Origin of the sequence: Aliagarivorans marinus DSM 23064 (assembly GCF_000429485.1) — a bacterium.
Taxonomy (GTDB): domain Bacteria; phylum Pseudomonadota; class Gammaproteobacteria; order Enterobacterales; family Celerinatantimonadaceae; genus Aliagarivorans; species Aliagarivorans marinus.
In genome coordinates this window covers 229,635-277,633 of sequence record NZ_AUBY01000009.1, presented here as the reverse complement: position 1 = coordinate 277,633, position 47,999 = coordinate 229,635, and the positions used below count along the sequence as shown (strand labels likewise).

The following is a 47,999-nucleotide window of genomic DNA, read 5'->3' as shown; positions in this document are numbered from 1 at the left end:
TAGCAGTCGTTTCCAACTGTTGTCCCCCACGTAAAGGCATATTCCCAAGCATTACTCACCCGTCCGCCGCTCGACGCCCAATAACGCACCCGAAGGATTGTTAGTGTCGTTTCCGCTCGACTTGCATGTGTTAAGCCTGCCGCCAGCGTTCAATCTGAGCCATGATCAAACTCTTCAAATAAAAGTTGTTTGCTCAAATAAATCACTGAATTAACGTAGTGTTCACTCAGGATAATTTGAAGCGGATTTTTTGTCGCTTCACATCTCGTGAGTGCCCACACAGATTGCTTGATAACTTGTTAAAGAACGTTGCTTCCCGTGAGAAGCGAGGGCGAATTCTAAGGATTTCTGAGTGCTTGTCAAAGCTTTTTTTAAAAGTTTTTTCAAGCGGTGAATCCTGACTCACCCGGCGTAACACTTAGTGTTGACGCCTTGCTAACCGTGGGCGTTTGCCCTGTCAGCGGAGGTGCATTATAGGGATCGGATTCTTTTGCGCAAGCGTTTTTTTGAAGAAAATTTAGGGCAAAAAACAGCCCCCAGACAAGTCCCAACTAACTCACAGACTTATCCACAGACAATGGCGAAGGCCTCAAACTAAGCCTATGATTTAAAAGTATTTGTGGTTTAATGCAAATTTATTAAATAAAGTTGTTCAATTTCTAGCTAACTAGAAATTAGCCAGCTAACATGTCTGGCGTTGGAACAGTAATACTTACAATTAGATAGCTTTGATTTAATTATGAACAATTCGATACTTGTGATGCTTTTGCTCGTCGCTGCTGTGCTCGCGTATTTCGTTGGCGGCGCTATTAATGATGCTTTCCACCCTATCTACCTGTCATTCGCTGTATTAGTCGGTGGAGCGATTTCCCTTATTCCTAAGTCTTCAGGAAAGAACGCTACTGAAACCAGTTCTTCAGAAGCCGTTACCGATACTCAGACGCTTTATGTTGGGAACCTTCCTTATCGTGCAAACGAATCAGCGGTACGCGAGCTGTTTTCGGAGCATGGAAAGGTCGTCTCTGTACGCTTGCTGAAAGATAAGCAGACCGGCAAACGTCGAGGCTTTGGCTTTGTCGAGATGGCAGCAAATGATGCCGACCGTGCTATTGATGCGCTAAATGAACATGAGTACCAACAGCGCACCTTAAAAGTACGTGTGGCAAACGAGCGCAAAGAAGGTTAGTTAAATAGCTGAATGTGGTTTAACCCATATTTAGCTAAACCGCGCTCAACCAACCGCTGGTCAACGGCCTTGGTCGCGTATGCATGCAGTGCGGGACTTGTCGCGCAGCTAACTGCATCCGGTAGCAGGCTAGCGACGCGCCTTGCTATCGCCTCCCCAGAATCGACACAGCTCACTCGTCCCTCCAACGCTTGAGTCACCTCTTCCTTTAATAGAGGGAAGTGAGTGCAACCAAGTACCACACAATCTAAGGTAGGCAGGGTTGCCCACGGCTCTAGGATCTCGGTGACCTCACGGCAGTAATCCAGCGGCTCACCCGCTAACTTCATCTCAGCCAACTCCACTAAGCGCGTGGAGCCAAGAAACTCAATCTGACAGTCGGCAGCAAACTCGCTGATCAAGGCTTCGGTATACGTGCGCTTTACCGTGCCCGGTGTTGCGAGTAAACCAATGTGGCGATTGGCGGATAGCTTTGCCGCAGGCTTAATGGCGGGAACAACCCCTACCACCGGAATTGACAACTTAGCACGCACGGCAGGTAGGGCAAGGGTACTGGCAGAGTTGCAGGCGATGACGACTAAGTCCGGCCGAAGCGCTTCAACGGCTCGACTGAGCAACTGCTCGACGCGCGAGATGAGCTGAGCCTCGGCCAACTCACCATAAGGAAAGAAACGATTGTCGAAGAGGTAGCTATAGCTAAGCTGCGGGCAGCGTTGCCTGACTTGCGCCAGCACACTTAACCCACCCACGCCAGAGTCAAAGAAGAGGACGTGTTTCACTATCGCTACCTATCACACACATATATAAGAAGAGGGAGTGTATACAAACTCCCCCTTTATACAAAGTCTGGATTAGAGCTGATAGCGGAGGTTAATCCAGTAGCTGCGCTCTGCAGATTGATAACCGCTGGCCGTTTCGTAGTCCTTATCGAACAGGTTCACAACCTTCGCTTCCAGGCTAGCACTACCGAACTGGTAGGCTGCGCGCAAATCGGTCACGCTATAGGAATCGAGAATGATCGTGTCATAGCCCGAGTTAGGACGTTCGCTTTGGTAAGTCAGCAGTGCACCAATGCTAAAGTCTTGATAGCCATACTCCACATCCCACTTAAATACGCGTTTGGCGCGGCGCGGAAGTTGATTACCATCTTTGTCTTTCGGGTTGCGGAACTCGGCGATAGCCCGATGCTCAAGCCCAAAGGTATTGAAGCCAGCATCAAACTCGATACCACGTAGCTTGCTCTCGCCTTCGATGTTTTGCGACGTGCAGTTCCAGAACTCATCGCATACTGAGTCTACGAGTTCATCGATTCGCATCTCATAGGCGGAAACACGCCAATCCACATTCGCAACAACACCACGAGCGCCCAACTCATAGTTCTTAGAAGACTCAGGGTTGAGATCCGGGTTACCACCGTAGCCATATAAGTCGCTCATGGTCGGTGCTTTAAAGGCTGTTCCCGCCATGGCAATCAACTGGGTGTTATCGGTGATCCAATAACCCGCACTGGCAGCCCAGGTCGCTTCATCGCCATATTCGCTGTTGTCATCCCAGCGGCCACCTAGTTCAAAGGTTAGTGCGTCGTGCTCTAGCAACAGTGAAGTCATCAAGCCGAAGTTATTTCTCGAGCGCCCTGCCACATCGTAGGCGCTGCCATAGCTAATGTAGTCATCGCCTATTTCTTGCCTTGACCACTCGGCGCCTGCGATCAGTTTTACGCTGCGGTTAAATTGATAGGCGTTAGACCAGGCAATATTGTACTGGCTGATATCGGCGTAGGTGTTGAAATTATCGATACCTGAGGCAACAGCATAGGTTTTGTTGGTTTGGTTGGAGTAGCCAACTTTGAGCTCCGACAGCCATTGCTCGGAGTCGTAAGCGATTGCGCCACTGAGGCTGTGACTTCTCAAGCGAGTGGCGTTTAGCCCAAAGCTCTCAAACTCCACTTCATTTTCGTACCAAAGTCCTGAGAAGTAGGCAGTCCACTGCTTAGCCAAGCGATGCTCATAGGCGGCGAAAGCATTCTTAGACTCAAAGCCATGCTTGTCACCTTGGTTGGTTTCGGTTGGGCGGGCGTTGTAACCATCGCTGTCTTCATAGCTCGCAGCCAGTTTAAGTTGACCATTCTCACCGACAGCAAAATTGCCACGGCCACCAAGCAGATAGCTATCGAAGGAGCCGCCACCGACTTCCAACACCTTACTGGTATCACCAAACTCGCTGCGAGTAATGATGTTGATAACACCGGCGATAGCCTCGCTACCAAAGGTGACGGCGCGAGCACCGCGGATAAACTCAACTCGCTCAACGGCCACCAAAGGTAATTGGTTGAAATCTACCGTACCGGGCGTTGTGGCGGAGGTGACCATTCGCACGCCATCCACCAGCACCAGTACATGGTTTGACTCAGCGCCACGTACGAACAATGAAGTCACCTGACCGCGACCACCATTTTGACCGATTTCAATGCCGGGTAGGGTTTTGAGGACATCCGTCAGCGATTGCGCTTGGAGTCTGTCGATATCGTCGCGGGTAACAACTTCTAGCGGGGCGAGAACCGAAGCCGCATTTTGTGCCACACCGTGAGCGGTGACTACAAAGGTTTCATCAGGGGAAGATTGCTCTGCCGAAACGGCATGCGAAAGCGTGGCTGCCACTGCCAGCGCCAAGGTTTTTTTAGCGTCCATTTTTATCAATCCTATTACGCGTAGAATATGCTGCTGATTGCAGCTCGGTTGTGGCAGGTCTTCGGACTTAGAGGCGGGCAAGTCAACGATTGACTTGTTGTCCTAGGGCTACGACTTCCCATGCATGGCATAGTGTCTGGATGTGGGGTTTCCCCATCCTTGAGCCTTCGTTCCTCAATACCGCTGCGCGACAGCTCCGGATTCTCACCGGATTCCCTTTTCAATCGAGTCGATATAGACATCGCTCGATCACCACAGCGCGGGCAATTATAGAGAAGCCCGGAGCAAAAAGCAGCTCCGGGTGACATTTAGATGTGATTATTCAACGCTTTGGTCGCGATTTTGCTCAGGTAGGTTAGCTAACACTTGCTCTAAAACAGAGGTAAAAGAGGTGAAACGCTCCACTGGGTTAGCCTGTGCTGGTGCACTCTCACCGGCCTCTTGATCATCGCTCTCCTCTGCAGGCTGCAGTCCAGCGGCGGTTAGCGGGAGGATCTGCTCAAGTAGCCCTTGCTGCGCAATATTGGGCTCGGCAAACAAATTGCGCACACGGTCTTGGACTTGCTGCCATTGGTCAATGAACTGACTCAGCTCTGGTACCAATTGATTACCAGCAGGCGTTCCTCCTTGAGACTGAGGCTGATAGGCTGCAGTCGCACTGACCGATGTTTGCTGGGTGTATTCTACGGCAAAGCCCACCAGTTGCTCTTGGTCAAAGCCGATTTCCAGCGCTTGGTTAAACGCCTGATCCAGATTGCCATTGAAGAACTGCGCACCCACTTCATCGACTTGCTTAATCAAATCCGCGATAGCGGCGAGTTCATCTTCATTGAGATCGCCCTCTACGCTAAAGCTAATCGACTGACTCTGGCTCATACTGCCGACAAGATAGTTACCCTGTTCGTTGGAGCCCACTTCCCAGCTCGATGCACGTCCGTAATTAAAGCTGATGGATACCTTGTCGCCTTCGCGGGTCTCGAGCTCCAACGAGCCAGCTTGGCTTTGCGACATGCCAATGCCTGTTAGTCCGCCAAGCGCTGATGCTTGCGGGCGCTCAAAGTCGTTCGCTTCAAGATCGTCGAGGCCTTTTTGGATCAGGTCGTAAGCTGACGAAATCCCCTGTTCCAACTCTTCATCGAGCAGGCCGGCATCACTGAGCTCTTCTCGGGCCGAGTCAAAGCCCATATCCACGCCTTTGCGCGCCTGATTCATCATCTCCAGCAAGGTGTCGTCATCGGCGCCCTCTTGTTTGGCACCGAACAGCGCCCCAGCAACGAAGCTCAACACATTGTTCGCCACCTCTTCTGCATCGAACAACGAGGTGTTCTCTGGCTTGGGCATCTCAACCGGTTTGGCAGGGTTGAGCGCCATGCTGTATTTCTCGACCGAACTAAGCACAACGTGGGTGGCAATGGTCCCTCGCTGATGCAACTCTGCTTTGTCTTGCGCTGGCCCCGCCAGCTTGTTGGCCGCACTGCCGCGATGTTGCTGCAGTAGTTGTTCCGCGTACTGGCGCAGGTGGGAGTTCGCTAATCCATCAACCTTGTTCATATCGCCTCCTGTAAGCAATGCTTAAATAGTTAGAACACCCCGAGTCACTCTGTATCGGCCAGTGCCTTTTAGACTTTAAAGTTTTTTTACTAAAAATGCGTCTAAACTGGACAATTCGCTGTTTGACTGGCTAAATTGCGCTCCCTTTAACCCTGAGTATGTGTCGATGAGCCCACTACCTTATTACCCAGAGCAATATCAAACTCAACTGGATGACAAGACCCAGCAACGCTGCCAACAGTTTGCCGAGTTCTCACCGCCACAACCTCAGGTATTTGCCTCACCACTCAAGCACTATCGGATGCGCGCCGAGTTTCGGGTGTGGCACGATGGCGATGACCTCTACTACATCATGTTTGATCAGCAGACCAAGCAGAAGTATCGGGTCGACAGCTTCCCGCCAGCCAGCGCACTGATTAATGAGTTGATGCCCAAGGTGCTTGAGCAGCTCAAGCAGCGCCCACGCCTACGCAATAAAGTGTTCCAGATTGACTACCTGTCGACTTTGAGCGGCCAAGTCATCATCAGCCTGCTGTATCACCGCCAGTTGGATGACGAGTGGCAAGCGCAAGCCGAAGCGATGCGCGACGAGCTGCGCCAAGACTACGATGTGCAACTGATTGGCCGCGCCCGTAAACAGAAGTGGTGCCTGGACCAAGACTGGGTAGAGGAAGCGCTGACCGTCAACGGCAACACCCTTTGCTACAAACAGATCGAGAACAGCTTCACCCAGCCCAACGCAGTAGTGAATCAGCATATGCTGGAGTGGGCGCTACAAGCGACGGCACATAGCGAGGGCGACCTACTTGAGTTGTACTGCGGTAACGGCAACTTCTCTATCGCGCTCGCTCAGAACTTTGACAAGGTACTAGCCACCGAGATCGCCAAGCCATCGGTAGACTCTGCCCAGTACAATATCGAGAAAAACGGCGTGGATAATCTCAAGATCCTACGCCTGTCAGCGGAAGAGTTTACCCAGGCGATCAATGGCGAACGCAGCTTCCGCCGCCTTGAGCAGGCAGATATCGACTTAGCCGACTACCAGTGCAACACCATCTTTGTGGACCCACCGCGCGCCGGCCTCGATCAGGCAACCCTAGATATGGTGCAAGGCTACGACAACATCCTGTATGTGTCGTGTAACCCTGACACCCTGTTCGATAACCTCAAGCAGCTAACCGACACCCATGTTATCGAGCACTGGGCGCTGTTTGATCAGTTCCCCTATACCCACCATATGGAAGCGGGTGTCTATTTACGCCGCAAGTAAGCGCAGAGTTTTCCCCAGCCAGATAAAACAGAACCCGAGCTAGTCGGGTTCTTTTATCTCTAGGGTTCGCTGCTGACAAATTAGCTCAAAGGCTTGGCCTGATTATAGTGACTGGCACCTTTGGCGATGATCTTCAGCTGCTTGATGGTGCGTTCGGCCAGCTCTTTGCGCTCAGGCTCAAGCATATCCAGCGCAGATGCGCCGGCATGGAACACCACAATCACCATGGCTTCAGCTTGCAGGCGGGCATCTTCTGCCGAACACGGGTTTTTCACTTCCAGATAATCGCCTAGCTCGGCAATAAAGTGGCTGATCTCGCGCTCAACCGCAGCACGAAAGGCCGGTGAGGTGCCGGAACGTTCACGAAGTAGCAGGCGAAAGATGTTGGGGTTGTCGCTGACAAACTCCATAAAGGTGCTGACCGATGTGGCGATGACGCTACCGCCGGAGTTTTGGATTCGCTGGCGCGCTTTGCGCATCAACTGGCGCAGGGTGAGGCCGCCCTCATCCACCAAGGTCAGGCCGAGCTGCTCCATGTCGTCGAAATGGCGATAGAACGAGGTCGGTGCGATACCCGCCTCGCGCGCCACTTCACGCAGGCTCAAATTGGCCAAGCTATGCTCAGGACTTAGCTGGCGAAATGCCGCCTCGATAATCGCCCGGCGGGTCTTTTCTTTTTGCTGTGCTCTTACGCCACTCATGCAACTCCTCCAAAATCCGCCTCATGATACATGAGGACCCTTACTAAGCGAAAACTTTGAAAAGCCTTTCTTGGGAGCTGCTTCAATCTTTATCAAAGTTGAAAACGCTGTCATCCGACTTCAAAAAAAGTCTGTGTTGTAATCAAGCCATAACACCAAAAGGAAATGGGAAAGTAGCATGAAACACTCTTCATTGGTTCTAGCAATGAGCTTGACCTTAGTGGCGTGTGGCGGCGGAGGCGGTGGCTCAAGCGACAACGGCGGCGGTAGTGGCGGTGGCGGCGATCACCAATACACCCCTTATGCCTGTACTGATGCTGTCTACGACAAAGCAATGGAACTGCGTATCTATCAGGTGATGACCGAGGCCTTTATTAATGGCGACAGCAACATCGGCCATGGCACAGGTTATGGCACCAGCCACCATATGGGCGATCTGCAGGGAATCATCGACTCACTAGATTACATCCAAGACTTGGGCATGAACGCGATTTGGCTAACCCCAGTGTTCGAGTCTGTGCCGATTTCAGGGCAGGACCACTGGGCAGATCGCTTAGATGCCACCGGCTACTTCGCCACCAACTTCTTCAATATCGACCCGAACTTTGGCGATATGGATACCGCCCGCAGCTTAGTTGAGCAGGCGCACGCCCGCGGTATGTATGTGTTCTTCGATGGCGTATTCGGCCACTTTAAGACCAACGCTCAAGACTATCCCTCACCTTCCGGCCTAACGCTAAGCACCAATGGGGTTGCTCAAGGCGCAACAGGGCGCGAAGCGGTCTATCCCGGCGATATCGACTTCTTTAAAGAGGTTGCCAGCTATTGGGTCGAGGAGCTAAAGATCGACGGCTGGCGTTTGGACCAAGCCTATCAGGTGCCGGTTGGCGCATGGGGTGAGATCCGCAAAGCGGTAGAAGATGCAGCCGCAACGGTAACCTACTCCATGAATGGTGAAACCGTGAATCCGCTTGGCTACATGGTGGCCGAGATCTGGGACGGTGGTGGTACCCAAATTCGAGAAGAAGGCTATGGCCCAGAGGAGGCGCCGGGGCTCTGCTCAGCCTTCGACTTCCCGATGCGTTATCGCATGGTACAAACCTATGCCGTGGAAGAAAGTGGTAGCGGTGGTGGTAACGCCAACACCCTGGTTGCCGGTTACAACACCCAGCTGGCTAACCCTTCTCACGCAGTACCGAATGGCTTTATCGGCAACCACGATTTGGTTCGCTTCGGCGACTTACTTGAACGTGGCGATATTACCCAACCAAACGAGCAGGAGTACTGGGATCGCCATAAAGCTGCCTATGCCTTCTTGAGCGCATATTCTGGCCCCATCACCATGTACTACGGCGATGAGATCGGTGATGAACTGGAAGGCTTTGCCGACAGAGATAGTAGCAGCTCTTGCGCCATCAATGGCTTGTGTGATGACCACGTTGCCCGCACCAGCGGTAAGATCGAAGGCCTGCCGAGTGGCGAGTCTGGCGCCGTGTTCACAGCGAATGCCCAGCAAAGCGATCTGCGCGACTACATCAGCGAGTTGATGAGTGTGCGCGCCGCGAACCCGGCGCTGTACAAAGGTGAGCAAACCATTATCGGTCACGATGACTCAGCAGAGGTATTCTTTGCCCACAAGCAATCCGGCAACAACGTGGTGCTATTTATTAGCAACACCTCAACTAGCACTGTCTCAATTGCAGTAACCGGTGAAGAGATCGGTAGTGAAGGCCAGCTGAAAGACCTGCTGACCGAGCAAACCATGGATATCGCCTCCGGAGGCTACACCATTGAAGTCGCAGCCTTAGAGAGCCTGTTCCTGGAAGTGCTGAGTCCAAGTGCCGATGGTCCGCAACAAGGCGGTGACGACGGCCTGACCGGCAGCGGCCCACTCGCTCGCTGTGATACCCCAACAGTATCTGGTAGTGGGCCGGTTGGCACCGCAGTATACATGCGTGGTAACTACAGCGGCGGTGACTGGGGCACACCCGCTAGCCACCAGCTTCAGTACAAAGGCGGTAATCTCTATCAGGTGGTGATTGACGAGCCTGCAGCTACCGCCTTTGGCTTTAAGTTTGCCGATGCCGACTGGGATTTCGAGCTCTCTACACCTAGTGCAGTTGTGAATATCGCAGCAACACAAGATCTGGCCAAGATCTCCGGTAACGGTACTGAAATGAATATCGTGATCCCTCAGGCTGGGCGTTATGTCTACAGCATGGAGGTTGATAGCGGTCTAGAGTCTGGCTCAATGATGGTCAGCCTCTGTGAGTAAGTAAAAAGGGGCCTTACGGCCCCTCGGTTTCAATTTCTAACTGTCGTTCGTTCCTTAGCACAACACTGAGTCACTCTCGTCTCACTATATTGGTGCCTTGCCCTAACACTTTGCGTGTTAGGGCTTTTTTTATCAGTAGCGCTAGGAGAAACGCTTACACAGGCTCACTAAGTCAGCCTGCAATGCCCCAGCCGTTACATCGCGACCCGAACCTGGTCCTTGGATAACCATTGGGTAAGGCTTATACCAATCAGACTCGATGGCAAACACATGGTCACAGGGTTTAAGGTTGGCGAAGGGCTCATCCGGCTCCAGCGTTTCCAAGCCAACAGTCGCGCTGCCATCACGCTCGATGCGCGCCACATAACGCAGCACTAGCCCATCCCCGCGCGCATCTTCCAGCGCTTGCTCCATCAGCTCATCCAACTGGTGTAACTCGTCGAGGAACTCATCAACGCTAAGCTCCAATAGCGACTCGGGGATCAGCGATTGCAGTTTGATCTGGCGAATATCTAGCGCCATTCCCGCCTCGCGCGCCAACATCAGCAGCTTACGGCGAACGTCTTGTCCTGATAAGTCCTCACGCGGATCCGGTTCGGTCAGGCCACGTTGCCAAGCTTGCTCTAGCAGTACCGAGAACGGCACCGAGCCATCGAACTGCTGGAACAGCAAACTCAAAGTGCCGGAAAAGATCCCGGAGATCGCCTTAACTTGATCCCCCGACTGATTGAGCATATGGATCGCCGATTGCACCGGCAGTGCTCCACCCACGGTGGCATTGGCCAGCCAGTAGGCGTTGTGATCAACAAAGCGTTGCTTGAGCGCGCGATACTCCTCGTAAGGGGCGCTACTGGCCAGCTTGTTGGCGGCAATCACATGGAAGCCACGCGAGGCAAACTCTCCATAATAGTTGCTCACCGTTTCGCTGGCGGTAATATCCACCACCACCAGCTCATCGAAGGGATGAAGCTTGAGGGTATCGAGTAGCTCCTGCCAGACAAAGGGCTGAGGCGAGAACTCATCGAGAATGCTGTCCAAGTCCAGCCCGTTAAAATCGAGCTGCAGGCCGTCGCTATCGAGCAGCGCCGCCAAGCTCAACTGGATATTGTGCTTGTCCTCCAGCGACTTGCGCTGACGGGCCAGTAACTCTAGCCAGTGCGAGCCGATATTACCGCGACCAAACACCACCAATCCAAGCTTCACCGGCGGCTTAAACATCACCCCATGCAGCTCTTTAATCAGCGGCTCCAGAGCCACCTTACGCAGCACCGCACACAGGCTTAGCTTGTCTTTGCTGGAGTGAATAAATTCTAGCGGCTGCTTAGCCAAGTGCTGGAAGAAGTGGTAACACTGCTCGGTGTTTTCGGCCACCCCTGCGCCTACCAAAGCAATCAGCGAGTAATCTTCGCGGCGGGCGATATCGGTAATCGCGAAACGCGCTTGCCACTCATTTAACCTTGCCAGCACTTCGTCGACAAGCTCTGGGGTATAGGCAAGGCGCAACGCGCCCGAGGCTTGATGGTGATGCAAGGTAATCGGCGACAGATGGCAGGCTTCCAGCTCGCTGATCACGGCCGTGGCATTGTCTGCGTGATCAGGAGCAAACTGCAGCTCACACAGCACCAGTTGCTCCACCGAGGTAACGATCTTGGCACCACTGGATTTTAGCCGCTGGCGATGGATCTGGGTCTGGCCTTCGTCCGGACTATAGCTACAGCGCAGACTCACCCGTTGGCGGGAGCGGCGCACCGGCTCGAGGGTACGGGCATGCAGCACCGAGTTGCCAATGCGAGAGAGCTCAGCGGCTTCGTTGAGCGCGAGCTTTTCAAGTAGCCGGGCGTCTTTGACTAGGCGCGGGTCGGCGCTGTAGATCCCTGCCACATCACTCCAAATGGTGGTGGATACGGCGTCGCAAAGCGCGGCTAATTCGGTCGCAGAGTAATCACTGCCATTGCGCCCTAGGGTAACGGTGCGCCCTTGACTGTCGCTGGCAATAAAACCGGTCACCACGATGCGACAACCGGGATGTTGCTCCAACAAGGCGCCCAATAATGGCGCACTTTGCTCGGCATCGACCTGCGGTTGAGCGCCACGCTCGGCCTTAAAAAACTGCCGCGAGTCCAGCCAATGGCTCTCGCAGCCACGCTGATTTAACAGCGCATTTAGCAGTCGGGCAGACCAGCGCTCACCAAACGATAGCAGCTCGTTGCGCACGAAAGGATCGAGGCCGCCCTCAAGTAGCCCACTCATCTCGCGGTGATCGGCTTCCAGCATATCGATAAGCTCGGCGGCCGGAACCGACTCGAGCAGTTGCTCAACCAAGCCGCGCTGAAAGGCAATCAAGCTGCTCAGCCCTTCGGCGGCAGCCATATCGGCATCGCTGGCGAGCTGTAAGATGGTAAGGATACGGTTGGTGGTTTTGCCGGCAGCAGAGACAACAATCAGATCCTGCTGATCGCTGTGAGAGATAACGATCTCCGCTACTCGCTGGAAGCAGGCGGCATCGGCCAGGCTGCTCCCTCCAAATTTATGTACGTGTCGATTGCTCATTAAGGCCCTCGTGAGCGGTCTATCTGCTAGCTTCAAACGCCCGCTGTAAATCGGCCAGCAGGTCCTGGCCATCCTCTAGCCCCACCGATACCCGCAACAAGCGTTGCGATATTCCCGCTTGCGCCAATGCTTCTTCAGACATGGCGGCATGGGTCATGGTTGCGGGGTGGGCGATCAAACTTTCTACGCCGCCCAGCGACTCGGCCAGTGAAAACAACTGTAACTCTTGCAGAAAGCATTCCAGTTGTCTCTGATCCATGTCGACTTCGAAGCTAAACATCGCACCAAAGCCACGCTGCTGACGCTTAGCCAACTGATACTGAGGGTGATCCTCCAGCCCCGGGTAATACACCTTGCTGACCAGCTCTTCTCGCTGCAAATACTCCACCAAGACTTGGGCATTACGTTGGTGGTAATCCATGCGCGCAGCCAGTGTGCGCAGACCGCGCAAGCAAAGGTAGGAGTCGAACGCCGAGCCAGTTAAGCCCAGACAGTTTGCCCACCAGCTCAACTCCTCATGAAGTTCCGCCTCTTTAGTGACCACCACACCAGAGACCACATCGGAGTGGCCATTGAGATACTTGGTAGCAGAGTGCACCACGATATCGGCACCGAGGGTAAGCGGCTGCTGCAGGGCTGGCGACAAGAAGGTGTTATCGACCACGGTAAGCGCATCGATAGCCTTAGCCTGCTGGCAGATCGCTTCGATATCCACCAGACGCAGCAGCGGGTTGCTGGGGGTTTCCAGCCAAATCAGTTTTGGCTTACGTGCCAGCGCTTCTGCCAAGGCCTCACTATCGGTTTGGTCGACAAACAGCACCTCAAAGGCCTGCTTCTTGGCCAACGAGTCGAACAGGCGGTAGCTGCCGCCATAACAATCGTGTGGAGCCACCAGCAGATCGCCGGGAGAGAGCAACGAAGTCACCAGATTCACCGCCGACATGCCGGTGTTAGTGATAATCGCACCAGCGCCATGTTCCAAGCCAGCCATGGCATCGGCCAGCACCTGACGGGTAGGATTGCCGGAGCGGCTGTAGTCAAAGTCGCGCTTTTGATTAAACCCGGCAAAGCTGTAATTGGTGGATAGATAGATCGGCGGTACTACCGCGCCGTGTTGGGTATCGCTTTCGATACCAGTGCGTACCGCGGTGGTGGCACTTTGCAGAGGTTGTTTGGACATGACCGCTAACTCCATGGTTCTTTTCCTTGAGGCAGACACTTTACCAGCACAAACAAAGACGTCAAGGCATCTGGACGTCTAGAAATCTAAGCCCTTGGATTGCCAAATTTACAGCTGCTGGTTACAATATCCGCGTGTTTAACTGTCAACTGAAGAAAATACCATGAAGTGGAACGGTGAGTGGATCAGCCCATATGCAGAACATGGCAAAAAAAATGAGCAGGTCAAAAAGATTACTGTATCTATCCCATTAAAGGTACTGAAGATCCTTACCGACGAACGTACCCGCCGCCAGGTAAACAACCTGCGTCACGCCACCAACAGCGAACTGCTGTGTGAAGCGTTTCTGCATGCTTATACTGGCCAGCCACTTCCTGCCGATGAAGACCTGACCAAAGATAAGAATCAGGTAATTCCTAGCAGCGCCATTGAGTTGATGAAAGAGCTAAATATCGAACCCTCTGAAGAAGAGTAGTTATCTTCTTAAGGCCCTAACGCAAAAAAGCCCAGTTCCGAGACTGGGCTTTTTAGTATCTAAGCGGCGCTCATGCCATATAGCCTTCGGGCAGCTCCACTCGCGCGACGCCCGATGCAACCGCAGCTTCAGCCACCGCTTTTGCCACATAGGGCAGCAGTCGTGGGTCCATCGGTTTAGGGATGATGTACTCACGGCCAAACTCAAGGCTGCTATCGCCCGATGCCGCTAGTACCTCTTTTGGCACCGGCAACTTCGCCACTTCACGAATCGCGTTTACCGCCGCCACCTTCATCTCATCATTGATGGTATGGGCGCGCGCATCCAAAGCGCCACGGAAGATAAACGGGAAACACAGCACGTTGTTTACCTGATTCGGATAATCGCTGCGGCCGGTGGCCATAATCAGATCGTCACGCACTTCGTGGGCCAGCTCGGGCTTAATCTCAGGGTCGGGGTTTGAACAGGCGAAGATCACCGGGTTCTCAGCCATCAGGGCCACTGCCTCTGACGGCAGCAAGTCCGGCCCCGATACCCCGACAAACACGTCGGCGCCAGAAATAACGTCTTCCAAGGTGCGCTTGTCGGTGTTGTTGGCAAACAGCATCTTGTACTCATTGAGATCGTCACGACGGGTGTGGATCACGCCTTTGCGATCGAGCATGTAGATCTTCTCGCGCATCGCGCCACACTTGATCAGCAGTTCCATACAGGCAATTGCCGCAGCACCCGCGCCCATACAGACAATGATCGCATCTTCGATACGCTTACCCTGCACCTCTAACGCGTTCAGCATACCGGCCGCGGTCACAATCGCGGTGCCGTGTTGGTCATCGTGGAACACCGGGATTTGGCAGCGCTCGACCAGCGCTTTTTCAATCTCAAAACATTCCGGGGCTTTGATGTCTTCCAAGTTGATACCGCCGAAGGTGTCAGCAATGTTCGCCACGGTGTCGATAAACTCTTGCGGGCTACGGTGAGTCACTTCGATATCAATCGAGTCCAGTCCTGCAAAACGCTTGAACAATAAGGCCTTGCCTTCCATCACCGGCTTCGAGGCAAGCGGCCCCAAGTTACCCAGACCGAGGATCGCGGTACCGTTAGAAATCACCGCCACCAAGTTACCTTTGGCGGTGTAGCGATAAGCGTTTTCTGGGTTGTCGGCAATCTCGCGTACTGGCTCTGCGACCCCGGGGCTGTAGGCCAGTGATAGGTCATCGGCGTTTTCTGCCGGTTTGGTCAGTTCTACACTGATCTTCCCCGGGCGAGGGTTAGCATGGTAATCGAGGGCTCGTTCTCTTAGATCCGACATAGCGCTTCCTGAGCGAAGTTAAGTTAGGTGATTATTGTTCTCTAAGGCATGTTAGTAAAAATGCGTTATAAAAACATCGTCTATCAGCAGATTAGCGACATATCGATGGGGCATAACACATTCACAGACTTGCTATAGATAGAAAAAAAGCGCCTTGCGGCGCTTTTTTTTGCGTGTTGGTGCAGTAAGAAGTCTTACTTCTTGCCACCCAGCATGCCGAATTTTTTGTTGAAACGATCAACACGACCGCCGGTATCAACAACACGTTGCTTACCAGTGTAGAACGGGTGGCACTTGTCACATACGTCCAAGAACATCTCACCAGTACGGGTTGATTTGGTTTCGATTACGTTACCGCAAGAACACTTAGCAGTAAGAGTCTCGTAGGTAGGATGGATATCAGTTTTCATGGGATTACCTCAATCATGGGCCGTGTCGCCATTTGATCACCGTTACCAGCACCAAACACCACACGAATTAAACTCTATCAGAGCCTTAACAAATTTTAGGTCGCGAATTCTATAGTAAGCCGCTCACCCAAGCAAGGATCCCTGAACAATTATTGGGGATTTTTTCACCAAGCTTGCGATTAGACATATCGAGTTTAGACATTCCCCCCTTCCGGTTTAGAATATGCCGATATTTCCCAACAAGTTATGCCCTGTGAAGATCGTTCGGGTGGCACTGGCCATTCCCCTGCTTAAGTATTTCGACTACCTGCTACCCGGCGGCGTTAGCGCCCTTGAAGTTGGTAGCCGAGTGAAGGTGCCCTTTGGCAATAGCCAGCGCATTGCGGTGGTCGTTGAGCTGGATGTGCACAGCGAAGTGCCCCAAGACAAGCTGCGTCCTCTGACCGAGATCCTTGAGCCCGAAGCGCTGCTACCCAACAGTATCTGGAAGCTACTTCGCTGGGCTAGCGATTACTACCACTACGGCTTTGGCGAGGTGTTCAGCCAAGCGATCCCGGCACCGTTGCGCCGTGGTGAGCCTGCTCGCCCCAGCCCGATCAGTTATTGGCAGGCCACCGAGCAAGGCCGAGCCTGTGACCTCAACGACTTAAAGCGCGCGGTAAAGCAACAGATAGCTCTAAACGCACTGCGCCACGCCAACCCCGGACTCACCAATGCCGAACTGCGCCTGCAGGATATTGCCAATGCCGCACTGCAAGGCCTCGCTAAAAAAGACCTGGCTGAGCAGGTAGAGCACACTCCCCAAACGGGTCAATGGCACTATCAGCAAAGCGAAGATGAGCTGCGCCTTAACACCGAGCAGGCGCTGGCGGTGGCCGCGATCAACAACGCCGACGGCTTTCAGGGGTTCTTACTCGAAGGCATTACCGGTTCAGGTAAAACCGAGGTGTATCTGCAGGCCATTGCCAACGTATTACAACAAGGTAAGCAGGTGCTGGTGCTAGTCCCCGAGATTGGCCTAACCCCACAAACTCTGCAGCGCTTTGCCAAGCGCTTTGCGGTGCCTATCGTCGCGCTGCATTCCGGGCTGAACGATAATGAACGGCTATCGGCTTGGCTGCAAGCGCGCAGTGGTGAGGCAGCCATTGTCATTGGCACCCGCTCGGCGGTGTTTACTCCTCTCAAACACCCCGGCCTTATCGTGATCGACGAAGAGCACGACAGCTCATTCAAACAGCAAGACAGCTTCCGCTATCACGCCCGCGATCTGGCTTTGGTGCGCGGAAAGCTGGAGCAAACCCCGGTGATCCTCGGCTCCGCAACCCCCTGTTTGGAGACTCTGCAAAATGCCCTGGCTGGGCGATTCTCGCACCTTGAGCTAAAGCAGCGGGCCGGGCGCGCCTCACTGGCCAAGCAAACCTTGGTAGATATTCGCCAGCAGCCCTTGCAAGGAGGCATGTCGCCCTTATTGCTCAAGCGGATAAAGCAGGAGCTAAAAGCCAGTAATCAGGTGATGCTATTCTTAAACCGGCGCGGCTACGCGCCAGCGCTGCTGTGCCACGAGTGCGGTACGGTGTGTGAATGCGCGCGCTGCGATGCCTACTACACCCTGCATCAGAATCCCAGTTATCTGGCCTGTCACCACTGCGGCTCCCAGCGACCAGTGCCGCATCAGTGCGAAAGCTGTGGCTCGACCAACCTGGTGACCACTGGCCTCGGTACCGAGCAGGTGCAAGACACCCTAGAGCAACTCTTCCCCGACTACCCAGTCGCGCGCATTGACCGCGATAGCACCCGCCGCAAGGGTAGCCTAGAGGCGCTGCTGGATAAGATTAATCAACAGAAGTACTCCATCTTGCTGGGCACCCAGATGCTGGCCAAAGGCCACCACTTTCCCAAGGTCACGTTGGTGGCCTTGCTCGATATCGACCACGCACTGTTTAGCAGCGATTTTCGCGCCGCAGAGAAACTAGCCCAGCTCTACGTGCAGGTGGCTGGGCGAGCGGGCCGCGCCGAATTGGCTGGCGAGGTGATGCTGCAATCTCACCACCCCGAACATGAACTGCTGCAGGATCTGGTCAACAACGGCTACCAGCACTTTGCCCGCTTTGCCTTGAACGAGCGCCAGCAAACCCAGCTGCCGCCGTTTAACTACCAAGCGCTGCTGCGCTTCGAAGCGCCACAGGCCAATGCGGTTAACGCCTTCGCCGAGCAGTGCTATCAGCAAGCTCTGCAGCTCAATCAGTTTGGTTGTTGGGTGTTCCCCGCCACCGAGGCTCCTCAGCCGCGACGGGCGGGTAAGTATCGCATGCAGTTGCTGCTACAAGCCGAGCAACGCCGGGCGCTTCATCAGTTACTGGCGCGCTTGCGACCGCAAATCGACCAGCTCCCCAGCGCTAACCGGGTGCGCTGGTCGCTTGATGTCGACCCTCAGGACATGCTCTAAACAGGGCTTCTCAGAGCCACTCATGGCAGGAATGGCGAGCGACTAGCCCTTTCAGCACCAGCAGGATCTCCGGCAAACCCAGAAATTCACCAAATTAGGCAATATCCGGGCTTAAAGGAGATAGTCTTCACAAAATAATGTCGGTAAAATGTCCGATTCCAATATTCACAGTCAGAATCGGTGTACGTCTCAATGAAAGAGCTTATCCAACAGCTGCTCGAACAAGCAGTCACAACCTTAAAAAGCCAGCAAATCCTGCCAGAGGATCTCGCGCCGCGAATTCAGGTTGACCGAACCAAGGATAAAGCTCACGGCGATCTGGCCACCAACTTGGCGCTGATGACCGCTAAACCCGCCGGTAAGAACCCGCGTGAACTGGCGCAGCTGATCTGCGATAACCTGCCTGAATCGACCTTGGTTGAGAAGACTGAGATTGCCGGTCCGGGTTTCATCAACTTCTATCTGAACAACGCCTGGCTAAGCGAGCAGCTCGATGCCATGAGCCGCGATGCTAAGTCCAACGTTAAGCTGGCCGACGCGCCGCAAACCATCGTGGTGGATTACTCAGCACCTAATGTTGCTAAAGAGATGCACGTAGGTCACTTGCGTTCGACCATCATCGGCGATGCGGTTGTGCGCACGCTAGAGTTCTTGGGCCACAAGGTGGTTCGCGCCAACCATATCGGCGACTGGGGTACCCAGTTCGGCATGCTTATCGCCAACTTGGAAGAAGTGGAAAAGCAAGGCACCGACGCGGGCAGCATCGAACTGAGCGATCTGGAAGCCTTCTACCGTGAAGCCAAACAGCGCTATGACAGCGACGAAGAGTTCGCGGTACGCGCCCGTAACTACGTGGTGAAACTGCAAGGTGGCGACGAGTACTGCAACACCATGTGGCGCAAGCTGGTCGACATCACCCTGAGCCACAACCAAGCGGTGTACAACCGTTTGAATGTAAGCTTGCAGATGAGCGATGCCATGGGCGAGAGCCAATACAACGCCATGCTGCCAGAGATCGTTGCCGACTTAGAAAAACAAGGTCTGGCAGTGGAAGACAACGGCGCGAAAGTGGTGTTCCTGGACGAGTACAAGAACAAAGACGGCGACCCGATGGGCGTTATCGTGCAGAAAAAAGACGGCGGCTTCCTGTACACCACCACCGATATCGCCTGTGCCAAGTACCGCTATCAGCAGCTAGGCGCCGATCGCGTGCTGTACTTTATCGACTCACGTCAGCACCAACACCTGATGCAAGCTTGGAGCATTGTGCGTAAAGCCGGTTATGTGCCTGAAGAGGTGCCACTGGAGCACCACGCCTTCGGAATGATGCTGGGTAAAGATGGCCGCCCATTTAAAACCCGCAGCGGCGGCACCGTAAAACTGGTAGACCTGCTCAACGAAGCCGAAGAACGCGCTCAGCAGATTGTGGCCGAGAAGTCGCGCGACCTGAACGAGCAGGAGCAGCAACAAGCCGCCAAAGCCATCGCCATGGGCGCAGTGAAGTACGCCGACTTGTCGAAGAACCGCACCACCGACTACATATTCGACTGGGACAACATGCTGGCGTTCAACGGCAACACAGCCCCTTACCTGCAGTATGCCTACACCCGTATCCAATCTATTCTGCGTCGCGCTGATATCGATGTTAGCAGCTTGACTCAAACCATCGAACTAGAGCACGATGCAGAGATTGCCTTGGGGCAAAAACTGATTCAGTTCAGCGATACCGTTCACGGTGTTGCCAACAAAGGTATGCCACACATGATGTGTAACTACCTGTATGAGTTAGCGGGCGCCTTTATGAGCTTCTATGAAGCGTGCCCAATCCTTAAGAATGCCAGCGAACAACAGCAGCAGAGCCGTTTGCGCTTAGCAGCCCTAACCGCGCAGGTCATCACCCAAGGCTTGTCACTACTTGGAATTGAGACCCTAGAACGGATGTAAGCATGGCCAAGGATTACGTTAGCCGTAGTAAACCCGCCAAACGTAGCGCCAAAAAAACCAAAGCCGCCCCCAAAGCCAAGCGTTTCCCGCTTGGCCTGGCTTTGGTTGTGGTAGCCGCAGTCAGTGGTTTCGCCTTTTTGCTCTACAACATTCAAGGAAGTGCGCCTGAACCGGCGCCGCTTCCGAGCATGTCCGCAGAGCGGCCAGTCAAACCCGCCGATAACCCAGCGCTTCCCGAACCGCCTGAAGAGCGTCGCTATGTCAAAGAGCTGGAAGAGAAGAGCGTAGAAGTGGAAGTGGCCGAACAAAGCAGCGAGCCCAGTCGCCCCTATCAAATGCAATGTGCTTCGTTCCGCAGTCGAGACAGAGCTGAAGAAAGTAAGGCTTTGATCGCTTTCGCCGGCTTAGAGAGCGATATTAAACACACAGGTGGCAGCAACGGTTCTTGGTATAGGGTAGTTCTGGGTCCTTATCCCAGCAAACGCGATGCCGAACGCGACCGCCATGTTCTCCAGCGCGCCAACATTAACGGCTGCCAGATATGGCATTGGAACTGGGATTAGCAGCTAGCATCCATCCCCCAGCTGTCAGGATTTGATTACACCTTAAAAGTGATAAAAACACGGTTTTCAGTAGTAATCTCGCTATAAATTGGTTGCTAGACTAGATTTTCCAGTTAAGGCTATAAAAATGCTGGTTTTTTGAAGCGGTTCTCATCTATATTCGGATGAAGCGTATAGGCTATGGCTGCAACAGTATGCGGTGGCCTGACATAGAACCACCTATCAGCTCTAAGGACATCTCAACATGGACAACGTGGAACTCTCTCAAGTTGACCGTCGATTAGATCGACGCATCGAGCTTGAACAAGAGCCGTTAGAGCTCAGCTGGACCGACGCAGCAGGCGAGCTTCAAGCCGTTGAAGCAGTATGTATTGATATGTCACGCCGCGGCATGCTGATCCAACTTTCCGATCAGGTTGCTATGGGTACCAAGGTCAGTATTCGCTTTTTGAGTAAGCAGGCGGATAGCGATCCCGTTGAAGCTAAGGTTTCGCGCTGTCACCGCAAAAACTTTACCACCTACCACGTATTCTTACTGACCAAGTAAGTCCATAGTTGTCATTGAGTTGCGACCAGCAACTCGTCATGGGGCCGAGATTTTTTACTTCGCTCCTTGAAATACTCCCCCCCTCGCCCCATTTCTTAGTGATACTCGTACCAGAGCACAGAATGAGGTAAAACGTGACGACTATTGTATCCGTCCGCCGTAACGGCAAAGTGATCATCGCAGGCGATGGTCAGGTATCTCTTGGCAATACCGTAATGAAAGGCAACGCAAAGAAAGTGCGCCGCCTCTACAACGGCCGCGTGCTGGCAGGCTTTGCCGGCGGCACCGCCGACGCCTTCACCCTGTTTGAACGCTTCGAAGCCAAACTAGAGATGCACCAAGGTCACCTGACCCGCGCCGCTGTTGAGCTGGCCAAAGACTGGCGCACTGACCGAATGCTGCGCCGCTTAGAAGCCCTGTTGGCGGTCGCCGATGAAGAAGCATCATTGATCATTACCGGTAACGGCGATGTGATTCAGCCGGAGAACGACCTGATCGCTATCGGCTCGGGTGGCCCGTTTGCCCAAGCCGCCGCCACCGCCTTACTTGAAAACACCGAACTAGGTGCCCGCGACATTGCTGAGAAAGCTCTGAACATCGCCGGCGACATCTGTGTGTTCACCAATTCAAATCAAACCGTTGAAGAACTCGACGCAACGGCTTGAGACAGGAGTTAACATGTCTGAGATGACCCCTCGCGAAATCGTATCTGAGCTGGACAATCACATCATTGGTCAGTCAGAAGCCAAGCGCGCCGTTGCCATTGCCCTGCGCAACCGCTGGCGCCGTATGCAACTTCCCAGCGAACTGCGCCAGGAAGTAACCCCGAAGAACATCCTGATGATTGGCCCAACCGGTGTCGGTAAAACCGAGATCGCCCGCCGTCTGGCCAAACTGGCCAACGCACCGTTTATCAAGGTAGAAGCAACCAAGTTCACCGAAGTGGGCTACGTGGGTAAAGAAGTGGAAACCATTATCCGCGACTTGGCCGATGTTGCCTTCAAGCAAACCCGTGAACAAGAAATGGAGAAGTTCCGTTTCCGCGCCGAGGATCAAGCCGAAGAGCGCGTCCTCGATGCCCTATTGCCACCGGCCCGCAATAACTTTGGTGAAGAAGAGCGCCAAGAAGAAAGCAGCACCCGCCAGACCTTCCGCAAAAAGCTGCGCGAAGGCAAACTGGACGACAAAGAGATCGAAGTGGACATAGCCCAGCCACAGGTTGGCGTTGAGATCATGGCGCCTCCGGGTATGGAAGAGATGACCAATCAGCTGCAGGGCATGTTCCAGAACCTGTCTGGTAACAACCAGACCAAGAAGCGCAAGCTGAAGATCAAAGAAGCCTTCAAGCTGATGGTGGAAGAAGAAGCCGCCAAGATGCTTAACCCGGAAGAGATCAAAGAGAAAGCGCTGGAATCGGTGGAAAACCACGGCATCGTATTCCTCGATGAAATCGATAAAATCTGTAAGCGAGGCGAGGCCTCAGGCCCGGATGTAAGCCGCGAAGGTGTACAGCGCGACCTACTGCCTTTGGTAGAAGGTTCTACCGTTAGCACCAAGCACGGCATGGTGAAGACCGACCACATCCTGTTTATCGCCTCTGGCGCGTTTCAGGTGGCTAAGCCGTCTGATCTGATCCCTGAGCTGCAAGGCCGCCTGCCGATCCGAGTGAATCTGAGCGCACTTAGCGCGGGGGATTTCGAGCGAATTTTGACCGAGCCGAATGCCTCGCTGACCGAGCAATACCGCGCGCTGATGAAAACCGAGGGGCTGAACATCGACTTCACCGACGATGGTATTCGCCGCATCGCCGACGCCGCTTGGCAGGTCAATGAGCGCACCGAAAACATCGGCGCCCGCCGCCTGCACACGGTGATGGAAAAGCTGATGGAAGAGCTAAGCTTTATCGCCTCAGACAAAGATGGCGACAACGTGATCATCGACGCCAGCTATGTGAACCAGAATCTCGATGAGCTGGTTGCTGACGAAGATCTCACTCGCTTTATTCTGTAAGCCCCTCCGGCAGCTGGCTGTACTGTCAGCTGCCGAGTTTCCTCTCCTTTGCGTTTTCTCAATTGAAAACGGCTACTTAGCGATTATACTGGTAGCGTAATTTGCTTACCTTCTAGGATCGCTATCATGGAATATAACACCTCAGAGCTGTGCGATTTGTACGCAGACACCGTCGACGTGGTCGAGCCGATGTTTGCCAGCTTTGGCGGCCGCAGCTCTTTTGGCGGCGAAGTCACGACCATCAAGTGCTTCGAAAATTCCGGTCTTATCAATCAGATGGTTCAAGAACCTGGCACCGGACGTGTGCTGCTGATCGATGGTGGCGGTTCGTTGCGCCGAGCATTGATCGATCTGAGCATTGCTGAAACCGCAGCAGAAAACGAATGGGAAGGCATCATCGTTTATGGCTGTGTGCGTGATGTGGATGCGCTGGAAGAACTCGAGCTAGGCGTGCAAGCGCTGGCCTCAATTCCAGTGGGTGCTGATGTAGAAAACGATACCGGAGAAGAGAATGTGCCGGTGAACTTTGGTGGGGTGACTTTCTTGCCAGAGGACCATGTCTATGCCGATACCACTGGGGTGATTCTTTCGCCCGAGCCGTTAGATATCGAATAACGCCCGGGCTTATCGCTCACTTAAGCGAACTATTCTGGATGAACGTCTTCCATGCGGCCTAGCAAGGCACGAAGGCGTTCTTGCCATGCTTGTTGCTCTTGCAACAGACGGCCATTTTCATCGCTGAGTTGACTGTTCTGCTCCTTGAGCTCGTCAATTTCCATACGCAGCAATTCAATGTTTTCTACCGCAGCCTGGACTTTTGCTTCCAGCTTTTCCAATACATCAAAAGACATCAAGGTCTCCTAAAACAATCCACGTTGAAGTTACAGGCAGCATACTCTTGTCATGCTATGCCAACAAGGGTAGAACTTAAAAAGCCAATGCAACTGATGAGAAATACAGCAATATGAGTCACGCCCCGCTTCCCGGCCGCTACCGCCACTATAAAGGCAATGAATATCAGGTTATCGACACCGTGATCCACTCTGAAACCGAAGAGCTAATGGTGCTCTACCGGCCACTTTATGGCGAAGGTAAGTTGTGGGTTCGACCACTCACGATGTTTGTTGAAGATGTCACCCTTGAAAGTGGTGAGCGGGTGCCGCGCTTTGCCCTGCTCCACGAAGAGTAGGGTAAGAGAAGAGTAGGATAAGAGAAGAGTAGGATAAGAGAAGAAAAGAAAGTAGAAGAGTAAACTGGCTGCCGCAGCCCTTGCTGCGGCAAATCTCTTAGGTTAGATATTTTGCCCCATATCGATAGCAGGCATATCGCAGCTCGGGGTACCAACCACCTTCGCCGGCACGCCCGCCACCGTGGTATGCGGTGGCACCGGCTCGAGTACCACGCTACCGGCGCCCACTTTGGCGCCACAGCCCACTTCGATATTGCCCAAGATTTTAGCGCCAGCGCCAATCAGCACACCACGACGAATCTTCGGATGACGGTCGCCCATCTCTTTACCGGTACCACCCAAGGTGACCGATTGCAAGATAGACACTTCATCCTCAATAACCGCCGTCTCGCCAATCACGATGCCGGTGGCATGGTCGAGCAAGATACCTTTACCGATATTGGCCGCTGGGTGGATATCCACGGCGAACACGGTAGAAATCTGGTTCTGGATGTAGCGAGCCAGCGCTAAGCGGCCTTGACGCCATAGCCAGTTAGACACGCGGTAACCTTGCAGCGCATGGAACCCCTTAAGGTACAGCAAGGGAATCGCATAGTATTGCACCGCCGGGTCGCGATCCTTAACCGCCACAATGTCCGCCGCTACCGCTGCTAGCATCTCTGGCTCTTCGACAAAGGCTTCTTCGATAAACTCACGCAGCAGAATCGCTGGCACGGTGGTGCTATCAAGCTTACTGGCAAGCTGGAAGCTCAAGGCACAAGGCAGGGTTTCGTGGTTCAGAATGGTCGAGTAAAAGAAGCTAGCGAGCATCGGCTCGTCTTCGGCCATACGCCGCGCTTCATCGCGGATCTGTAACCACACCGTCTCGGTCAGAGACTGGGTTAACCCATACTGTTTCTTACTTTGCCTTGCCACTCTACTTCCTCAATCAAACTGTTGTTTTTGTTCACTGCTCACTACAGACCGTGGATCTTGGTGAACAATTACGTCCACATCCTGCCACTGCTGCTGAATCGCCTCTTCCACTAAGTCCGCTATCTGGTGCGACTGGTACAAGCTTAACTCATCGGCTAACTCAATGTGTAGCTGGATAAAGCGCGTTGCACCGGACTGACGCGTGCGCAGGTCATGCACTCCCAACACCCCATCGACTGCCATACTCACGCTGCGAACCGTCGCTTGTTCATCCTCGGGTAACTCGCGATCAAGCAGGTTCTGCACCGCCTCGCGGCCAATCTTCAGCGCTTCCACCATGATATACAGTGCGATGATGATGGCAAACACGCCATCAGCCCAGAACCAACCATAGTGGGTGAGCAGCAGGGCTAGCAGCACCGCAGCATTCATCAAGATATCCATCACATAGTGCAGAGAGTCCGCTTTGATCACGCTGTTATTCGTTCGCCGGACAACATAACGCTGGAACCCAACCAGTGCCACGGTCAACGCGGTCGATACCAGCATCACCCACAACCCTAATGAGTCACCTTCAAGGGGCGCCTGGCGGTGAATACTGTTCGCCCCGGTGTAAATCAGCATCAAGCCAGAGCCACTGATAAACGCCGCTTGAGCAAGGCCCGCCAGATGCTCGGCCTTGCCATGACCGAAACGATGTTCGCTATCCGGCGGCTGCAGGGCATAGCGCACTGCCAATAGGTTGACCACCGACATGCCAATATCCATCAGCGAGTCGATCATCGACGCCAGGATACTGACCGAGCCGGTATAAAACACCGCGATACTTTTGATGATTAGTAGCAGGGTAGCGACCAGGGTTGCAGTCCAGGTTGCAATCGTCACCAGACGCTTATATTGAGAGCTGCCCACGGCACGTCCTTGATACTCGAGCGTGCTGGGCAGTATAGCATGTCACCATTGAGGAGATATGCAGGTAGGAATAGGGGCTATTCGCCCCTTTGCTGAAAGGAGTTAGCTCTGGCAGTTACCACCACGGCCTTTCTTGCCACCACGTTGTGGCCCTTCTGCTTGTAGCTGCTGGAACTTCTGCTGCTGCTCGTCGTCGAGCACCTGATAGATCTGGTGTTGAATCTCCAGCATCCGCAGCTCGCGCTCGGCTTGACGTGCTTGGCGCTGCTTAATCAAGCTTTGTGCCGCTTCACTATCAAACTGCTCTGCGTCCATCAACGCCAGGCGCTGGGCGCGCTGTGCATCGCGCATTTCGCTGCGCTGCTGTTTCGCTTGTTCACGATCAGCCGGGCGATTGGCCTGCATAATGTCGCGGATTTGCTGTTTCTGCTCAGCGCTCAAGTCCAGCTGTTTAAATACCTTCATCGCCGGGCCATGGCCACGCTCTTGACCACCCGCAGCAAACGCCGATGGAACAACCAAACTCAAAGCCAGAACTGCAGTAGTAATCGATTTTTTCATTGCCTAAACCTCGTTGAAAAGTGACGCTACCAATCCTAACTCCCCCACTGCAAACTAGTGCCAAGGCTATGTAAAGCTGTGTAAAAGGAGACTTTACACTAACCTCAGGAATGCCACTCGCGGTACTATAAGCCGCGAAAACACCATAAGGGGTAGCCTGTGAACCTGCTGATTATCGACGACGACAAAGAGCTGACCGAGTTGGTTAGCGAGCTGCTGGAGCTGGAAGGCTTTAGCTGTGAAGTATGCAATGACGGCAACAGCGGTTTTCAGCGCTTGCAGGAACAGCGATTCGACTTGGTACTGCTGGATGTGATGATGCCCGGCATGAATGGCTTTGAGCTGCTAAAGAAACTGCGCAAAGACAGTGACCAGCCGGTTCTAATGCTCACCGCCAAAGGCGAAGAGATCGATCGGGTTGTTGGCTTAGAGCTTGGCGCCGATGACTACCTGCCAAAGCCTTTTAGCGAACGAGAGCTGCTTGCACGGATCCGCGCAATCTTACGCCGCACCCAGCAAAGCAACTCGAACGCCCCTAGCGATGAGCTATGCCATCAAGACATTCGCTTACTGCCGAGCAAACAGCAAGCCTACTGCAATGAGCAAGAGCTGGACCTCACCGGCACCGAGCTATTGCTTCTTCAGCAGCTACTCACTCACCCGGGCGAGATCCAAGACAAAGCCGGCCTGCACATGGCGGTATTGGGCAAACGTCTGCAGGCCTTCGATCGCAGCATCGATATGCACCTAAGTAACCTTCGCAAAAAGATCCCCGAGCGGGCCGATGGCAACCCTCGCATCAAAACCGTGCGTGGCAAGGGCTATATTTGGTTGGATTGGTAGTATGAATCGCTTGGTAAACAACCTGTTCGTTAAGATCTTCCTCACCTTCTGGGGAATCTTGGTGATTACCGCGGTAATCACCATCGGCCTGATTAAACTCACCAACACCGAGAATATGGAAGCGCCAGATTGGGCAGTGCGCACCCTGCACAACGCCGCTAAGCGGATCGAAGCCGACCCTCTATCTATTACCCCAAGACCGAACCGTGAGTTCCAGCGCCGCTTCGGCAGACCGTTCTTGATTAACGAGCAAGGGGTCAGTATTAATACCCCAAAAGTCCCCCGGCATATGCGTCGCTTTATCGCCACTAACGACCAAATTGGCGTGCCCAAACTGTCGATCATTGAGCATCGGGGCGGCGAGCCTCGCGGTGAAAACGGCGAGCCGCGCAACAATCAATTGATCCTGTTCGGGCCGATTTCGGTGGAGATCAGTGGCCAAGATTACCTGTTTTATCTGGAGCGTCCGGTCAGCCCCACCAGTGCGGCGTCGCTGCGCCGTTTAGCGGTGGCACCTGAGCTGATATGGGGAGTGGCGATATTACTGAGCATCGGTCTGTGTATGCTACTCACTCGTCACTTGGTCAGGCCGCTCAAGCAGCTGCAATCAGCCGCCAACCAAGTGTCACTGGGCCACTTAGATACCCCACTGCCAGAGTTTAGCCGCGGTGATGAGATCGGCCGGCTGTCCGGTAGCCTCAACCGCATGGTAGTCACCCTTCACCAAGCCATCGAGAACCAGCGCCGCTTGCTAAGCGATATCAGCCATGAGCTTCGCTCACCCTTGACCCGCTTGAACATGGCGCTGGCACTACACAAAAAACGCCAAGGCGAAGCCACCAGCGAAGTGCAGCGCATCGAGCGTGAAGCCCAGCGGCTAGAGCAGATGATTGCCGCCCTGTTGTCACTGTCGAGAATGCAGATCAATGCCCAGCAGCAGCATCTCAAGCTTGAAGAGCTGCTAAGCCCACTTACCAGCGACTGTCAGTTTGAAGCAGAGCAACTGGGCAAACAGTTCTTTGCTCATTATCCACAAGGCATAGCGCTGATCGCCTACCCAGAGTTGCTAAGCAGCGCTATCGAGAACATCTGCCGCAACGCGCTTAAATATGCCGAGTCAACGGTTCGCCTCACTCTCGAGCACAACGAGTTCGAGCTGAGCTTAACCGTGAGTGACGATGGGCCGGGACTGCCAAGCCATGAGCTTGAAAATATCTTCCGCCCCTTCTATCGCAGCAACGAGGCACGCGATCGCGACAGCGGCGGGGTCGGTCTGGGGCTGGCGATTGCCGAATCCGCCATTCGCCAGCATGGCGGACAGATCGCCGCAAGCAATGGCGAGGATAAAGGGCTGGAAGTCACCATCCGCTTGCCTCTAAAATAGCCGCCTGTTTTAGTTAACCGGCGGCCAGCATGATCAACATCGTCCTTTATCAACCTGAAATTCCCCAGAACACTGGCGCGATTATTCGCCTGGCGGCCAACAGTGGCTGCAAGCTTCATCTTATCGAGCCATTGGGTTTTAACTGGGATGATAAGAAAGTCCGCCGCGCTGGCCTCGATTATCACGAGTTTGCCGAGGTAAAACGCCACAGCGATTACCAGGCCTTCCTCGACAGCGAGCAACCGGCGCGCCTACTCGCCTGCACCACCAAAGCCAGCGGCTTTCATAGCGAGTTTGCCTTCCAGCAAGGTGACTACCTGATGTTCGGCCCGGAAACCCGCGGCCTGCCAGCGGAGGTAATCGAGAGCCTGCCACCCGCTCAGCGCCTGCGTATCCCAATGTTGCCAGAAAGCCGCAGTATGAACCTGTCCAACGCGGTATCGGTGTTCGTGTATGAAGCGTGGCGCCAACTGGGCTATCCCGGCGCGGTCTGATTAAACCAACGCCGATGGACTATGGCTTGGCGGTAGAGCAGCCCCAAGCCAATACCACGGCTGAGCATAAAGCCTGACATTGCCAGCCACAGCGCATGGTTTCCCCAATCTTGGGCAAGCCACCACAGCGGAAAGAATACGCCCAAGCTGGCGATAAGCATCGAGTTGCGCATTGCCCGCCCTTCAGCAACGGCAATAAACACCCCATCCAACACGAAACACCAAACCGCCAGTAGCGGTAATAACTGTAACCAACTTAAGTATTGCTGCGCGGTAGAACGTACTTCCGGCAAATCGGTGAGTAATGCAATTAGCTGATCACCTGCTACCACAAAACCGAGGCTGAACGCCGCTGCGCAATAGGCTGCTAGCAGCATGCAGGAGTGCACCAACTGGCGGAAGCTCACCTCATCACCCTCGCCCTTTGCTTTACCGGCCAAGGCTTCAACGGCATAGGCCAGCCCATCGAGCGCGAACGAAACAAACAGCAAGAAGTTGAGCAGCACCGCGTTGGCAGCCACCACATGGTCGCCAAGATGAGAGCCTTTGAAAGTCATAAATGCAAAGCAGGCTTGCAGCGCCATCGAGCGTACAAAGATGTCGCGATTGAGCGCCAGCAGCTGACGCAAGCCAAGCCAGTTAAATACTGCTCGGCACTCTTTAAAGCTGGGGAGTTGCTGCCACTGCGCGAGCCACAGCTTTCGGCTCAATATCAGCGCCATCGCCAAGCCACAGTAATCCGCCATCACCGAGGCCCAAGCTGCACCTTCTACCTTCATATCCAATCCCACAACCAACAAGAGATCGAAGGCAATATTCAGGCTATTGGTCACAATCAGCTGCCACATTGGGGCCTTGGCGCTCTGCATCCCCAGCATCCAGCCCAGCAGCGCCAAGTTTGCCAGCGCTGCTGGTCCACTAAGGATACGAATACTAATGTAACCCCGCGCTTGCTGCTGCACCTCCAGCGAACCGCCGGCCAAGCTAAGGGCAAAATCGATAAGTGGTGCTCGCAACACCAGCAGCAGCAAGGAAATTAAAGAGACACAGAACAAGGCGTTGACCAAGATCTGCAACATCCGCTCGCGAGAGCCGCTGCCATAGGCCTGCGCACATAGCCCGGTTGTTGCCATGCGTAGGAAGCCACACAGCCAGTAAACCAAGGTCACCACCATTGAGCCCAGCGCAACGCCAGCGAGGTAGTAGCTATGTTCCAAATGGCCAATCACCGCGGTATCAACTAGCCCTAGCAGCGGGACGGTGATGTTAGACAGCATCATTGGCAGTGCAATACTCAAGATCACGCCAAGCTGTTGAATTTTCATAGGCTCTAAACAACGAGAAAGGGGCTACAGTGTAGAACTGCCGCCCCTTTAGAACAATCGAATAGAGCTCTGTTTATATCAGATCAGGGCCAACAGCCAGTGATCGGCAAGCAAAGCGACAAACATTGCTAGCAAGTAAACAATGGAGTAGCCAAACAGCGGCATCGCGTTGCGATGCTCGGGGTCGCGATACAAGCGCCAAGCCAGCTGGCTAAAGCGCAAATTCAACAGCAAGCTAGCGGTTAGATAGATAAGGCCACTCATGCCAATCAGAAAGGGTAGCCAACACACCGCAAACAACAGGGCGCAGTAAAGCAGGATCAGCACCTTGGTAAACTGCACGCCGTGGGTCACTGGCAGCATGGGAATATCCACCTTGGCATAATCTTCTCGCCGAGCGATTGCCAGCGCCCAAAAGTGCGGCGGCGTCCAGGTAAAGATGATCATCACCAGTAGCAGCGGCTCGGCCGAGATACTGTTGTTAATGGCGGTCCAGCCGAGCAACGGTGGCAAAGCACCGGCCATGCCGCCGATCACGATGTTCTGTGGGGTCGCTCGCTTGAGCCACAAGGTATACACCACCGCATAGCCCACCAACGATGCAAAGGTTAGACATGCGGTAAGCGGATTGACGAGGGCATACAGCAGGACGAATCCAAGTAGCGATAAGGCGCAAGCCCAACTTAGCGCTAACGCCATCGGCACTGAGCCTTGCGGCAAAGGCCGCCCCTTGGTGCGAGCCATCCGCGCATCGGCTTCATGGTCGATACAGTGGTTAAACGCCGCGGCACCAGCAGCCATCAATGCGATACCGATATTACCTAGCAGCAAGGGCATCACCGGAGGCAGCCCTGAGGTTGCCAGGCAAGCACCGACCACCGAGGTCAACACAATCAGCGCCACTACTTTCGGCTTGGTTAAGGCCAGCAGAGCACGCCAATCGATAGCTAAAGCTAGCTGCTCAGGCTGAATGTGAATACGTGCCATGCACCACCTCCTTCGAAGTTGAAACGATTTGTCGCGAGTGGCTCAGCAGCAGCTCCCAGCCACTGAGTAGTAACAACGCGGCACCTAAATTGTGGGCGACCGCTACGCCCAGCGGGATCTGCCAAAGCACGTTAGCCACACCCAAGCCCACTTGGCAAAACAGTAAAGTCAGCACCGTAGCCGCCGCGCGGTTGGTTGGATTACGTGTTTGCAGCAAGCTTAAGCACAGCAACAACCAATAGGCGGCGGTCACTGCGGCCCAAATACGATGGGTAACGTGGATAGACACCCGTTGCTGATGGCTTAATACGCCAAACTCATAATCGCCCCGCTCGCTTTGCGGCAGGGGATGAAAGGCATCCAAACGATATTGCTCGGTCCAGGGCTCATGACAGACGGGTAGGCCCTGGCAAGATAGCGCCGCGTAGTTGGCCGAGGTCCAACCGCCAAGGGCGATCTGCCCCACCAAGATGAGCATACCGAGATAGACCAGCCAGGCCCTTCTACCAGGCAGGCTCAGCTCACCATCACTGGTGCGATACCATAGATATAAGATACTCAACATGGAGAAGCCCCCGAGCAGATGCCCCATCACCACCAAGGGCATAAGGCCGAGGGTTACCGTCCACATCCCCAATGCAGCTTGAAACACGATCACCGCAGTCGCTAACAGTGCTAAACCAACCCGCTGTTTGCGGCGCCATGCCATCACAGTTAGCACAAACACCAACAAACCGAGGCTGCCGGCAAAATAGCGATGCACCATTTCATTCCACGCCTTGTGCGCTTCAAAGGGGCGCTCTGGATAAGCTTGTTCTGCCTTGGCGATTTGCGACGAGTCGGAGGGCACCGCCAGTTGGCCATAACAGCCCGGCCAATCGGGACAGCCCAGCCCGGCATCGGTTAAGCGAGTAAAGGCGCCTAAGCCAATCACCACTACAGCCAGCAATAACGAACCTAACAATGCTTGCTTCATAGCCTCCCCCTACTTAAACCGCGACAACTTGACCAGCTTTTTCATATCAGCAACCAAGCCTTTCAGATGCTCATGTCCACGCTCGGGCTGGTAGCTGAGGATTACCCAACCCTTAGGGTCGATGACCAACCAGCTGGGCTCAGAGCCTGCGAACTCAGTAAGCACTGGCGATGATGCTAGCCACTGAGCATCCTCGGGCAGGTTGGCAGGCTCGCTGTCAGCGATAACCCATAGGCCGGTTTCTTGCCGCGCGGCCCCAAGCGATATCCATACTTGTTGCAACAGCTCTCGCTGCTCAAGGCAGCCTTCGCTGCACAGGGCAGGCTCTATTTTTGCCAGCCCCCATTTACCGGATGGGTAACCGTCCAGTTGCACTGGCGGCTCGACCCACTCACCGTGGCTCATCACCCCGGTCTCAAACCATTGAAATTTCAACACCAACCACGCGAGCAGTATCGGCAGCACAAACACCGCCGCCACCAGCAGCAGTTGCCGCCGCCCCTTTGCGCGCTGTTCGGCGCTAATCACAGAACCAGAGTCCGCCACTTCATTCATCACTTCATCCCTCGTAGAAATCGTGAACGACGTAAAAATACCGAGCTGAGTAACACTGCGGTTAGTGCCATCAATGCCCACTGAACTGCATAGCCCTTATGTTTAGCGGGCGATATAGAGACCAGCTGTTCAGGATCAAAATCGAGTTGGGTATCGAGAAAATACCCGGGTAAGTCCATATCTAATTGCTCAGCAATACGTGGAATATTAAGCGACTGCACGCGTAGGCCTTGATCGAAGCGCTCCAGCCAGTGCTGCTGATCTAGCATCAGTGCCTGTGAGCGTTCGCGCAGCCGCAAGGTAGCAGGAAAGCCGAGCATGCTTGGCGGCATCGGCAACTGCGCCCTATTATTGCCCGCGGCTACCCAGCCCAAGCGCACCAACACCGGTGAATAATTAGTGGCGAACACTTGGTACACGTCGTAGCCCACTTGTCCGTGCTGGATCTGATTGTCCAGGTAGATAAAAGGCCCAACCGCTTGCGCTGCCCGTATATCCACCGATTGAAAACGTGTTGGACCGTGTCGCTGGACCTGCTCCCAAGAACTATTTTGCTTGCTGGCCAGTTGATACTCATCGAGCAGTCGCTGTTTATCCGCCGCACGCTGCCACTGCCAAACGCTGGCCTTGACCATTAGCGCAATCAACGCAAACATAAGTAAAAGGAACCACCAAATCCGTTTCAACCGCGTCCTCCCAAAAGGGTTTGCCATGCTACTCAAGCTAATCATTGTTGCACTGCTGGCTATCGTGATAGTCAATATGTTCTTGGCCTTACGCACCATGTTGAAAGGTGGCCAGCATCAGATGTCACGTCACCTGGGTTTTCGTTTACTGTTCTCAGTGTTGGTATTAACGCTTCTGTTAGCCGCAGTAGCGGTGGGTTGGATACAGCCCAACCCGCGCCCTTACTAGTTGCTCCGCGCACGCTTACAAGATGTAGACAAACACAAACAGCAGCAGCCACACCACATCGACAAAGTGCCAATACCAACTGGCCGCCATAAAGCCAAAATGCTGCTTACCGGTGAAGTGGCCTTTTAAGATCCGCAGAAACATCACCGTTAGGATGATTACCCCGAGGGTCACGTGCATCCCGTGAAACCCGGTGAGCAGGAAGAAGGTGTTGCCATAGATGCCGGAATCCAGCGTCAGCCCCATCTCTTGATAAGCATGGATATACTCTTCAACTTGCAACACCAAGAACGCAAAGCCGAGCACCAAGGTAATAAAGAGCCAAAGCTTGAGCGGTTTGCGTTGATCCTTCTCCATACCCACATGGGCAAAGTGCAGCGTTATCGAAGAGGTCACCAAGATAAGGGTGTTAATCAGCGGTAGGCCCATCCAGCCCATGGCTTGGGTGGTGGTGCCGTCCGGCGTTTTGATCAATGGCCAAATCGCTTCAAACTCGGGCCACAGCACCTCTGCAGTCATCGCATTGTTGCTGGCTCCGCCCAGCCAAGGCACTGCAATCATGCGCGCGTAGAACAGCGCGCCAAAAAAGGCGGCAAAGAACATCACTTCCGAGAAGATGAACCAGCTCATCCCCTGACGGAACGATCTGTCCATCTGCTCGCTGTAGAGGCCGCTCATACTCTCTTGTATCACATTGCCAAACCAGCCAAACAACATGGCAATGATCACCACCACGCCGAGGCTTAACACCCATACGCCCCAACCTTGTTCGCTATCTAGCTGCTGTACCGTGAAGCCGGCACCGCTGGCGATCAAGAACAACCCGACCGCACCAACAATGGGCCAGATGCTCTGGGCTGGTACGTAGTAATTGTCGTGCGCTTGGCTCATAACTTAGCTCCATCTTCAGTTGTATCCACAGACGCCTTGAGCGTGGTTTCGGGAGTCACATCAAAAAGGGTATAGGCCAGCGTCACCGTTGAGATGTGCGCAGGCAGATCCGGGTCGAGGTAGAACAGCAGCGGCATATCCTGATGCTCGCCAGGCGAGAGGGTTTGCTGCTCAAAACAGAAGCAGGAGACCTTCTTCAGATGTGTAGCAGCCGGTCCCGGGCTTACCGAGGGCACCGCCTGCACGGTACCCACTGCGCGGCTTTGATTAGCGGCGATGAACTCAATCTGCATCGACTCACCCGGATAGACCTCAACCCGCTTAACCTTTGGCTCAAACTGCCAAGCCAGCTGGTTGGGCACATAGCTGATAAACTCGACCGTCACCTTGCGACTCAAATCCTGCTCGGTGGCCGCTTGGCTGGCAACATTGTCGGTTTTGCCATTGATGCCGGTGATATCGCAGAACACCTCATACAGCGGCACCAAGGCAAAACCAAAGCCAAACATGGCGAACACCACCACTATCAGGCGTTTTACCAGTGGCGCATGGGCACTCATCTACTTCACCTCAGGTGGGGTAGAGAAGCTGTGATAAGGGGCCTTGGCAGGCAACAGATCCCACTCCAGTCCTTCGGCACCTTCCCACGGCTTCGCCGTGGCCGGCTCACCACTGCGGATGCACTTGATCACCACCGCTAGGAAAATAAGCTGCGACAGGCCAAAGGCAAAACCGCCGAGGCTGACAATGGCATTCACGTCGGCAAACTGCAGCGCGTAGTCAGGGATCCGCCGTGGCATCCCGCCCAAACCGAGGAAGTGCATCGGGAAGAACAACACATTGACCGAGATCAGCGAGCACCAGAAGTGCAGCTTGGCCAGCCCTTCGTCGTACATCTTGCCGGTCCACTTGGGCAACCAGAAGTAACAGGCCGCCATAATCGAGAAGATGGCACCGCTCACCAGCACATAGTGGAAGTGCGCCACCACGAAGTAGGTATCGTGGTATTGGAAGTCCACTGGGGTAATTGCCAGCATCAATCCGGAGAAGCCGCCAATGGTAAACAGCACAATAAAGGCCAGCGCGAACAGCATAGGTGTCTCAAAGCTGATGGCACCACGCCACATCGTCGCCACCCAGTTAAACACCTTCACCCCGGTGGGCACCGAGATCAGCATGGTGCAGTACATAAAGAACAGCTCTGCCTGCACCGGCATACCAGTGGTAAACATATGGTGGGCCCACACGATAAAGCTAAGTCCAGCGATAGACGCGGTGGCGTACACCATAGAGGCATAGCCAAACAGCTTCTTACGTGAGAAGGCCGGCACAATTGCCGAGATGATCCCAAACGAAGGCAGGATCATGATGTACACCTCGGGGTGACCGAAGAACCAGAAGATATGTTGGAACAAGACCGGATCACCGCCGCCAGCGGCGTCGAAGAAGGAGGTGCCAAAGAACTTATCGGTGAGCACCATAGTCACCACCCCGGCCAGCACCGGCATCACCGCAATCAACAGGAAGGCGGTGATCAACCAAGTCCACACAAACAGCGGCAGCTTCATGTAGGTCATACCCGGAGCGCGCATGTTCATGATGGTCACAATCACATTGATTGCTCCCATAATCGAACTGATCCCCATGATATGCACCGAGAACACAAATAGCGCCACGCTATCTGGCGCGTAGGTTGTCGACAGTGGCGCATAGAAGGTCCAGCCAAAGTTAGGACCGCCACCCTCCATAAAGAGCGAAGCCAGCAAGATGGCGAAGGCAAACGGTAGAATCCAAAACGACCAGTTGTTCATCCGCGGCAAAGCCATGTCCGGCGCGCCAATCATCATAGGGATCAGCCAGTTAGCCAAACCGGTAAAGGCCGGCATCACCGCACCAAACACCATGATCAGGCCATGTACCGTGGTCATTTGGTTAAAGAAGTTAGGCTCAACAAACTGCAGCCCGGGCTGGAACAACTCGGCGCGAATGACCATGGCCATGGCGCCGCCAGTTAAAAACATCGCAAAACTAAACCACAGGTACATCGAACCAATGTCTTTGTGGTTGGTGGTTAATACCCAGCGCATCAGCCCCTTGGGTGGAGCATGGTGATGATCATCGTGGTCGATTTGCACGTCGCTAATGCTACTCATGGTGATCTCCTTACTCCTGTCCCTTTAACGCAGCCACATCCTTGGCCTGCACCAAGTCGCCAGTATCATTGCCCCAAGCATTGCGCTCGTAGGTGGTTACCGCAGCAATCTCTTTCAATGTCAGTTGCTTACCAAAGGCTTGCATCGCGGTTCCCGCCTTGCCGTTAACGATGATGTCGATATGCGCATCCACATCACCCAGGGCAATCGGGCTGTCTTTCAACGCCGGGAAGACCCCGGGAAGCCCTTCGCCGTTGGCTTGGTGACAGGCGGCGCAGTGTTTGTCGTATACTTGCTCGCCCACCGACATCAACTCAGCCTCATCCATCGTCATGGCCAGCAGCGCCTGCTCTTCTTGTTTGGCTTGCTGATAGGCTTGTTGCTGCTCAGCTATCCATTGGTCAAACTCATCTTGCTCTTTGGCAATCACCACCACCGGCATAAAGCCGTGGTCTTTGCCGCAAAGCTCGGCACATTGACCGCGGTAGATCCCCGGCTCATCGATAATCGTCCATGCTTCGTTGATAAAGCCTGGGTTAGCATCTTTCTTCACTGCAAAATCAGGCACCCACCAAGAGTGGATAACATCCTCAGAGGTCATCAGGAAGCGTACTTTTTTGCCAACCGGAAGCACTAAGGGGCGGTCCACCTCGAGCAGGTAGTTTTCGCGCTTCGCCCGCTTGCCGGTGATCTCATCTTGATCGGATGCCAATAGGCTGTAGTACTCCAACTCGTAGTCAAAATACTTGTAGTGCCACTTCCATTGGGAGCCGGTGACCTGCACGGTGAGGTCGGCATTGGATGGGTCTTCCATCGCTAATAAGGTTTTGGTTGCAGGAATCGCCATTCCGATGAGGATCAGAAAGGGAATAACTGTCCAGACAATCTCTACCTTGGTGCTCTCGTGAAAGCTGGCTGGCTTAGCGCCCTTAGACTTGCGATGGTGAATAATCGCCCAGAACATGGCGCCAAATACCACCACGCCGATGGCGCAGCAGATATAGAAGATGGTCATGTGCAGGCCATACACCTGCTGACTGATAGCGGTCACGCCCGGCCGAAGGTTGTAGGACATCCCCCCTTCCGCGAAGGCCGCCGGCGAGCTAGCCAATAAAAGCAATAACTGAATACATCGGGTCACGTTGCGCTCCTGTGCAATGCTACGACTTCCTTTAAATGAGCCAAACCTGCTTAAAACGCCCTTCCACCTTGGGTTCTGGTGTAACGTGCTGCATTGAAGGGAGAGTGTTGCTATTTAGGTGCTCAGAATGCTGCCTTTTCTTCTCATTGAACAAAAAGCAAACACTTTACTTTATTAAAGTAGCCACAAGGCTAAGCAATTGTAAATCTATTGTTAATTATTTTTGATCTGGTCGGAGTAAAGGTGAAGTGACCAGCAAAACGCGTATATCAGAGAAAAAAGCGGGATTAGAGAGAAAAGGCGTATTTTGACAAACAAAAAGGGCCGCTGCGGGCCCTTTTGTAGAAGAAGAGTCTTAACTAGACCCAGCGATGATAGACCTTACATCCAGTCGCTGTTACGAATCACACCAACAGCCAAGCCTTCGATCTCCAGCGCTTGGTATTCCAAATCGACGTGGATGGTTGAAAGGTCTTCATTCTCAGGATGCAGCATCACCTTGTTGCCTTTGCGCTCAAAGCGCTTCACCGTCACATCGTCATCCAGTCGCGCAACCACCACCTGACCGTTCAGTGCGGTCTGGGTTTTGTGCACTGCCAGCAGGTCGCCATCCATGATGCCGATGTTCTTCATGCTCATACCTTGCACCCGCAGCAAAAAATCGGCCGAGGGGTGGAACAGGCTAGGATCGACTTGGTAGTGAGACTCCACGTGCTGCTGGGCCAAGATCGGTTCACCGGCTGCGACTTGTCCGACTAAGGGCAGCCCTAACTGCTCAGAGATAGCCGCTTCAGGCTCGTCGTCCACCAGGCGCAGCCCACGGGATGCACCGGGAATCATCTCGATCACCCCTTTCTTGGCCAAGGCGCGTAGATGTTCTTCGGCTGAGTTGGCGGAACGAAAGCCCAACTCTCTGGCGATCTCGGCGCGGGTCGGCGGCATGCCAGTATCGTTAAGATGGCGTTTGATCAGTTCGTAGACTTCGGTTTGTCGGGGGGTTAAGGGCTTCATTGCTCACCTGTAAGTTTATACAGCACACTGTTAGTATATCCAGTATTTCCAGCGAGGCAAGCTTAGTTTTTGTGCAACTTAATCAACACCTTTTGGGATCTTTGCGAATCGTCCAATTCCGGTGACGATTCATACAGCATTCATGATCCAGGCAAAGAAGCACTGGCAGATTTCTGCTAACATTGCGGCAACTGAATACACCATTGAAGATCCTCATGTCACGACTGCCCGCTGCTGTTCTGTTTATCCTCAGAACAATGATTCGCTGGTTGACCCGCGGTAAAGTAGTTCCGCAAAACCCGATTGAAGAATTCCAGCTCGACTTAGAGCAGCCGATTATCTACGTGATCCCACACGCATCGGTTTCCGACTTACTGACTCTGCAGATTGCCTGTAAGAGCTTAGGCATGCCCGACCCGCTCGAGCCACAGATCTTCGCCGGTAAGTCCTACAAACGGGTTCACTACCTGATGGACAACCTTGGCGAGACCCTGCCGGAGACCGTGCGCGATTTCACCAGCGCGCTGGAGGTCCACCAGCAAGACGATAGCCACGACGCCCAATTGCTGCCGGTAAAACTGTTCTGGGATCGCTACCCGGGTCGTGAAAAGCTCGACGATATCGTGACCGGTAAGTATCCCAAGCCGCCGGGCAAGTTGCGCAAGATTCTGCAGATCCTGTTTAAAGGGCGCGAGAACTTAGTGCGTTTCAGCCAGCCAGTTTCGATGCGAGAAATGGCCCAGCGCCAAGGCGCCGACCAGCGCGCCGGGCACAAGCTCGCCCGGGTCGCGCGCATTCACTTCTCGCGTATGCAGCACATCGCCACCGGCCCGAAACTGCCTAACCGTCGTCACCTGTTCGAGCAGCTGTTAGCCTCGCCAGTGATTCGCCAAGCAATCCGCGACGAAGCCGCCGCTAGCAACATTGAGCTCAATCTGGCCCAGCAAAAGGCCCAGCGCTACCTCGACGAGATTGCCACCGACTTCTCCTACCAGATGCTACGTGCCGGCGATGGTGTGCTGAGCTTTGTGTGGAATAAGATCTACTCGGGCATCTCGGTAAACAATGCCGAAGCGGTGCGCAAGCTGGCCCAAGAGGGCCATGAGATCGTGTTTGCCCCCTGTCATCGCAGCCACATGGACTACCTGTTGCTGTCTTATGTGCTGTATCACCAAGGGATGATGCCGCCGCATATTGCAGCAGGGATTAACCTGAACTTCTGGCCTGCCGGCCCGATCTTCCGCCGTGGTGGGGCGTTCTTTATCCGCCGTAGCTTCAAAGGCAACAAGCTCTATTCGATCGTGTTCCGCGAATACCTCAACCACCTGTTTGCCCGTGGCTACTCGGTGGAGTACTTCACCGAGGGTGGCCGCTCACGCACTGGCCGCTTGCTGCCACCAAAAACCGGCATGCTGGCAATGACAGTGCAAGCCATGCTGCGCGGTCTGGACCGCCCGGTGACCATCGTACCGATCTACTTTGGTTATGAGCACGTGATGGAAGTGAGCACCTATTACAAAGAGCTCAAAGGCAAGAAGAAGGAGAAAGAGTCGATCTTCTCCTTGTTCACCATTTTGCGTAAATTGCGCAACTTCGGTAATGGCTACGTCAACTTCGGTGAGCCGATTAACGTCAACCAGATGCTCAACCAACTGGCCCCTGAGTGGCGTGACAGCATCAATAGTGGTGAGGAACGCCCTGCCTGGCTGGTGCCTTCGGTCAATCAGATTGCCGACCAGCTGATGGTCAACATCAACAGCGCTGCAGCCGTGAATGGCCTGTGTTTGGCCGCATCGGTGCTGACTGTGTCCGAGAACTACAACCTGCCACGCCAACAGCTCACCAAGCAGATGCAGCTCTATCTCGACCTGCTACGTGCAATGCCTTACAGCGAACACAGTTCGCTGCCTGAAGAAGAAGCGGGAGAACTGCTCGAACATGCGCTATCGCTAGGTAAGTTTGAGGTTGAAGAAGCATCCCTTGGCAGCATCATCTCACTCAATGAGAAAGAGCAGGTACTGCAGAGCTTCTATCGCAACAACGTAATCCACTTGCTGATTATCCCTGCCCTAATCGCCACTGCGATGCTGCGCCAGCGCAGCTTGAGCAAGCAGGCGGTGGTAGAGTTGGTCGCCCAGCTCTATCCGCTACTGCAAGGTGAACTGTATATGCACTACCAAGCCGAAGACATACCGGATTTGGTGGAGCGTTATCTGGAACAGTTCACCAAGATGAAGCTGCTGGAAGCGACTGAGCAAGGCTATCAGCTAGCGCAACACCGCCGTGGCCGCGTTGCGCTGCTGGCCTCGCTGGCACAAGAAAGCCTGCACCGTTACGCCGTCGTGGCAGCCTTAGCGGTCCACCAGCCAGAGCTGGAACGCAGCGAGCTGGAGAAGCAGACCGCGGCCTGCTGCCAGAGCCTGTCCCAGCTGCACAAGGTGAACGCACCGGAGTACTACGATAAGAAAGTATTCAGCAAGCTGATTAGCTTACTCAAAGAGCAGGGCTATCTGGATAACCGACCAGAGAGTGCGCAAGCCCTCTACGACCAGCTAGCGCCACTATTGGCAGCCGGGGTTTATGACTCGATCAACGAGTTGTTAAACCCCTAAGTAACTTAAGCGCTTATCGCCAGCCACAAATAGTGGCTGGCAACTCCAACAAAGATAGCCAGCCCCACATAGTTATTGTTCAAAAAAGCCTTAAAGCAGGCATCGCGTTCGCGAAAGCGGATCAGCGCCTGTTGGTAGACAAACAACACCGCCGCCGCCAACCAAGCAACATGAAAGGCCATCCCCAGCTCGCTTAGATGGGCAACGACAGCCAGACACACCAGGCTCATGGCCTGCAATACGCCCACCGCCAACTTATCGAAGCGACCAAACAGGATCGCCGTGGACTTCACGCCAATCTTCAGGTCGTCGTCGCGATCGACCATCGCATACATGGTGTCATAGGCCACCACCCAGCAGATATTCGCCAGCATCAACCACCAAGCGTAGGCCGGGATCTGCTCTTGAACCGCGGTGAAGGCCATTGGGATCCCCCAGCTAAAGGCCAGGCCCAAAAACAGCTGCGGCAGCTGAGTCACCCGCTTCATAAACGGATACAGCGCCGCCAGCACCAGCGCCATCACCGACAGTTGTATGGTTAACAGGTTAAGGTTTAACACCAATACAAAGGCGATCACCACCAGCACGGCGAACAGCGCTAACGCGCCCTTCTCACTCACCTGTCCCGAGGCCAGCGGCCGAGCCTTGGTGCGTTTTACCTTGCCGTCGATATTGCGGTCGGCGTAATCGTTAATCACACAACCGGCCGAGCGCATCACAAACACCCCCAGCGAGAAGATCACCAAGGCCTGCAGTGGAGGCTCACCGGCGGCTGCCAGCCATAGGGCCCATAAGGTCGGCCACAGCAACAACAAGGTGCCAATCGGTTTGTCGGCCCGCATTAGCTGCCAATAGGGTTGAATACGACCGCTAACACTCAGCATGCTGCGCCTCCGGAAACACTGGGCAATCGGGCAAAAACACTTCTGATACCAATAGCGGGCAACTGGCCAACAAGAAACGGGAACGGCGCGCCCATACCCGCTGCTGAACCTGCAGAGAATCGGGCAACGAGTGCGGCGGTAACAAGGCTAGCTCCAGCTCTTGGCGTTCACTATCTGGGTGGGAGAACAACAGCTCACCTAAGGGTTGCGAGTTGAGCTCGAGGATCTGGGCGGCCTCGCCATCCAGGCTAGTTTGGGGAACGATACTGCGCGCATACACCCAAGGCTGTTGATTGCCTTTGAGCAAGACCTCACGAACCCAGTACGGGCCATCCACACCTAGCGCTTGCTGTTCATCCGCGCTAATCTCGGCATAATCCTGATTGAGGATCTCGACCTGAAAATTATCACAGCATTGCTTAAGGCGAGCAGTCAGCGAGCCGATATCAAGTAGCCAGGGCTGAATTGTAGAAGGGAGCTCCAACGCCGATCCTGCTGCATACCAAAGTCCCTGTTGTGGAATAAAACGCCTTTTCACATATAACATCCGTGACTAATCCTTCAGGCATTATCTCGGATCTAAAACGCAGAAGTAAACCGGCAAGCAAACAAGATGCGAAACGCGTTACGCCGCGCCAAGCCTTGACCGGAATAAGTTTAACATCAACAATAGTTGCAAATTTCAAAGGGATCAGCGTGATGAAGTTACTTTCCAACCTTCTGGCCAGTCTGGCATTGCTTGTGGCGCTTGGCGCGCAGGCAGAACCCGCCGCTCCAGCCGGAGGTTACGCCTACTTTGCCTTCGAGCCAGACATTATCACCAACTACATCAATAAAGGACGCAAACTGGGCTATGTTCGAGTTACGGTGGAAGTGATGGTAGACAACGAGTCGAACCTGACCCATATCGAGCACCACTCCCCGCTGATCCGTGATGCCATTATCGAGATACTCGGCAAGCAAGACTACGACGACATTCGCTCACTGGATGGACGCGAAGAGATCCGCCGTCGCTGCCTGGAAGTAGTCAACGACCTGCTGGTTCAAGAGACAGGCCGTAAGATGGTCAATAACCTACTGTTTACGAAGTACCTTTATCAGTAGCCTTATCGATTAGTGCCTGCCCACAACCAACCAGCAAGCCAAACAGGTGAGCCAGGTTGGCCATCGGCGGGCCGATCACATTCATAAAGCCAAACACCAGCCACAGCAGCATAAAGCCGACAATCGACGGGCTCACCGACAAGCCCACACGTGGATTCAGCCACCCGGTAAACCAGATATATCCCAGCAGCGCATAAACCACCCCAGACAAACCACCGAACATAGGCCCAGCCGCAAGTAATTGCGCGACATTGGGGATCACCGCCGCCACCAAAGTAACTAGCAGCAGCTTCTGGCTGCCTAAGCGTTGCTCAATCTCGCCGCCCAGTTGCCACCACCACAAGCAGTTAAAGGCGATGTGGACTATCGAGAAGTGCAGCAAAATCGGGGTGATGGCGCGCCAAAACTCGAGCGACAATAGCTGCTCCAGTGTGTCGGTAATTCGCAGGTTGTTGAACAGCAGGTTTTGAAAGCCAATGTTCATCAACACGTAAATCGCCACAGCCGCCACCAGCACGCTCAGCGTGACCGGGCCGGCGTGGGCCACGATATTGCTGACAAAACTATTCTGACCACCGTAGCGGAAGCGGATCTTACTATGATCGCCAGTCTGCCAGGAGGCCGCGTGATAGCGTTGATCGTTGGGGTTTTGCATAAACTGCTGCAACTCAGCATCTGCCTGCTGGTATTGCTCGTCGTTGACCAGCCAGATGGCCACACCGTCACCGGCAGGCGCTAACTTACATTCGATATGGATGGTCGCCAGATAATCAATAAAGGCCTGGGCCATGCGGGCATTGCCCAGTACTACTAACTGCTTCACTCGCCCTGCTCCACCTCTGCCACTTTACGCCACTCCTCGAAGCCACCTTGCAGGTTATACACCTCTTCATAGCCCTGATGATGCAGGTATTGAGCGGCCCCAACACTGGATATGCCGTGATAGCACATCACGATCAGTGGCGTTTCGAACTCGGTTTGCTGCATTAGCGCGACCAAGCTGCCATCACTAAGGTGAAAGGCTCCCCGAGGGTGGGCTTGAGCAAAGGACTGCGGGTCGCGAATATCTACCAACCAAGCACCGCGTTCTTCCATCATTTTAAGCGCCTCAAGCGGCGCGATCTGAGCAATCTCTTGCATGTTAGCTCCAACAGGATTTTCGCCCAATGTAACGGTAGGGCTAAACAAAAAGCAAGCCGAAGCTTGCTTTGTCAGGGTGAGAATCCGGGGACGGATTACGCGCCGAGGTAGGCCTTACGCACCTCTTCGTTGACCAGCAGATTGTCGCCGCTGTCTTCCAGCACAATCCGGCCATTCTCCAACACATAGCCACGGTCGGCCAGGCGTAGTGCCTGGTTAGCGTTCTGCTCCACCAAGAAGATGGTCATGCCACGCTCGCGCAGGCTCTCGATAATATCGAAGATCTGCTGAATAATGATTGGCGCTAGCCCTAGCGATGGCTCATCCAACAGCAGCAAGCGTGGGTTGCTCATCAGTGCGCGGCCAATCGCCAACATCTGCTGCTCACCACCAGACATGGTGCCGGCGCGCTGGCTGATTCGCTCTTTGAGGCGAGGGAACAGCTGATACACCTCTTCGATGCGCTCCTCCACCTGCTTTTTGGTGGCAAAAAAGCCGCCCATATGCAGGTTCTCCTCCACGGTTAAGCGCGAAAAGATGCGACGGCCTTCCGGCACGATAGCAATATCGCCACGCATGATCTGGTGGGTGCTTTCGCGGGTAATGTTCTTACCTTCAAACAACACCTCACCACTGGAGGCTTTCGGGTCGCCACACAGGGTCATCAGCAAGGTGGTTTTGCCAGCGCCGTTGGCACCGATAAGGCTCACAATCTCACCCTTTGATACCGACATATTCACATCGTGCAGGGCTTGGATCTGTCCATAGTGAGTGGACACATTCTTAAACTCTAACATCGTCCTCTCCTAGAACTCGCCCAGATAGGCTTTGATCACCTCAGGGTTGTTGCGCACCTGCTCCGGCGTACCGTCGGCCAGCGGGCAACCTTGGTTGACCACATAGATGCGATCGGAGATGCCCATTACCAGCTTCATATCATGCTCAATCAACAGGATGGAGACATCTTCTTGATCGCGCAGCTCGAGGATCAGCCGATCCAGGTCTTCGGTTTCCCGCGGGTTTAGTCCGGCAGCCGGCTCGTCCAACATCAAGATTTCTGGGCGGGTCACCATACAGCGAGCAATCTCCAAGCGGCGCTGCTGGCCGTAAGCCAGATTGCCGGCCTTGCGATTGGCAAACTCGGTCAGCCCTACCTTATCGAGCCAGTACTTGGCGAACTCCAGTGCGCTGCGCTCGCTCTTGCGAAAACGCTTGGTGTTAAGCAGGCCGGAGAAGAAGTTGGTGTCCAGATGGCGATGCTGCGCCACCAGCAGGTTCTCAACCACCGTCATGTCCTTGAACAGACGAACATGCTGGAAGGTGCGCACAATGCCTTTACGGGCAATCAAATGGCCCTTCATGCCCTCTAAATGCTCACCGCGATAGACGATCTGCCCAGAGGTCGGTTGGTAGAAGCCAGTCAGGCAGTTAAACACCGTGGTTTTACCGGCACCATTGGGGCCAATCACCGATACCACTTCTTTCTCGTGCAGGCGCAAGGCCACTTTGTCCACTGCCAACAGGCCACCAAAGCGCATGGTTAGGCCGGTTACATCGAGTAATAGACTCATCTTAGGCCTCCTGCTTTAGCTGCATGTGGGGACGGCTCATTGGCAACAAGCCCTGTGGGCGCCAAATCATCATAAACACCATCATCAAACCGAACATCAGCATCCGGTACTCGTTAAACTCTCGCGCCAGCTCCGGCAGTACCGTCATCATAATCGCGGCGAGAATCACCCCGATCTGCGAGCCCATACCGCCAAGCACCACGATTGCCAGAATGATCGCCGACTCGATAAAGGTGAACGACTCTGGGCTAATAAAGCCCTGACGCGCCGCAAAGAAGCTACCGGCAAAACCAGCGAAGGCTGCGCCAATGGTAAAGGCACTCAGTTTCACCACGGTGGGGCTGAGGCCCAAGGAGCGACAGGCAATCTCATCTTCACGCAAGGCTTCCCAAGCGCGGCCAATCGGCATACGTAGCAGGCGGTTGATCACGATAATCGTCAGCACCACCAACAGCAGCGCCATCAAGTACAGGAAGATCACCTTGTACTGGGAGTTGTAGGAGATATCAAAGAAGTTATGGAAGGTATCGAATCCGCCATCTTTGAGCTTGCGGTTAAACTCCAGGCCAAACAGGGTGGGTTTAGCGATACCACTGATCCCGTTCGGACCACCGGTGAGCTCGGTAAGGTTGTTCAGCAATAGGCGAATAATCTCACCGAAGCCGAGGGTCACAATCGCCAGATAGTCGCCCCGCAGCCGCAATACCGGGAAGCCCAGCAGGAAGCCAAACAGCGCCGCCATCGCACCAGCGATAGGCAGACAGGTCCAAAAGCCCCACCCTTCAGCGGCCAGTAGCGCATAGCTATAGGCACCAACCGCGTAGAAGCCCACGTAGCCCAAATCCAGCAGACCGGCGAGGCCCACCACCACATTCAGGCCCAAGCCGAGCATCACGTAGATCAAGGTCAAGGTCGCCAAGTCCACCGAGCCACGGCTCACCATAAACGGCCAGATAATCGCACCAGCCAACACAAAGCAGGCGACTAGATTACTGCCTTTTCGATCCATAGCCGGCAGTTTGAAGCGTTGCTTCTTGGCCTGAGCAACATGCCTTAGCTTGTCTACCTGACTCGGAAAAAACAACTGCCCAAAGAATACTGCCGCCATACCGCCCCATAGCCAGTGCAGGTGCGATGGCTCGGCAAACACCAGCTGCACACCACCCGGTTCGGCCTGCATCGAGATGCCCAACAGCCAACCTGCCAGCACCAGGAAGGTAACGGCAGAAATCAGCGCATTAACAATTACTTGCTTACTCATACTTTTTCCACCTCAGGCTTACCGAGTATGCCAGTCGGCATAAACAACAAAACAAAACAGAGTAAGCC

48 protein-coding genes, 1 rRNA gene and 1 riboswitch (1 of these 50 only partly in view) are annotated in these 47,999 nt (G+C 54.2%); of the genes, 18 read left to right on the top strand and 31 right to left on the bottom strand.

Annotated features, from left to right (window positions below; genetic code table 11):
- A 16S ribosomal RNA gene (locus tag G461_RS0103150) occupies positions 1-181 on the bottom strand; the annotation flags it as partial.
- 558 nt (positions 182-739) lie between these two features.
- On the opposite strand from G461_RS0103150, the gene G461_RS23120 reads away from it, so the two are divergent.
- Complete coding sequence (locus tag G461_RS23120; RefSeq protein WP_035479077.1) at positions 740-1,186, top strand: RNA recognition motif domain-containing protein; 447 nt, start codon at positions 740-742, stop codon at positions 1,184-1,186.
- Here G461_RS23120 and murI read toward each other — a convergent pair.
- From murI to G461_RS0103130, 3 genes are all read right to left on the bottom strand, one after another.
- Positions 1,183-1,965, bottom strand: a complete 783-nt coding sequence (gene murI, locus G461_RS23115; protein WP_051333314.1) for a glutamate racemase — start codon at positions 1,963-1,965, stop codon at positions 1,183-1,185. The two genes, G461_RS23120 and murI, sit on opposite strands and share 4 nt — an antisense overlap.
- A gap of 72 nt (positions 1,966-2,037) precedes the next feature.
- On the bottom strand, positions 2,038-3,873 hold the full coding sequence (locus G461_RS0103135; RefSeq protein ID WP_035479071.1) for a TonB-dependent receptor domain-containing protein: 1,836 nt from the start codon (positions 3,871-3,873) through the stop codon (positions 2,038-2,040).
- A 35-nt stretch (positions 3,874-3,908) separates the two neighbouring features.
- Positions 3,909-4,145, bottom strand: a riboswitch (cobalamin riboswitch).
- 46 nt (positions 4,146-4,191) lie between these two features.
- The gene (locus G461_RS0103130; RefSeq protein WP_026970741.1) at positions 4,192-5,424 is read right to left on the bottom strand and encodes a DUF5610 domain-containing protein; all 1,233 of its coding nucleotides are present in this window, start codon (positions 5,422-5,424) and stop codon (positions 4,192-4,194) included.
- Between the two features lie 166 nt (positions 5,425-5,590).
- On the opposite strand from G461_RS0103130, the gene trmA reads away from it, so the two are divergent.
- Positions 5,591-6,694 carry a tRNA (uridine(54)-C5)-methyltransferase TrmA gene (gene trmA / locus G461_RS0103125; RefSeq protein ID WP_026970740.1) on the top strand — a complete coding sequence of 368 codons (1,104 nt, stop codon included), beginning with the start codon at positions 5,591-5,593 and terminating at the stop codon, positions 6,692-6,694.
- A gap of 80 nt (positions 6,695-6,774) precedes the next feature.
- On the opposite strand, the gene fabR is transcribed toward trmA, so the two are convergent.
- Positions 6,775-7,395: an HTH-type transcriptional repressor FabR gene (fabR, locus tag G461_RS0103120; RefSeq protein WP_026957637.1), complete on the bottom strand. Its 621-nt coding sequence runs from the start codon at positions 7,393-7,395 to the stop codon at positions 6,775-6,777.
- 178 nt (positions 7,396-7,573) lie between these two features.
- On the opposite strand from fabR, the gene G461_RS0103115 reads away from it, so the two are divergent.
- Entirely contained in the window at positions 7,574-9,670 is a 2,097-nt protein-coding gene (locus G461_RS0103115; RefSeq protein WP_026970739.1) for an alpha-amylase family glycosyl hydrolase, read from the top strand.
- A gap of 141 nt (positions 9,671-9,811) precedes the next feature.
- Here G461_RS0103115 and metL read toward each other — a convergent pair whose 3' ends face one another.
- Entirely contained in the window at positions 9,812-12,220 is a 2,409-nt protein-coding gene (gene metL, locus G461_RS0103110) for a bifunctional aspartate kinase/homoserine dehydrogenase II (RefSeq protein ID WP_084428963.1), read from the bottom strand.
- A 19-nt stretch (positions 12,221-12,239) separates the two neighbouring features.
- Positions 12,240-13,400, bottom strand: a complete 1,161-nt coding sequence (gene metB, locus G461_RS0103105; protein ID WP_026970737.1) for a cystathionine gamma-synthase — start codon at positions 13,398-13,400, stop codon at positions 12,240-12,242.
- A gap of 163 nt (positions 13,401-13,563) precedes the next feature.
- On the opposite strand from metB, the gene metJ reads away from it, so the two are divergent.
- Positions 13,564-13,875: a met regulon transcriptional regulator MetJ gene (gene metJ, locus G461_RS0103100; protein WP_035476515.1), complete on the top strand. Its 312-nt coding sequence runs from the start codon at positions 13,564-13,566 to the stop codon at positions 13,873-13,875.
- Between the two features lie 70 nt (positions 13,876-13,945).
- Here the strand turns inward: metJ and G461_RS0103095 are convergent, their stop codons facing one another.
- Positions 13,946-15,187, bottom strand: a complete 1,242-nt coding sequence (locus tag G461_RS0103095; RefSeq protein WP_026970736.1) for a malic enzyme-like NAD(P)-binding protein — start codon at positions 15,185-15,187, stop codon at positions 13,946-13,948.
- Positions 15,188-15,381: 194 nt separating this feature from the next.
- Positions 15,382-15,597: a 50S ribosomal protein L31 gene (gene rpmE, locus G461_RS0103090; RefSeq protein ID WP_026957631.1), complete on the bottom strand. Its 216-nt coding sequence runs from the start codon at positions 15,595-15,597 to the stop codon at positions 15,382-15,384.
- Positions 15,598-15,820: 223 nt separating this feature from the next.
- On the opposite strand from rpmE, the gene priA reads away from it, so the two are divergent.
- From priA to rraA, 7 genes are all read left to right on the top strand, one after another.
- The gene (gene priA / locus G461_RS0103085) at positions 15,821-18,043 is read left to right on the top strand and encodes a primosomal protein N' (protein ID WP_084428961.1); all 2,223 of its coding nucleotides are present in this window, start codon (positions 15,821-15,823) and stop codon (positions 18,041-18,043) included.
- A 192-nt stretch (positions 18,044-18,235) separates the two neighbouring features.
- Complete coding sequence (gene argS / locus G461_RS0103080) at positions 18,236-19,987, top strand: arginine--tRNA ligase (protein ID WP_026970734.1); 1,752 nt, start codon at positions 18,236-18,238, stop codon at positions 19,985-19,987.
- 2 nt (positions 19,988-19,989) lie between these two features.
- Entirely contained in the window at positions 19,990-20,550 is a 561-nt protein-coding gene (locus tag G461_RS0103075) for an SPOR domain-containing protein (protein ID WP_026970733.1), read from the top strand.
- A gap of 244 nt (positions 20,551-20,794) precedes the next feature.
- Positions 20,795-21,097, top strand: coding sequence for a PilZ domain-containing protein (locus tag G461_RS0103070; RefSeq protein ID WP_026970732.1), 303 nt, complete (start codon positions 20,795-20,797; stop codon positions 21,095-21,097).
- Between the two features lie 134 nt (positions 21,098-21,231).
- Complete coding sequence (gene hslV, locus G461_RS0103065) at positions 21,232-21,762, top strand: ATP-dependent protease subunit HslV (RefSeq protein ID WP_026970731.1); 531 nt, start codon at positions 21,232-21,234, stop codon at positions 21,760-21,762.
- Between the two features lie 13 nt (positions 21,763-21,775).
- Positions 21,776-23,107, top strand: a complete 1,332-nt coding sequence (hslU, locus tag G461_RS0103060; RefSeq protein WP_026970730.1) for an ATP-dependent protease ATPase subunit HslU — start codon at positions 21,776-21,778, stop codon at positions 23,105-23,107.
- Positions 23,108-23,233: 126 nt separating this feature from the next.
- Complete coding sequence (rraA, locus tag G461_RS0103055; protein WP_026957624.1) at positions 23,234-23,722, top strand: ribonuclease E activity regulator RraA; 489 nt, start codon at positions 23,234-23,236, stop codon at positions 23,720-23,722.
- Positions 23,723-23,751: 29 nt separating this feature from the next.
- On the opposite strand, the gene G461_RS0103050 is transcribed toward rraA, so the two are convergent.
- Entirely contained in the window at positions 23,752-23,958 is a 207-nt protein-coding gene (locus G461_RS0103050; protein ID WP_026957623.1) for a cell division protein ZapB, read from the bottom strand.
- Positions 23,959-24,071: 113 nt separating this feature from the next.
- Here G461_RS0103050 and G461_RS0103045 point away from each other — a divergent pair, with 113 nt between their 5' ends.
- Positions 24,072-24,296: a DUF1653 domain-containing protein gene (locus G461_RS0103045; protein WP_026970729.1), complete on the top strand. Its 225-nt coding sequence runs from the start codon at positions 24,072-24,074 to the stop codon at positions 24,294-24,296.
- 102 nt (positions 24,297-24,398) lie between these two features.
- On the opposite strand, the gene cysE is transcribed toward G461_RS0103045, so the two are convergent.
- From cysE to G461_RS23110, 3 genes are all read right to left on the bottom strand, one after another.
- A complete protein-coding gene (cysE, locus tag G461_RS0103040) occupies positions 24,399-25,169 on the bottom strand; it encodes a serine O-acetyltransferase (RefSeq protein ID WP_035476580.1) in 771 nt (256 codons plus the stop codon).
- Positions 25,170-25,220: 51 nt separating this feature from the next.
- Positions 25,221-26,123, bottom strand: coding sequence for a cation diffusion facilitator family transporter (locus G461_RS0103035; protein ID WP_026970728.1), 903 nt, complete (start codon positions 26,121-26,123; stop codon positions 25,221-25,223).
- Between the two features lie 102 nt (positions 26,124-26,225).
- Complete coding sequence (locus tag G461_RS23110) at positions 26,226-26,684, bottom strand: Spy/CpxP family protein refolding chaperone (protein WP_051333313.1); 459 nt, start codon at positions 26,682-26,684, stop codon at positions 26,226-26,228.
- A 159-nt stretch (positions 26,685-26,843) separates the two neighbouring features.
- Between G461_RS23110 and G461_RS0103025 the strand changes: the two genes are divergently transcribed.
- The 3 genes from G461_RS0103025 to trmL are packed head-to-tail and all read left to right on the top strand — an operon-like array spanning position 26,844 to position 29,405.
- Positions 26,844-27,527, top strand: a complete 684-nt coding sequence (locus G461_RS0103025; RefSeq protein ID WP_026957618.1) for a response regulator — start codon at positions 26,844-26,846, stop codon at positions 27,525-27,527.
- Position 27,528: 1 nt separating this feature from the next.
- Entirely contained in the window at positions 27,529-28,911 is a 1,383-nt protein-coding gene (locus tag G461_RS23105) for an ATP-binding protein (protein ID WP_051333312.1), read from the top strand.
- A gap of 29 nt (positions 28,912-28,940) precedes the next feature.
- The gene (gene trmL / locus G461_RS0103015; protein ID WP_026970727.1) at positions 28,941-29,405 is read left to right on the top strand and encodes a tRNA (uridine(34)/cytosine(34)/5-carboxymethylaminomethyluridine(34)-2'-O)-methyltransferase TrmL; all 465 of its coding nucleotides are present in this window, start codon (positions 28,941-28,943) and stop codon (positions 29,403-29,405) included.
- Here the strand turns inward: trmL and dinF are convergent.
- The 5 genes from dinF to G461_RS0102990 all read right to left on the bottom strand — a co-directional run bounded on the left by dinF (position 29,387) and on the right by G461_RS0102990 (position 33,904).
- Positions 29,387-30,730, bottom strand: coding sequence for an MATE family efflux transporter DinF (gene dinF / locus G461_RS0103010; protein WP_026970726.1), 1,344 nt, complete (start codon positions 30,728-30,730; stop codon positions 29,387-29,389). The genes trmL and dinF overlap by 19 nt on opposite strands.
- 78 nt (positions 30,731-30,808) lie before the next feature.
- The gene (cyoE, locus tag G461_RS0103005; protein WP_026970725.1) at positions 30,809-31,717 is read right to left on the bottom strand and encodes a heme o synthase; all 909 of its coding nucleotides are present in this window, start codon (positions 31,715-31,717) and stop codon (positions 30,809-30,811) included.
- The gene (locus tag G461_RS0103000) at positions 31,692-32,693 is read right to left on the bottom strand and encodes a COX15/CtaA family protein (protein ID WP_026970724.1); all 1,002 of its coding nucleotides are present in this window, start codon (positions 32,691-32,693) and stop codon (positions 31,692-31,694) included. The genes cyoE and G461_RS0103000 overlap by 26 nt, the downstream gene beginning before the upstream one ends.
- A gap of 9 nt (positions 32,694-32,702) precedes the next feature.
- Positions 32,703-33,248, bottom strand: a complete 546-nt coding sequence (locus tag G461_RS0102995; RefSeq protein WP_026970723.1) for a hypothetical protein — start codon at positions 33,246-33,248, stop codon at positions 32,703-32,705.
- Entirely contained in the window at positions 33,248-33,904 is a 657-nt protein-coding gene (locus tag G461_RS0102990) for an SURF1 family protein (protein WP_026970722.1), read from the bottom strand. Before G461_RS0102990 ends, G461_RS0102995 begins: the two co-directional genes overlap by 1 nt.
- A 55-nt stretch (positions 33,905-33,959) precedes the next feature.
- Between G461_RS0102990 and G461_RS0102985 the strand changes: the two genes are divergently transcribed.
- Positions 33,960-34,163, top strand: a complete 204-nt coding sequence (locus G461_RS0102985; RefSeq protein ID WP_026970721.1) for a DUF2909 family protein — start codon at positions 33,960-33,962, stop codon at positions 34,161-34,163.
- 15 nt (positions 34,164-34,178) lie between these two features.
- On the opposite strand, the gene G461_RS0102980 is transcribed toward G461_RS0102985, so the two are convergent.
- The 5 genes from G461_RS0102980 to lexA form a co-directional block, all read right to left on the bottom strand.
- Positions 34,179-35,054, bottom strand: a complete 876-nt coding sequence (locus G461_RS0102980) for a cytochrome c oxidase subunit 3 (protein ID WP_026957610.1) — start codon at positions 35,052-35,054, stop codon at positions 34,179-34,181.
- Positions 35,051-35,614: a cytochrome c oxidase assembly protein gene (locus G461_RS0102975; RefSeq protein ID WP_026957609.1), complete on the bottom strand. Its 564-nt coding sequence runs from the start codon at positions 35,612-35,614 to the stop codon at positions 35,051-35,053. Before G461_RS0102975 ends, G461_RS0102980 begins: the two co-directional genes overlap by 4 nt.
- Positions 35,615-37,207, bottom strand: coding sequence for a cytochrome c oxidase subunit I (ctaD, locus tag G461_RS0102970; RefSeq protein WP_026970720.1), 1,593 nt, complete (start codon positions 37,205-37,207; stop codon positions 35,615-35,617).
- A 10-nt stretch (positions 37,208-37,217) separates the two neighbouring features.
- Complete coding sequence (gene coxB, locus G461_RS0102965; protein ID WP_084428972.1) at positions 37,218-38,282, bottom strand: cytochrome c oxidase subunit II; 1,065 nt, start codon at positions 38,280-38,282, stop codon at positions 37,218-37,220.
- Positions 38,283-38,729: 447 nt separating this feature from the next.
- On the bottom strand, positions 38,730-39,359 hold the full coding sequence (gene lexA / locus G461_RS0102960; protein ID WP_026970718.1) for a transcriptional repressor LexA: 630 nt from the start codon (positions 39,357-39,359) through the stop codon (positions 38,730-38,732).
- A 215-nt stretch (positions 39,360-39,574) separates the two neighbouring features.
- Between lexA and plsB the strand changes: the two genes are divergently transcribed.
- Entirely contained in the window at positions 39,575-41,971 is a 2,397-nt protein-coding gene (plsB, locus tag G461_RS0102955; protein WP_026970717.1) for a glycerol-3-phosphate 1-O-acyltransferase PlsB, read from the top strand.
- Positions 41,972-41,976: 5 nt separating this feature from the next.
- On the opposite strand, the gene ubiA is transcribed toward plsB, so the two are convergent.
- Both ubiA and G461_RS25770 read right to left on the bottom strand, forming a co-directional pair.
- Positions 41,977-42,855, bottom strand: coding sequence for a 4-hydroxybenzoate octaprenyltransferase (gene ubiA / locus G461_RS0102950; RefSeq protein WP_035479060.1), 879 nt, complete (start codon positions 42,853-42,855; stop codon positions 41,977-41,979).
- Positions 42,842-43,402: a chorismate--pyruvate lyase family protein gene (locus G461_RS25770; RefSeq protein ID WP_084404903.1), complete on the bottom strand. Its 561-nt coding sequence runs from the start codon at positions 43,400-43,402 to the stop codon at positions 42,842-42,844. The genes ubiA and G461_RS25770 overlap by 14 nt, the downstream gene beginning before the upstream one ends.
- A gap of 152 nt (positions 43,403-43,554) precedes the next feature.
- Between G461_RS25770 and G461_RS0102940 the strand changes: the two genes are divergently transcribed.
- Positions 43,555-43,959: a flagellar basal body-associated protein FliL gene (locus G461_RS0102940; RefSeq protein ID WP_211234178.1), complete on the top strand. Its 405-nt coding sequence runs from the start codon at positions 43,555-43,557 to the stop codon at positions 43,957-43,959.
- Here the strand turns inward: G461_RS0102940 and glpG are convergent.
- The 6 genes from glpG to livH form a co-directional block, all read right to left on the bottom strand.
- Positions 43,937-44,782, bottom strand: a complete 846-nt coding sequence (gene glpG, locus G461_RS0102935) for a rhomboid family intramembrane serine protease GlpG (protein ID WP_026970715.1) — start codon at positions 44,780-44,782, stop codon at positions 43,937-43,939. The two genes, G461_RS0102940 and glpG, sit on opposite strands and share 23 nt — an antisense overlap.
- On the bottom strand, positions 44,779-45,099 hold the full coding sequence (glpE, locus tag G461_RS0102930) for a thiosulfate sulfurtransferase GlpE (protein ID WP_026957601.1): 321 nt from the start codon (positions 45,097-45,099) through the stop codon (positions 44,779-44,781). Before glpE ends, glpG begins: the two co-directional genes overlap by 4 nt.
- 95 nt (positions 45,100-45,194) lie before the next feature.
- Entirely contained in the window at positions 45,195-45,896 is a 702-nt protein-coding gene (locus G461_RS0102925) for an ABC transporter ATP-binding protein (protein WP_026970714.1), read from the bottom strand.
- A gap of 9 nt (positions 45,897-45,905) precedes the next feature.
- Positions 45,906-46,670 carry a high-affinity branched-chain amino acid ABC transporter ATP-binding protein LivG gene (livG, locus tag G461_RS0102920; RefSeq protein WP_026970713.1) on the bottom strand — a complete coding sequence of 255 codons (765 nt, stop codon included), beginning with the start codon at positions 46,668-46,670 and terminating at the stop codon, positions 45,906-45,908.
- A 1-nt stretch (position 46,671) separates the two neighbouring features.
- The gene (locus G461_RS0102915) at positions 46,672-47,931 is read right to left on the bottom strand and encodes a high-affinity branched-chain amino acid ABC transporter permease LivM (RefSeq protein ID WP_026970712.1); all 1,260 of its coding nucleotides are present in this window, start codon (positions 47,929-47,931) and stop codon (positions 46,672-46,674) included.
- Positions 47,928-47,999: the end of a high-affinity branched-chain amino acid ABC transporter permease LivH gene (gene livH, locus G461_RS0102910; protein WP_026970711.1), read on the bottom strand. It continues 855 nt past the right edge of the window; 72 of the gene's 927 nt are visible here — the last part of the coding sequence; its start codon lies beyond the right edge, outside the window — the gene reads right to left on this strand; its stop codon occupies positions 47,928-47,930. The genes G461_RS0102915 and livH overlap by 4 nt, the downstream gene beginning before the upstream one ends.

Excerpts from the sequence above, each read along its gene's own strand:
- trmL (WP_026970727.1), top strand. The coding sequence starts at position 28,941 with ATGATCAACATCGTCCTTTATCAACCTGAAATTCCCCAGAACACTGGC.
- G461_RS0102990 (WP_026970722.1), bottom strand. The coding sequence starts at position 33,904 with ATGTTTGCGTTGATTGCGCTAATGGTCAAGGCCAGCGTTTGGCAGTGG.
- G461_RS0103135 (WP_035479071.1), bottom strand. The coding sequence starts at position 3,873 with ATGGACGCTAAAAAAACCTTGGCGCTGGCAGTGGCAGCCACGCTTTCG.
- argS (WP_026970734.1), top strand. The coding sequence starts at position 18,236 with ATGAAAGAGCTTATCCAACAGCTGCTCGAACAAGCAGTCACAACCTTA.
- G461_RS0103000 (WP_026970724.1), bottom strand. The coding sequence starts at position 32,693 with ATGAAGCAAGCATTGTTAGGTTCGTTATTGCTGGCTGTAGTGGTGATT.
- G461_RS0102975 (WP_026957609.1), bottom strand. The coding sequence starts at position 35,614 with ATGAGTGCCCATGCGCCACTGGTAAAACGCCTGATAGTGGTGGTGTTC.
- plsB (WP_026970717.1), top strand. The coding sequence starts at position 39,575 with ATGTCACGACTGCCCGCTGCTGTTCTGTTTATCCTCAGAACAATGATT.
- G461_RS0103045 (WP_026970729.1), top strand. The coding sequence starts at position 24,072 with ATGAGTCACGCCCCGCTTCCCGGCCGCTACCGCCACTATAAAGGCAAT.
- G461_RS0103075 (WP_026970733.1), top strand. The coding sequence starts at position 19,990 with ATGGCCAAGGATTACGTTAGCCGTAGTAAACCCGCCAAACGTAGCGCC.
- dinF (WP_026970726.1), bottom strand. The coding sequence starts at position 30,730 with ATGAAAATTCAACAGCTTGGCGTGATCTTGAGTATTGCACTGCCAATG.
- priA (WP_084428961.1), top strand. The coding sequence starts at position 15,821 with ATGCCGATATTTCCCAACAAGTTATGCCCTGTGAAGATCGTTCGGGTG.
- G461_RS23110 (WP_051333313.1), bottom strand. The coding sequence starts at position 26,684 with ATGAAAAAATCGATTACTACTGCAGTTCTGGCTTTGAGTTTGGTTGTT.
- G461_RS23105 (WP_051333312.1), top strand. The coding sequence starts at position 27,529 with ATGAATCGCTTGGTAAACAACCTGTTCGTTAAGATCTTCCTCACCTTC.
- metJ (WP_035476515.1), top strand. The coding sequence starts at position 13,564 with ATGAAGTGGAACGGTGAGTGGATCAGCCCATATGCAGAACATGGCAAA.
- G461_RS0102925 (WP_026970714.1), bottom strand. The coding sequence starts at position 45,896 with ATGTTAGAGTTTAAGAATGTGTCCACTCACTATGGACAGATCCAAGCC.
- G461_RS0103070 (WP_026970732.1), top strand. The coding sequence starts at position 20,795 with ATGGACAACGTGGAACTCTCTCAAGTTGACCGTCGATTAGATCGACGC.
- G461_RS0102940 (WP_211234178.1), top strand. The coding sequence starts at position 43,555 with ATGAAGTTACTTTCCAACCTTCTGGCCAGTCTGGCATTGCTTGTGGCG.
- G461_RS25770 (WP_084404903.1), bottom strand. The coding sequence starts at position 43,402 with ATGTTATATGTGAAAAGGCGTTTTATTCCACAACAGGGACTTTGGTAT.
- fabR (WP_026957637.1), bottom strand. The coding sequence starts at position 7,395 with ATGAGTGGCGTAAGAGCACAGCAAAAAGAAAAGACCCGCCGGGCGATT.
- G461_RS0103095 (WP_026970736.1), bottom strand. The coding sequence starts at position 15,187 with ATGTCGGATCTAAGAGAACGAGCCCTCGATTACCATGCTAACCCTCGC.
- metL (WP_084428963.1), bottom strand. The coding sequence starts at position 12,220 with ATGAGCAATCGACACGTACATAAATTTGGAGGGAGCAGCCTGGCCGAT.
- lexA (WP_026970718.1), bottom strand. The coding sequence starts at position 39,359 with ATGAAGCCCTTAACCCCCCGACAAACCGAAGTCTACGAACTGATCAAA.
- G461_RS0102915 (WP_026970712.1), bottom strand. The coding sequence starts at position 47,931 with ATGAGTAAGCAAGTAATTGTTAATGCGCTGATTTCTGCCGTTACCTTC.
- G461_RS0102980 (WP_026957610.1), bottom strand. The coding sequence starts at position 35,054 with ATGAGCCAAGCGCACGACAATTACTACGTACCAGCCCAGAGCATCTGG.
- rraA (WP_026957624.1), top strand. The coding sequence starts at position 23,234 with ATGGAATATAACACCTCAGAGCTGTGCGATTTGTACGCAGACACCGTC.
- G461_RS0103115 (WP_026970739.1), top strand. The coding sequence starts at position 7,574 with ATGAAACACTCTTCATTGGTTCTAGCAATGAGCTTGACCTTAGTGGCG.
- ctaD (WP_026970720.1), bottom strand. The coding sequence starts at position 37,207 with ATGAGTAGCATTAGCGACGTGCAAATCGACCACGATGATCATCACCAT.
- livG (WP_026970713.1), bottom strand. The coding sequence starts at position 46,670 with ATGAGTCTATTACTCGATGTAACCGGCCTAACCATGCGCTTTGGTGGC.
- cyoE (WP_026970725.1), bottom strand. The coding sequence starts at position 31,717 with ATGGCACGTATTCACATTCAGCCTGAGCAGCTAGCTTTAGCTATCGAT.
- glpE (WP_026957601.1), bottom strand. The coding sequence starts at position 45,099 with ATGCAAGAGATTGCTCAGATCGCGCCGCTTGAGGCGCTTAAAATGATG.
- G461_RS0102995 (WP_026970723.1), bottom strand. The coding sequence starts at position 33,248 with ATGAATGAAGTGGCGGACTCTGGTTCTGTGATTAGCGCCGAACAGCGC.
- coxB (WP_084428972.1), bottom strand. The coding sequence starts at position 38,282 with ATGTCCTACAACCTTCGGCCGGGCGTGACCGCTATCAGTCAGCAGGTG.
- ubiA (WP_035479060.1), bottom strand. The coding sequence starts at position 42,855 with ATGCTGAGTGTTAGCGGTCGTATTCAACCCTATTGGCAGCTAATGCGG.
- G461_RS23120 (WP_035479077.1), top strand. The coding sequence starts at position 740 with ATGAACAATTCGATACTTGTGATGCTTTTGCTCGTCGCTGCTGTGCTC.
- rpmE (WP_026957631.1), bottom strand. The coding sequence starts at position 15,597 with ATGAAAACTGATATCCATCCTACCTACGAGACTCTTACTGCTAAGTGT.
- G461_RS0102985 (WP_026970721.1), top strand. The coding sequence starts at position 33,960 with ATGCTACTCAAGCTAATCATTGTTGCACTGCTGGCTATCGTGATAGTC.
- hslU (WP_026970730.1), top strand. The coding sequence starts at position 21,776 with ATGTCTGAGATGACCCCTCGCGAAATCGTATCTGAGCTGGACAATCAC.
- trmA (WP_026970740.1), top strand. The coding sequence starts at position 5,591 with ATGAGCCCACTACCTTATTACCCAGAGCAATATCAAACTCAACTGGAT.
- G461_RS0103050 (WP_026957623.1), bottom strand. The coding sequence starts at position 23,958 with ATGTCTTTTGATGTATTGGAAAAGCTGGAAGCAAAAGTCCAGGCTGCG.
- metB (WP_026970737.1), bottom strand. The coding sequence starts at position 13,400 with ATGTCCAAACAACCTCTGCAAAGTGCCACCACCGCGGTACGCACTGGT.
- G461_RS0103130 (WP_026970741.1), bottom strand. The coding sequence starts at position 5,424 with ATGAACAAGGTTGATGGATTAGCGAACTCCCACCTGCGCCAGTACGCG.